The following is a 40623-nucleotide window of genomic DNA, read 5'->3' on the forward strand; positions in this document are numbered from 1 at the left end:
CGCCCTCTTCTACGGGGGGCTGCGGGCCGCCGGCACCCAGCTCGCCGTCGTCGCCGCGGGCGCCGGCTGGCTCATCGCCGTCGTCGTGCTCAGCCTCGGACGCCCCGAGGGTGACGGGGTGTTCGCCGGAGGCGTCGGCGAGCTGCTCTTCCTCTTCGGCGGCATGGCGGCCGCTGTGATGTGCACCACGCTGGCCCGGCTGGTGCGACCGGCCCCGTGAACAGCACGACTTGAGTCCGGGGACGTCCCGACTTCGGCCGTAATGCCCGACGTACGTCCCCCGGGGGTCGGGTAAGAAGGGGCGGCGGCCAGTATGGTGGTGCGCGCCGCCGAACCGCCCGGGTAACACGAGCATCTGCAAGAGCGGGCGGTGGAGCCAACCGGGAGATCCTGCTTTGAGTCGTGAAACTGGTCGAGAGACTGACAGTTCGTCCTCCGGCGCCCAGGGGCGCGGTGGAGCCGCGTACCCCTCGGGTACCCCGCCGTACGGATCCCGCCAGTATCCGTCGCTCCACCCCACGCAGGACGCGCCGGAGGAGAGCTCCGTCGCGCCCGCGCCGCCGGAGGAGCCCAAGACCGAGACCACGCTGACGACCCGGATCCGGATCAACATCCCGGGTTCGCGGCCGATCCCGCCGGTCGTGGTCCGCCAGACGGTCAACGAGGCACCCGACCCGGCCCCCGAGCCGGAGCCGGCCCCGGCCGTCGTCGAGCCGGAGCCCGCGCCGGTGGCGGCCCCCGAGCCGCCGCAGGCCGAGGAGGCCCCGAAGGCCAAGGAGACCAGCGACTGGTTCGCCCCCCGCAAGGCGGCGGCCCCCGCTCCTCCCGCCGCTCCCGCGCTCCCCGCGGCCCCGGCGCCCACCCTCAAGCCGGGCCCGCAGCAGGCCGGACCCGACAGCCAGGGCACCGGCTTCGCCGGCTCGGCCACCTCCGGCGTCCCGACGGTCGGCAACACCCCGTCGAGCCGCCCGGTCTCCGCGCCCGGCAACCCCCTCTACGACAGCGGCACCCCCGCGGGCGGCACCCCCAGGTACGACGGCACCCCCGCGGGCGGCACCCCCAGGTACGACGGGACCCCGGCCGGCGGAACGCCCCTGTACGACGGGACCCCCGCGGGCGGAACGCCCCTGTACGACGGCACCCCGGCGGGCGGCACCCCGAGGTACGACGGGACCCCGGCCGGCGGTACCCCGATGTACCCGGGCACCCCCGGCGCCGGCACCCCCGTCCACCGCGGTCCGGGGGCGGCGGCCCCGACCGGGCCCACCACCGGCCCGGTCACCGGCACCGCGTCCCTCGGCGCACCCGGCACCGGCCCCTTCCCGGGCCAGGGCCCCGCGCAGGGCCAGGGCCCCGGACGGCCGCAGGGCCCCGGGCAGAACTCCCCGTTCCCCGGCGGAGCGCCCCGGATGTCCGACGACACCGCGATCCTCACCCCGCAGGCGCCCGCCCCGGGCCCCGGCCGCGCGTTCGCGCCCGGTCAGGCCGCTCCGGGTGACGGCGCCGCGGGCCACGTCTCCGGGGACACGCTGACCAGCGGCATCCCGGTGGTGCCGCCGAACGCGGCGCGCCGGCCCGACCCGGCCCCGCGCCCCGACCAGCAGACGGCCCCGGCCCCCGCGCCTGCCCCGCGCCCGGCCCCCGCGCCCGCCCGCGCCCCGGCGAAGAAGGGCCGCTCCAAGCTGGTCCTGGCCGCCGTCGGGGTCTTCGGCCTGGCCGGTGTCGCCTACGGCGCCGGACTCCTCCTCAACCACTCCGACGTCCCCAAGGGCACCACCGTCCTCGGCGTGGACATCGGCGGCGGCACGAAGGAGGAGGCCGTCAACAAGCTGGAGAAGGCCCTGGGCACGCGCGCCCACGCCCCGCTCCGGCTCAGCGTCGGCGGCGAGAAGGTCCAGCTGGCCCCCGACAAGGCGGGCCTGACGCTCGACAGCCAGGAGACCGTCCGCGCGGCGGCCGGCAGCGACTACAACCCGGTCTCCGTCATCGGCTCCCTGCTGGGCGGCGAGCGGGTCGCGAAGCCGGTCTTCCCGGTCGACGACGAGAAGCTCGCCGTCGCCCTGGCCGACCTCGCCGGCCGGTCCTCCGCGGCGACCGAGGGCACGATCCTCTTCGCCCCGAACAAGGTGACCGCCGTCCCGGGCAAGCCCGGCAAGGGGCTGGACATCCAGCGCTCGATGATCTCGGTCAAGGACGCCTTCCGCGCCCAGGTCGAGACGGGGCAGGGCAAGCTCGTCGAGCTCCCGGTCACCACGCGCCAGCCCACGGTCACCCAGGCCGAGCTCGACCGGGCGATGAAGGACTTCGCGACGCCCGCCATGTCCGGCCTGATCCGGATCAACGCCGGCGGCCGGCACATCGACTTCGGCCCGGCGCGCTCCCTGCCGCAGATCCTCTCCATGAAGGCCGTCGACGGCCGACTGGTCGAGTACTACGACAAGGAGGCCATCGACCGGCTCCTCGACGGGGCCTTCGACGGCATCATGATCACCAAGGGTGACGGGACCAAGCACCAGGTCTCCGCCGACGACGTCGCGTTCGTCATGCGCGACGCCCTGCGCGGCAAGAACCTCGCGGAGCGGACCAAGACCATCGACCTCGACGGCAACGGCTGATCCACCCCGCGCCCGAGCCCCCGCCCCCTCCCGGGACGGGGGCTCCCGCGCGTCACGGGCCCGGGCCCGGTCCCGCGGCCCCGGTGGCTCACCACTCGCCGCCGTACCGCGCCTTCCTGGCCCGCAGCCACGCCTCGACCTCCCGCCGCTCGGCGGCCGAGGCCGCCCGCAGGTCGTCCGCCCTGATCGTCGCCACGTAGCGGGTGAACCGCACCCGTCGCCGGACCCCCTCCACGCCGATGACCTTCCCGGGCCCGTAGACGTCGGTACCGGTGTGGGCCACGAAGCTGCCCGTGCCGTGAGGGGTTCCCATCGCGCGCCTTTCGCCGTGTGCGTGCCGTCCCGCCCCACAGTGGCCTGCCGGCCGCCGGCCCGGCCGGGGGGACACGCGCGACACCCCCATCGGCCGAAGGCGTCAGCGGGAGACGATCACGGCCGACAGCGCCAGCGCGCCCGGCAGCGCCTGCGCGAACAGGATCCGCCGGTTGGCGGTGGCCGCCCCGTAGATCCCGGCCACGACCACGCACGACAGGAAGAACACCCGCGCCGCGAACGCCGTCGGGTCCTCCGCGACCAGCCCCCAGACGAGCCCGGCCGCCAGGAAGCCGTTGTAGAGCCCCTGATTCGCCGCCAGCGGCGCCGTGGCCCGCGCCATCTCCGCGTCGAACCCCGAGAACCGCCGCCCGGTCTCCCTCTGCCACAGGAACATCTCCATCACCATGATGAAGGCGTGCAGCAGCGCGACGAGGGCGACGAGGATGTCCGCGGTCAAAGGCATCCCGCCAGTCTGCCGCCCCCACCTCCCCGGCCCCCGCCGAACACACCCGCAGCCCGCCGCTCGGACCGGCGCCACGACCCGCCCGGTCGGCAGGTCACCCCCTAGTTGAGCATCGCGCGGGCGGCCTGGGCGCGGCGGCGGATGGTGGTGGCGGATTCGGGGTCGACGGCGTCCATGATCTGGGCGTAGGCCTCCATCTCGATCGCGCCGGTGAGGAACTCGCCCCGGAGGACGAGGAGTTCGGCGCGTTCGTAGCGGAGGCGGGCGGGGTGGGAGGGGAGGAGGAGGGAGAGCTCCACGGCCCACAGGGCGACGTCGGAGCGCTCGGGCCGGGAGGCGGCCCAGGCCCGGATGTTGTTGAGGATGCGCAGCACGATGGCGCCGGGTTCGGCCGGCCGCAGCATCGAGCGGTCGAGGGCCTCGCCGGTCGCGCTCGCCACCAGGAGCTCGGCGTCGGTGCCGGTCATGGCGCGGCCGCCCGCGAAGGGGTCGGCGAGGTTCAGGTCGGCGGGGTCGCCGAAGCCCACGACGAAGTGGCCGGGCAGGCCGAGGCCGTAGACGGGGGCGCCGGCCCGGCGGGCGACCTCCATCCAGACCACGGAGAGCAGGATCGGCAGGCCGCGGCGGCGCCGGAGCACCTCGTGCAGCAGGGAGGACTCCAGCCGCTGGTAGTCGGCGGGGACGCCCTCGAAGCCCTCGCGGCGGCCGAGGAGCGCGGCGAGTTCGGCGGCCCAGTCGCCGGTGACGCGCGTCGCGTACGGGACGAGGCCGGCGAGGCGGTCGAGTTCGATCTCCGCCTCGTCGAGGGCGTGCCGGCCGACCGTGGGGTCGGCCACGGCGCCGACGAGCAGGCACAGCCGGGCGAGGTCGGGCCGTTCGGTCCGGGCCTCCTCGGCGAACTCCCGCCGCCAGTCGGGCGTCTCCCCGCACGGGTCGGCCGGGAGCGGGCCGGGTCCGCCGGGCGGCGCGGTGCCGTCGGGGCGCCCGTCGCCGGCCCCGTCGTGCGGTTCCCCGCCCGCCGCGGCGGGTGGTCCTTCGTCCGTCACGCCTCCACCCATCGGTAGTGGTGGTAGTGGTGATGGGCGGCGAAGCCCATCCCGTCGTACAGTGCCCGCGCGCCGTCGTTGTCCGTCTCCACCTGGAGCCAGGCCGCCGACGCGCCCTCGTCGAGGGCCTGCCGGGCGAGCGCCGTCATGACGGACGTCGCCAGGCCGGTGCGCCGCCGGTCGGGGTCGACCTCGACGGCCATGAAGCCGGCCCAGCGCCCGTCGACGACGCAGCGGCCGATCGCCGCGGGTACCCCTCCCGTGCCCGCCACGGAAGCGAACCACACACGCGGTCCGGAGGCGAGGACGGCCCGGACGGTCGGGCTCGCCTCGCCGGAGCGCCGGTACCGGCCCAGCCAGGAGTCGTCGACGGTCCGGGAGAGCCGGACGGCGGTGACGTCGGCGTCGAGGTCGCCGATCGGGGCGAGGGCGGCGACGCGCACCTCGGCGGAGACCTCGCGCCGCCAGCCGTGCCGGTCGAGCGCGGCGCAGAGGAGTTCCTGGGTGCCTTCGGCGCCGGTCGCGGCCTGGACGTACGCGGGAAGGCCGCGGGCCGCGTACCACTCCCGCACGCGGGTCAGCGCGTCGGCGACCGGGAGTCCGGGGTCGCCGAGCGGGAGGGCGGAGTTGGCGCGGCGGGTGAAGCCGGTCCGCCGTCCGCCGGCCGGTGCCGCGGGGCCCACGGTCCCCTCCTGGACGGCGGCCCGCAGGGTCCACTCGCCGAGGGGCTCGCTCTCGACCGGCCGCCACGCGCGGGCGGTGGCCCTGGCGAGCTCGGGGAAGGTGGCGGCGGGGCCGCGGCGGCGGGCCGGCGCGGCCGGCACGACCTTGCCCGCGACCAGCGAGGACTCGGTGATCCTGACGTTCTCGCCGCCCTTTCGTGTGATCAGCAGCACACCGGCGTCCCATGATGTGAGAACCCCGACCGCGTCCGTGTACTTCTCGCCCGCCGCCGCTGACTCCGTCACGCACCGAACGGAGACACGTTTTCCCACGTCAGCGCTGGTGATGCGGACCTCAAGGCGCCCTCCGCCGGTGAATTCCACAGCTTCTCCGCCCCTCCTGTTCGGATCGCCCCCAAGAACGGAGATACTAGGTGCGGGCATCGACGACGCCGCGCTCCCGCGCAGACCAGCCCTATCGAGGAGGAACGACAGCGTGACCTACGTCATCGCGCAGCCTTGTGTCGACGTGAAGGACAAGGCGTGCATCGAGGAGTGCCCCGTCGACTGCATCTACGAGGGCAAGCGGTCCTTGTACATCCACCCGGACGAATGCGTCGACTGCGGGGCCTGTGAGCCGGTCTGCCCGGTCGAGGCGATCTTCTACGAGGACGACACCCCGGAGGAGTGGAAGGAGTACTACAAGGCGAACGTCGAGTTCTTCGACGACCTCGGTTCGCCCGGTGGTGCCTCCAAGCTCGGCGAGATCGAGCGTGACCACCCCTTCATCGCCGCCCTGCCGCCGCAGAACGGCTGATCGACCGCATCCGGTCCCGTACGGCCCCGCCGCCGTACGGGGCCGAGGCGTTTTCCCGTACGTACGAGGAAGTGAGAGCCAACCCGTGAGCGCAGTCTCTTCGCGCCTGCCCGTCTTCCCCTGGGACAAGCTGGAGCCGTACAAGCAGACGGCCCTGGCGCACCCGGACGGAATCGTGGACCTCTCCGTCGGCACGCCCGTCGACCCGGTCCCCGCGCTGATCCAGGAGGCCCTGGTCGCCGCGGCGGACTCGCCGGGTTATCCCACGGTGTGGGGGACGAAGGAGCTGCGGGACGCGCTCACCGGCTGGTGCGGGCGGCGCCTGGGCGCGGTCGGCTTCGCGCACGAGAACGTGCTGCCGGTGGTCGGCTCCAAGGAGCTGGTGGCGTGGCTGCCGACGCAGCTGGGCCTCGGCGCCGGCGACAAGGTGGCCTACCCGCGCCTGGCGTACCCGACGTACGAGGTCGGCGCGCGGCTCTGCGGCGCCGAGCCGGTCGTCTACGACGACCCGACGGAGCTCGACCCGGCCGGTCTCCGGCTCCTGTGGCTCAACTCCCCGTCCAACCCGACCGGCCGGGTCCTCGGCAAGGACGAGCTGACCCGGATCGTGGCCTGGGCGCGCGAGCACGGCGTCCTGGTCTTCTCCGACGAGTGCTACCTGGAGCTGGGCTGGGAGGCCGACCCGGTCTCGGTCCTGCACCCGGACGTCTGCGGCGGTTCGTACGAGGGCGTCGTCGCCGTCCACTCGCTCTCCAAGCGGTCCAACCTGGCCGGCTACCGGGCCGCGTTCGTCGCGGGCGACGCGGCCGTCCTGGGCGAGCTGCTGCAGATCCGCAAGCACGGCGGCATGATGACCGCGGCCCCGGTGCAGGCGGCGACCGTCGCGGCGCTCGGCGACGACGCGCACGTGGCCGAGCAGCGCGAGCGGTACGCGGCCCGCCGGGCGGCGCTGCGGGCGGCCCTGGAGGCGCACGGCTTCCGGATCGAGCACAGCGAGGCCAGCCTGTACCTGTGGGCGACCCGGGACGAGCCGTGCTGGGAGACGGTGGCGTACCTCGCGGAGAAGGGCGTCCTCGTGGCGCCCGGCGACTTCTACGGCGAGGCCGGCGCGCGGTTCGTGCGCGTGGCCTTCACGGCGACCGACGAGCGTGTCGAGGCCGCCGTCAAGCGCCTCGGCTAGACCCGTACGCGGAAGGGCCCGGGAAGCGACGCTTCCCGGGCCCTTCCGCATGAGGGGGCCCCGATCAGCCGATGGGCAGGCCGCCGAGCGGCGCGGCGCCCAGCGCCTGGCCGGTCGGCAGGTTGCCGAGGCCGCCGCCGAGGGCGCCCCCGGTCGGCGCCTCGGCGCCCTCGGCGGCGGCGCCGGCGGTCTTGCCGACGACCTCGCCCGCGCTGCCGGCGGTGTCGCCGGCCACCTTCTGGGCGGCCGGGGTGGCGGTCTTGCCGGCCGCGCCGACGGCCTTGCCGGCGGCCGGGACGGCGGTGCCGACGGCCTGGCCGCCCGCGGCGCCCACGACGCCGGTGGTGGTCTGGGAGGCGCTGTCGACGGCGGAGCCCGCGCCGGCGGCGTCCAGGGCGGTCACGCCGCCGAGGGAGCCGGTCGGGACGATGCTGTGGTCCAGGGCGCTCGCGGAACCGGCCGCACCGACCACGGGGGCTGCTCCGGCCGCGAGGAGGAGGGCGGCGCGGGCGATCCGACGGGTCAGGGGGAGGGACATGGTGCTCCTTCGACGAGGTACGACGTGTGCGTTCGGTCGCAGTGACAACCGGCCCCGGGGCGGGGGAGGTTGCGGCGACCGAAGGCAAAGAGTTGGCAATGCGTCGTATTGTCGGGTGGGGAGGAAAACGGACGAACGCGTCATCGCGTGGGCGCCTGGCGAACCGTCACTTCCCTTGTGGGCCATGGGAATTGAGGGGTGCCGGTGACGTCCGGGAAACACGCCTCGAAGACGCTTCGAATATCCGGCACACGCGACCGGTCCCGTGCCACCACCGGGTGAACCACCGCACGGATGACCGGCTACGGAGCGAGCCGCACCCGGACGGTCTCGTGGCCCGCGGCCAGCGGGTCCGAGGACGTCGACCAGCCCCCGTCGGCCTCGCCCGCGCGCCACACCCGGCCGCCGAACCCGACCTGCACGACGCGCAGCGTCTCCGCCCGCGCCACCGCCCACTGCGCCAGCTCCCAGCCGCGCCGCTCGTCCGACGCGGCCCCCGGCGCCGAACCCGTGCCCTTCGCCGTCCGCACCGGCACCGCGAGCACCACCGGCCCGGCCGCCGACCGTCCGGCCGTCGAACCGCCCGTCACCGCCTTCGGGGCCGCCTTCGCGCCGAAGGCCCGCACCAGCTCGGCACGGAACAGCGCCGGATCGCCTGCCGGGCCCGGCATCCGGCTCGCCGTACAGGTCAGCGCGGCGGGCGACCGGCCGGTCAGCGCCGCCGACAGCAGCGCCGCGTCCGGCTCGTGCTTCGCGTACGCCTGCGGGAAGCCGCTCCGCTGCACCTTCTGCGCCGCCACCGTCAGCGGCAGCCGCGAGTACCCCGGGACCTTCTCCAGGCCCGCGTAGAACTTCCCCGACGCGTAGACCGGGTCCATGATCTGCGCCGGCGTCCCCCAGCCCTGCGAGGGCCGCTGCTGGAAGAGGCCCAGCGAGTCCCGGTCGCCGTGCTCGATGTTCCGCAGCGCCGACTCCTGCAGCGCCGTCGCCAGCGCGATCGTCACCGCCCGCTCCGGCAGCCCCCGGGTGGTGCCCACGGCCGAGACGGTCGCCGCGTTCGACGCCTGCTCCAGGGTGAACTCGTACCGGTTCGCCCCGCTGCCCACGCTGCACCGCGGCGCGCCCTTGCTGCCGGTCATCTGGTGGACGGTCACGTAGGAGACGAGGCCGAGGAGCACGGCGAAGGCGGCCGCGGAACGGGTGAGGCGGCCGCGACGGCGGGGGCGGGTGGACTCGGACACGGGCCCACCGTACTGGAGGGCGGGTTAGGGTCGGCACATGGCAGACATCACCCCGCTCGACGGCCCCCTCGACCTGTCCCGGGACGGGGCCGCGCTCACCGCCGCCCTCGTCGACTTCCCGTCCGTCAGCGGGACCGAGCAGCCGCTCGCGGACGCGATCGAGCAGGCCCTGCGCCTCCTGCCGCACCTCACGGTCGACCGGTACGGCAACAACGTCGTGGCCCGGACCCGCCTCGGCCGCGACGAGCGCGTCGTCCTCGCCGGCCACATCGACACCGTGCCGATCGCCGACAACGTGCCCTCGCGGCTCGACGAGGACGGCATCCTGTGGGGCTGCGGCACCTCCGACATGAAGTCCGGCGTCGCCGTCCAGCTGCGGATCGCCGCGACCGTCCCCGAGCCCAACCGCGACCTCACGTTCGTCTTCTACGACAACGAGGAGGTCGCCGCCGACCTCAACGGCCTCGGCAAGATCGCCGCCGCGCACCCCGACTGGCTGGAGGGCGACTTCGCCGTCCTCCTGGAGCCCTCCGACGCCCAGGTCGAGGGCGGCTGCCAGGGCACGCTGCGCGTCATCCTGCACACCGCCGGAGAGCGCGCCCACTCGGCCCGCTCCTGGATGGGCTCCAACGCCATCCACACCGCCGCCCCGATCCTCGCCCGCCTGGCCGCCTACGAGCCCCGCAAGCCGGTCATCGACGGCCTGGAGTACCACGAGGGCCTCAACGCCGTGGCGATCACCGGCGGCGTCGCCACCAACGTCATCCCCGACGCCTGCGCCGTCACGGTCAACTACCGCTACGCCCCCGACCGCTCCCCGGCCGAGGCCCTCGCCTACGTCCGGGAGTTCTTCGACGGCTGCGACATCGCCGAGTTCGTCGTCGACGACGAGAGCCCCGGCGCCCTCCCCGGCCTCTCCCACCCGGCCGCCGAGGCGTTCATGAAGGCCGTGGGCGGCAGCGCCCAGCCCAAGTTCGGCTGGACCGACGTCTCCCGTTTCAGCGCCCTCGGGGTCCCCGCCGTCAACTACGGACCCGGCGATCCGATCTACGCGCACAAGCGGGACGAGCACGTCCCCGTCGACCGGATCCACCACTGCGAGGCCCGTCTCCGCGACTGGCTGACTGCCTGACTTCCGTAATTTCGCGTTTCGTCACCTCTGTCGGCCTACTCTGACCGGACCAGAAGATCAGTTGGCGGTCGCACGACGACTGATCGCCGATCGGCGGAGGGAGCAGGCCATGGGCATTCCCGAGGGAATGGCGAAGCCCGAGGAGCAGCGTCTCGGTCCGGTGCTGCGGCGCAGGGACCAGGTCCAGCCGGGGACGACGGACCAGCGGCTGCTCGACACCGAGGGCGACTCGGAGTGGGTGCACACCGACCCCTGGCGCGTCATGCGCATCCAGTCCGAGTTCGTCGAGGGCTTCGGCGCGCTGGCCGAACTGCCGAGCGCGATCAGCGTCTTCGGCTCGGCGCGCACGAAGCCGGACTCGCCCGAGTACGAGGCGGGCGTCCGGCTCGGCCGGGCGCTCGTCGAGGCCGGCTTCGCCGTCATCACGGGCGGCGGCCCCGGCGCCATGGAGGCGGCCAACAAGGGCGCCAGGGAGGCCAAGGGCGTCTCCGTCGGCCTCGGCATCGAGCTCCCCTTCGAGCAGGGGCTCAACCAGCACGTCGACATCGGCGTGAACTTCCGCTACTTCTTCGTCCGCAAGACGATGTTCGTGAAGTACGCGCAGGGCTTCGTCGTCCTCCCCGGCGGCCTCGGCACCCTCGACGAGCTCTTCGAGGCGCTGACCCTGGTGCAGACCCGCAAGGTCACCCGCTTCCCGATCGTCCTCTTCGGCTCGGAGTACTGGAAGGGCCTCGTCGACTGGCTGCGCGACTCGGTCGTCGCCGGCGGCAAGGCCTCCGAGCGCGACCTGCTGCTCTTCCACGTCACCGACGACATCGACGAGGCGGTCGCGCTGGTCACCAAGGAGACCGGCAAGTAGCGGCCGTGGGCGGGGGCTCCGGACCGCCGGCGCCCCCGCCCTCCGTCAGGCCAGCCCGCGGCGCGCCGTCGCCGGCGGGCGGTGGCCGGCGATCGACGCCACCATGTCCAGGACCTGGCGCGTCTCCGCCACCTCGTGCACCCGGTACACCTGCGCGCCGAGCCAGGCCGACACGGCCGTGGTCGCCAGGGTGCCCAGGACCCGCTCCTTGACCGGCCGGTCCAGCGTCTCGCCGACGAAGTCCTTGTTGGACAGGGACACCAGGACCGGCCACCCGGTGCCGGTCATCTCGCCGAGCCGCCGCGTCGCCTCCAGGCTGTGCCGGGTGTTCTTCCCGAAGTCGTGGCCCGGGTCGATCATGATCGCGTCCCGGCGGACGCCGAGCGCCGCCGCCCGCTCCGCGAGCCCGACCGTCACCCGCAGGATGTCGGCCATCACGTCCTCGTACTCCACCCGGTGCGGCCGGGTCCGCGGCTCGGCGCCGCCCGCGTGGGTGCAGACGAGCCCCGCGCCGTACTTCGCCGCCACCTCCGCGAGGCCCGGGTCGACCCCGCCCCAGGCGTCGTTGAGGACGTCCGCGCCGGCCTCGCAGACCGCCGCGCCGACGTCCGCCCGCCAGGTGTCCACGCTGATGACCACGTCCGGGTGGCGCCTGCGGACCTCGGCGACGAAACCGACCGTGCGCCGCGCCTCCTCCTCGGCCGTGACCTCCTCGCCGGGGCCCGCCTTCACCCCGCCGATGTCGATGATCGCCGCGCCGTCGGCCACGGCCTGCTCGACCCGGGCGAGCGCCGGCTCGTCCCGGAAGGTCGCGCCCTGGTCGTAGAAGGAGTCGGGCGTCCGGTTCACGATCGCCATGATCACCGGCTCGTGCGGCCCGAATTCACGCCGTCCCAAGCGCAGCATCCCTTTTGTCCTCCCTCGCGTCCGTTCGCCTGTGACCCTAACCGTCGGTGGCGCATGGCACGATCGGCTCGGGACGATTTCCACTCCGGGGAGAGGCGCGCAGGTGTTCTGGTTTCTGCTCATCACGATGGTCGTGGTCGTGGCCGCGGTGACCCTGGCGGTGGTCGGCGGCGGCGACGGCGAGGTGCTGCCCGAGGTGGCGCCCGAGCAGCTGGTCGACCCCCTCCCGGCCGCCCGCCCGGTGGAGCGCGCCGACGTCGAGGCGCTGCGCCTCCCCGTCGCCGCCCGCGGCTACCGGATGGCGGACGTGGACGACGTCCTGGTCCGGCTGGGCGCGGAGATCGCCGAGCGGGACGCGCGGATCGCCGAACTGGAGGAGGCGCTCGCCGGCGCGTCCGCGGGCGACTCCGGCCAGGGCGACCGGGGCGAGGACCGGGCGTGACGGCCGGAGACGCGGTCCCGGGCCCGGACGGGCTGCTGCGCTGCCCCTGGGGGCTGTCGACCGAGGACTACGTGGCCTACCACGACGAGGAGTGGGGCCGGCCGGTCCGCGGCGACGACGCCCTCTTCGAGCGGCTCTGCCTGGAGGCCTTCCAGTCGGGCCTGTCCTGGATCACGATCCTGCGCCGCCGCGAGGGCTTCCGGCGCGCCTTCGCGGACTTCGACATCGCCGCGGTGGCCCGGTTCGGGGACGCGGACCGCGAGCGGCTCCTCGCCGACGAGGGCATCATCCGCAACCGCGCCAAGGTCGACGCCACCCTCGCCAACGCGCGCCTGCTCGCCGGCTGGGAGCCTGGCGAGCTCGACACGCTGATCTGGTCGTACGCCCCCGACCCGGAGACCCGCCCCGCCCCGCGGGCACTGTCCGACGTCCCGGCGGTCACCGACGAGTCCACGGCCCTCTCCAAGGCCCTCAAGAAGCGCGGCCTGCGCTTCATCGGCCCCACCACGGCCTACGCGCTGATGCAGGCCTGCGGCCTGGTCGACGACCACCTGACGGACTGCGTGGCCCGGGGCGGCGGCCGGCCGGCGGCCCCGGACGGGGACTGACGGCGGGGCCGGCCGCCCCGGGACGGGCCTCAGCGGCCCAGGTAGCGGGGCTTCTCCTTGGCGATGAAGGCGCGGACCGCGATGGTGTGGTCCTCGGACGCGCCGGCCCGGGTCTGGAGCTCGTCCTCCTTCTCCAGGGCCTCGGCGAGCGAGTGGTCCGCGCCGTAGGCGAGGGACTCCTTCAGCGCCGCGTAGGCCACCGTCGGGCCCTCCGCGAGGGTCCGGGCCACCTTCTCGGCCTCGGCGGCCAGCTCGGCGGCCGGGACGAGCCGGTTCACGATGCCCAGCTCGTACGCCTCCTGGGCGCCGATCGACCGCGGGAAGAGCAGCAGGTCGGAGGCGCGGCTGTGGCCGATCAGCCGGGGCAGCGTCCAGGACATGCCCGAGTCGGCGGTGAGCGCGACGCCCGCGAAGGAGGTGTTGAAGGCGGCCGTCTCGGCCACGATCCGGTAGTCCGCCGCCAGCGCGAAACCGAAGCCGGCCCCCGCCGCCACGCCGTTCACCGCGGCCACGACCGGCTTGGCCATGCCCGTCAGCGCCTTGACGATCGGGTTGTAGTGGTCACGGACCGTGTTCATGGTCTGGCTGGTTCCGGACTCGTGGTCCGCCATGAGCAGGCCCACGTGTTCCTTGAGGTCCTGGCCGACGCAGAACGCCCGGTCGCCGGCCGCGGTGAGCAGCACCGCCCGTACGGCCGGATCCGCCGCGGCCGTCTCCGCCGCGTCCCGGAGGGCGACTTTCGCCGCCACGTTCATCGCGTTCATGGCCTCGGGCCGGTTGAGCGTGATGGTGGCGAGACCCTCGCTCACCTCGTACAGCACCGTGTCGGCCATCGGGATCCCTTCGCCTCATTGCGTGGTTGACCTGCCCAGCATGTCGGAGATCACCCGTCCCGCACATGTGAGCTGCGTCAAAGAACCGGGGGTCCCCGCCGGACGCCGAGCGGCGAAGTATCGCAGGCCGGTCGCCGAATTATGTGGTTTTGAGAGAGCGCGTTGCGGAAGCGATGCAGATCGATGTTGGTCATCGGGTCCTGTGATGCGGGATAATGACCTGGAAGCAATGTGTTCGAAGCCGGTGACGCGTGCTCCATGCAAGGAGCTGCCCGGCTGACGATGAGCTGGTTTCAGGAAGGGGAACAAGCATGGCGGCCATGAAGCCGCGGACGGGTGACGGCCCGCTCGAGGTGACCAAGGAGGGGCGGGGCATCGTCATGCGCGTACCGCTCGAAGGCGGCGGTCGGCTTGTCGTCGAGCTGACCCCGGGCGAGGCCGAGGCGCTGGGCGACGCCCTGAAGAAGGTCGTCGGCTGACCTTCCCTCCACGAACCCCATCCGCTGCCCCGGTACGGTCCGCCGTACCGGGGCAGCGGTGCGTCCGGCGCCGGAGGAACGGTGAGGGCACGGGTGCCGGGCCGGAGACGAGCTCCGGGCGGGGCCGGAGACGGGCTCCGGGCGAGCGTCAGCCGCGCCGGACCGCGCAGAGCAGTCCGTCGCCGACCGGCAGCAGGGAGGCCACCAGCTCCTGGCTCTCCCGCACGGCCCTCAGCAGCTCGCGGACCCGCTGGACCTCGGCGGGCTGGGCTCCGGAGTCGACCGTGCGGCCGTCCGCGAAGACCCCCTCGAAGCAGACGAGACCCCCAGGTCGCAGCAGGCGCAACGATTCAGCGAGGTAGTCCAGGTACTCCAGCCGGTCGCCGTCGCAGAACACGAGGTCGTACCCGCCGTCCGCGAGGCGCGGCAGCACGTCCAGGGCGCGGCCCGGGATGAAGCGGGCCCGGTTGCCGGCGAAGCCCGCCGCCCGGAAGGCCGTCTTGGCGAGCTGCTGGCGCTCCGGCTGGAGGTCCACCGTCGTCAGGACCCCGTCCGGCCGCATCCCCAGCAGCAGGTAGATGCCCGACACGCCCGTGCCGGTGCCGATCTCCGCCACCGCCTTGGCGTCCGCCGTCGCCGCGAGCAGACGCAGCGCGCCGCCGGTGCCCGGGGACACCGAGGGCAGCCCTGCCTCCCGGGCCCGCTCACGGGCCCAGCGCAGAGCTTCGTCCTCGGCGACGAAGGCGTCGGCGAACGACCAGCTCGTCTGCCGGTTGGCGGTAATGGCCCTCTCCTGTCCCCGTAGTTGACGCAACGGTGACTGTATCCGCTGTCAGCGGGAACCCGCTGATGGGACCGTGCGTTCACCAGTGGAGAGACGCGGCAGGGGCAGCCGGGCGAGCCGGTTCCAAATTCGCGTAAAGATTCTTATCCGGAGCTAACGGGCGAGGTGGCTATGGTAGGGGCTCCACTGGACACCACCAGAGCCGACAGGGGAGGTGCGGCTGCGCCTGGGGATCGGGGAGGAAGGCTTCGGCGTCTTCTCAGGTCGGCGGGTGAGCCGAAATCCGTGACCGACACCGCTGACCGTTTCCGCACCACCGACTCCGCTCCCACCACCGCGACCTTCGCATCGGATGCGGAATCGCAGGCGTGGACCCCTCCCACCTGGGAGGAGATCGTCAGCACGCACAGTGGCCGCGTCTACCGCCTTGCCTACCGCCTCACGGGCAACCAGCACGACGCCGAGGACCTGACGCAGGAGGTCTTCGTCCGCGTCTTCCGCTCGCTGTCGACGTACACGCCGGGCACCTTCGAGGGCTGGCTCCACCGCATCACCACCAACCTCTTCCTCGACATGGTCCGCCGCAAGCAGCGCATCCGCTTCGACGCGCTCGCCGACGACGCTGCCGAGCGGCTCCCCAGCCGGGAGCCGTCGCCCCAGCAGGTCTTCAACGACACCCACTTCGACGCCGACGTCCAGCAGGCGCTGGACACCCTCGCGCCCGAGTTCCGTGCCGCCGTCGTCCTCTGCGACATCGAAGGACTGTCGTACGAGGAGATCGCCGCCACCCTCGGCGTGAAGCTCGGCACCGTCCGCAGCCGGATCCACCGCGGGCGCTCGCACCTGCGCAAGGCCCTCAAGCACCGTTCGCCCGAGGCCCGGGCGGAGCGTGCGCTGGCCACCGTCGGATGGGAGGCGGGGACAGCGTGAGTGACACCCGTCCCACGTCGCCGACCCCCGCCGAGCACCACCTGGGGGACCGGCTGGCCGCGCTCGTCGACGGCGAACTCGGTCACGACGCCCGCGAGCGGGTCCTGGCCCACCTCGCGACCTGCGCCCGCTGCAAGGCGGAGGCCGACGCGCAGCGCACCCTGAAGAGCGTCTTCGCCTCCGCGGCTCCGCCACCGCCCTCCGAAGGGTTCCTCGCCCGGCTCCAGGGGCTCCCCGGCGGACCCGGCGACCCCTCGGGCGGCGGCCCCGGCGGGCCCCTCGGGGAGCTGCTCGGCGGCCGGGGGGTCAAGACCGACGGCTTCGCCACCGCCGCGGTCGTCACCCCGCACCGGGGCACCGGTTTCCGCATCCACGACGTCGGCGACCGCTCCTCCGGGACCTCCGGCCGGGGCAGGCGCTTCGCCTTCGCCGCGGCCAGCGCCGTCTCGTTCGCGGCGATCGCCCTCGGCGGCACTCTGCCGATCGAGGCGTCGGTGAACGCGAGCGCGCGCGGCGGCCAGGGCACCGGCACCGCGGTCACCCCGCTGCGCTCCACCGGCGGCGGCGGCGCGGGCGGCGGCTACGCCCCGGGCACCTCGCGCGGCACGCGGTCCGGCGAGCGCTACGGCGCCCAGTCCGTGGCCGCCGAGCCCCTGACCCCGCTCGCCCCGGCGGCCCTGCCCCACGGGCCCGTGGCGGTGCCCCCGGGCACCGTCCCGTCCGGCGCCGTACCGCCCGACGCGGTGCGCTCCGCGGCCACGCCCCTGGTCGCGGTGGGCTTCCGGAGCCCGGTGACGCAGTCGTACCTCCCCCTCTCGCCGTTCGTCCGGCCGAAGGCACCGGCCCTCCGGCCCGCCGTCGGTCCCGGCCCCGCCCCGGCATCCGCTCCGGTGACGGGACCGCTCGGCTCCCCCCGCTGACCCGCGACCTGGTTGAATCCAGGGACGGGCGCCCGACCCAGGGGCGCGGACGGGTCAGCGGTTGCGGGGAGAGCATGAACAACGGGAAGCCGAACTGGTGGAGCCGGCCGTCGACGAGCACACCGGAAGCGGCACGGATACCCACACCGCCGCCGTCGGAGGACGGCGACGGTGACTTCCCGCTGCCCGCGCCCCGGTCGTCCGCGGCGCCGGACGCGGCGGACGGCGCGCCGGCCGACCTGACGGAGACGCAGCCGGAGCCGGAGACGGAGCAGGACTCCGGCTTCCGGCTGACGGAGCCCCAGCCGCTGACCTCGGAGCCCCTGGCGGCCACCCCGGCGAGCGCACCGGCCGTCGGGCTGACGAAGCCGGCGCCCGCCGCGCAGCCCCCGGCCGACGGGAGCCCCGCGGAGTCCGCCGGGCACGCCGAGGCCGCGCCCGCGGACCCCGCGCCCCCGGCTCAGCCGCTGCACACGCCCGACGAGTACCGCACGCCGCCCTACGGCGAGCCCGGCCCGTGGGCCCCGGCGCCGCCGGTGCAGCGCCCGCCCGCCCCCGTACCGCCGCAGCACGGCGGGCCGGTGCCCCAGCCGCACCCGCAGGGGCCCCCGCAGCCCCAGCCGCACCCGCAGGGGCCGCCCGTGCCGCCGGGGGCCCAGGGCTCGCCGTGGACGCAGTACGACCCCTGGGGCGCCGGCGGTCCCGGGTTCGCGTTCGAGCCGGCGCCCCGGAAGAAGTCCCGCAAGGGCCTCGCGGTCGCGGGCGCGCTGGTGTTCGCCCTGATCACCGGCGTCATCGGCGGCGGGGTCGGCGCCTACGTCGAGCGCAACGGCGGCCTCACCACCGTCGAGCTGCCGCAGGCCGAGGCCGGCGACACCGACCGGGCCCCCGACAGCGTCGCCGGGATCGCCGCCAGCGCCCTGCCCGGCGTGGTCACCCTGCACGTCCGCGGCAGCGGCTCCTCCGGCACCGGCACCGGCTTCGTGCTGGACACCAAGGGCCACATCCTCACCAACAACCACGTCGTCGACGGGGCCGCGTCCTCCGAGGACATCACGGTCACCTTCTCCAGCGGCGAGACCGCCCGCGCCAAGCTCGTCGGCAAGGACACCGGCTACGACCTGGCCGTCGTCCAGGTCACCGGCGTCTCCGGCCTCAAGGCGCTGCCGCTCGGCAACTCCGACAACGTCCGGGTCGGCGACCCCGTCGTCGCCATCGGCGCCCCCTTCGACCTCTCCAACACGGTGACCTCCGGCATCATCAGCGCCAAGGAGCGCCCGATCACCGCCGGCGGCGAGAAGGGCGACGGCAGCGACATCAGCTACGTCGACGCGCTCCAGACCGACGCGCCCATCAACCCCGGCAACTCCGGCGGGCCGCTCCTCGACTCCAAGGCCCGGGTCATCGGCATCAACAGCGCCATCCGCGCCGCCGGCGGCTCCGGCGACGGCGAGGGCGAGAGCGCCGGCCAGCCCGGCTCCATCGGCCTGGGCTTCGCGATCCCGATCAACCAGGGCAAGCGCGTCGCCGAGGAGCTCATCAACACCGGCAAGGCGACCCACCCGGTCATCGGCGTCAGCCTCGACATGCAGTTCAACGGGGACGGCGCGCGCGTCGGCGAGAAGGGCAAGGACGGCTCCGCGTCCGTCACGCCCGGCGGCCCGGCCGCCAAGGCGGGGCTCCGGCCCGGTGACGTCATCACCAAGGTCGACGGCCAGCGCGTGCACAACGGCGAGGAGCTGATCGTGAAGATCCGCGCCCACCGTCCCGGCGACGCGCTGGAGCTCACGCTGACCCGCAACGGCAAAGAGCTGACAAAGACCCTGACCCTGGGCTCCTCCCAGGGCACCTGAGGGCCATGTGACGGACGCCGCAAGGTACCCGTCCGGCTATTTCGGCGGGTACCGTGGACCGGGCCCTGGACCGGCGTGAAGGAGCTACTAGGTGTTCAGCGACATAGGCGCACTCGAGCTGGTGGCCCTCGTGGTGCTCGCCGTGCTCGTCTTCGGGCCGGACAAGCTCCCCAAGGTGATCCAGGACGTCTCGCGCTTCATCCGGAAGGTCCGTGACTTCTCCGACAGCGCGAAGGAGGACATCCGCAGCGAGCTGGGCCCGGACTTCAAGGACTTCGAGTTCGAGGACCTGAACCCCAAGACGTTCCTCCGCAAGCAGATGGAGCAGAACGAGGACCTCCGGGAGCTCAAGGAGCTGCGCGGCAGCTTCGACCTCAAGAAGGAGATGAACGACGTCGCCGACGCGGTCCACGGCCGCGCCGCCGCGCCCGCCGCGGTGAACGGATCCGCCGTCAACGGCTCCCCGGCCAACGGCACTCCGGACCTGCTGAAGAAGCAGGACAAGCCGGACACCGGCGAGCGTCCTCCGTACGACTCCGACGCGACCTGACGACGGGCTGTCACCGACCCGACGCGTCCCGGTGGCTATCCTCCCTCTGTTGACGGAACGAGGAGGCTGCCGAGATGGAGACCACGAGTCGGGCGGAGAGCGTACCCACGGCCCGGCGGACCGCCGAGGGCTACCTGGGTGCGTCCTTCGCCTGGTACGGCCTCGACGAGGCGTTCACCGGGCCCCGCTGGCTGATGCAGGTCGGCACGGCGGCGGACGGCAGCGTGCAGCACGGGTCGACCGGGCACGGTGACACGCCGTCGATAAAGACGGACGCGAGCGGCGTGGAGAAGGAGCGCTTCGCCGTCGTCGTGACGGTCGCGGCGAGCCCGGTGCGCCGCACCGGCGACGGCACGGGGGTCCTGGACGCCACCACCGTCTCCTCCGCGGCCTGGCTGGCCGGCTCCGGACTGCTCGTCCACACCTGGCCCGCCTCGCTCGACCACGCGACGCGCGACAACTGGCTGGACCAGCAGACCGAGACGGCCTTCGAGCTCGCCGACGACCTCGAAGGGCCCGACTGGTCGACGCTGTCGCTGCCCGTGGACGGCGTGCCGGTGCCGTTCCACTACCGCGAGACCGAGTTCGGCTGGGTCCTCGCCGGATCGGCCCACGGGGTCCACATCGGGGCGTACGGGCGGGGGATGAGCGCCTACGGGCTCGGCTTCTCCCAGATCGCCGATCTGGACGCCTACGCCTGAGCACACGGCTGAGGGGCGCCCCGGACCCCCGGGGCGCCCCTCAGCCGTACCGCGCCTAGAACTTGTTGCGGGGCGTGATGCCCAGGCTCATGCCCGACAGGCCGCGCTGACGGCCGCCCAGCTTGCCGGCGATGGCCCGCAGGGCCGAGCCCGCCGGGGAGTCCGGGTCGGACAGGACGACCGGCTTGCCGTCGTCGCCGCCCTCGCGGAGCCGGACGTCGATCGGGATGGAGCCGAGGACCGGCACCGTCGCACCGGTGGTCTGCGTCAGGCCGTCCGCGACCTTCTGGCCGCCGCCGGTGCCGAAGACGTCGACCATCTCGTCGCAGTGCGGGCAGGGCAGGCCCGCCATGTTCTCGACGACGCCCACGATCTTCTGGTGGGTCTGGACGGCGATCGAGCCGGCCCGCTCGGCGACCTCGGCGGCCGCCTGCTGCGGGGTGGTGACGACGAGGATCTCCGCGTTCGGCACGAGCTGCGCGACGGAGATCGCGATGTCGCCGGTGCCCGGCGGCAGGTCGAGCAGCAGGACGTCCAGGTCGCCCCAGTACACGTCCGCGAGGAACTGCTGGAGCGCGCGGTGCAGCATCGGGCCGCGCCACACGACCGGGGCGTTGCCCGGGGTGAACATGCCGATGGAGATGACCTTCACGCCGTTCGCCGACGGCGGCATGATCATGTTCTCGACCTGGGTGGGCCGTCCGTCGGCACCCAGCATCCGCGGCACGCTGTGGCCGTAGATGTCGGCGTCGACGACACCGACCTTGAGGCCGTCGGCGGCCATCGCCGCGGCCAGGTTCACGGTGACGGACGACTTGCCGACACCGCCCTTGCCGGAGGCCACCGCGTACACCCGGGTCAGCGAACCGGGCTTCGCGAACGGCACCTCGCGCTCGGCGCCCGTGCCGCGCAGCGCCGCGGCCAGCTCCTTTCGCTGTTCGTCGCTCATCACGTCCAGCGAGACATCGACGCCGGTGACGCCCTCGACCCGGGAGACGGCCTCGGTCACGCGCTGCGTGATGGTGTCGCGCATCGGGCAGCCGGAGACCGTCAGGTAGACCGTGACGGCGACCCTGCCGTCCGGTTCGATCTCCACCGACTTGACCATGCCGAGCTCAGTGATCGGCTTGTTGATCTCAGGGTCGTTCACCGTCGCCAGTGCTTCGAGCACCGCGTCTTCCGTAGCCATACCGACGATGGTACGGCGCCGACCACCGGCCCATGAAAGAGCTGTCAACGGTCGGGTACGTCACTTCCCCGGCCGTCGGCGGACGGGAATAGATCCCGGCGCTCCTCCAGCTCCTTGATCAGGTCCTGGAGTTCCGAGCGGATCCAGTCGCGCGTGGCCACCTCACCCAGGCCCATCCGCAGCGCGGCGATCTCCCGGGTCAGGTACTCGGTGTCCGCGATCGACCGCTCGTTCTGCTTCCGGTCCTGTTCGAGATTGACCCGGTCCCGATCGTCCTGCCGGTTCTGCGCGAGCAGGATCAGAGGCGCCGCATAGGAGGCCTGGAGCGAGAGCGCGAGGGTCAGGAAGATGAACGGGTACTCGTCGAAGCGCAGCGACGGCGGCGCGAAGATGTTCCAGCCGATCCAGACGACGACCGTCAGCGTCATCCAGACCAGGAACCGTCCCGTGCCCAGGAACCGGGCGATCCGCTCCGAGAGCCGGCCGAAGGCCTCCGGGTCGTACTCCGGCAGCAGCCTGGCCCGCCGCTCCCGCGGCAGGTCGAGCCGGATGCGGGGCACCGCCCGCTCGCGCTCCCGCTCCCGGTCCTGTGTGCGCTCAGCCGCCATGCGGGGCCCCCTCCTCGTGGAACTCGGTCTCCCGCCAGTCCTCCGGCAGCAGGTGGTCGAGCACGTCGTCGACCGTCACCGCGCCCAGCAGCGAACCGCTCTCGTCCACCACCGGCGCCGCCACCATGTTGTACGCGGCCAGGTAGCTGGTCACGGCCGGCAGCGGGGTGTCGGGGCCGAGCGGGGGCAGGTCGCTGTCCACGAGCGAGCTCACCAGCGTGAACGGCGGATCGCGCAGCAGCCGCTGGAAGTGCACCGTGCCCAGGTACTTGCCGGTCGGCGTCTCGTCCGGCGGCCGGCACACGTACACCTGCGCGGCGAGCGCGGGGGAGAGGTCCTGCTGCCGCACCCGGGCCAGCGCGTCCGCCACGGTGGCGTCCGGACGCAGCACGATCGGCTCGGTCGTCATCAGACCGCCCGCCGTGCGCTCCTCGTACGCCAGCAGGCGCCGCACGTCGGCCGCGTCGTCCGGCTGCATCAGGGTCAGCAGCCGCTCCTGGTCCTCCTCCGGCAGCTCCGACAGCAGGTCGGCGGCGTCGTCGGGGTCCATGGCCTCCAGGACGTCGGCGGCGCGCTCCTCCTTGAGCTTGCCGAGGATCTCGACCTGGTCGTCCTCCGGCAGCTCCTCCAGGACGTCGGCGAGCCGGTCGTCGTCGAGGGCCGCGGCCACCTCCGCGCGCCGCTTGGGGGAGAGGTGGTGCAGGGCGTTGGCCAGGTCGGCGGGGCGGAGCTTCTCGAAGGTGGCGACGAGGTTCTCGGCGCCCTGTCCGTCCTCCTCCAGGGAGAAGCCGGTGACGGCCGACCACTCCACGGTCAGCGTCTCGCCCTTGCGGCTCAGCACCCCGCCCTTGCCCTTGCGGACGAAGACCTTGTCGATCTCCCAGTCGCGCCGGGCGGGCAGCTGCTGGATGGCCACGTCGAGGACGGTGACCTCCTCGTCGTCCTCGACCAGCCGGACGCGCCGGTCCAGGAGCTCGCCGAGGACCAGCCGCTCGGTGGGGCGCTGCTCGAACCGGCGCATGTTGACGACGCCGGTGGTGATGACCTGGCCGGACTGGACGCCGGTGACCCGGGTCATCGGGACGAAGACCCGCCGCCGGCTGAGCACCTCCACCACCAGGCCGAGCAGCCGGGGCGGCCGCCGGCCCACCCGGAGCATGGCCACCAGGTCGCTGACGCGTCCGACCTGGTCCCCGACGGGGTCGAAGACCGGTACACCCGCGAGATGGGAGACGAAGATCCGGGGGGCGCCTGCCGCCATGCCACGCGCCTCCTCGGTGCCGCACGATTCGAGCCGTCGGACGGCCCTGCCGGTGAGGGCAGGGCTTTGCCTGGTTCAGGCTAGCCCGTGGCGTTCCGCCCCGCCCCGGCAGTGCCTCCGTACGGCTGCCTGCGGGGTCCGCCACCGGTCCCGGGTACGCTGCGGACTGCCGTCCCCCCCAGCGGCCCCCGCACCGGACCCGGCCCTTCCGCCCGGCCGGGAACGCGGCCGCGCCGGCATCCCGTACGGGCCAGGTCCCGTCGCCCCCATGAACCGAGAGGCAGCGCAGATGGCCGTCCGCACCCCGTCGTCGCGTATCCGCAGGGCCGTCGCGCCCCTGGCGCTCTGCGCCGGACTGACGGTGGGGCTCACGGCCTGCGCGGCCGACCCGGACGAGGGGACGAACGGCGTCGGCAGGCTCGGCGCGCCCGAGATCGAGCAGAAGGCGCAGACCGCGGCCGACACGGCGAAGGCGGTACGGCTCTCCGGCACCCTGGTCAGCAAGGGCGACACCTTCAAGCTGAACATGCGGCTCAAGCAGGACGGCGCCACCGGCTCGGTGACGACGAAGAACAGCACCTTCGAGCTGCTGCGCGTCGGCGACGCGCTCTACATGAAGGCCGACGCGGGCTTCTGGTCCCACGACGACAAGGCGACCCACGCGCCCACGGAGGCCGACACCGAGGCCGCGGACAAGCTCGACGACATGTACGTGAAGGTCCCGCAGGGCGACCCCTCGTACAAGCAGCTGCGCGGCTTCACCGACATGGGGCTGCTCCTCGACGGGCTGATCGGCCTGCATGGCGAGCCGGTCAAGGGCGACCGCGACCAGATCGGCGGGATCCGCACGGTCAAGGTCAAGGGCGGCGCCGACGGCGAGGGCGGCACCCTCGACGTGGCCCTGGAAGGCTCCCCGTACCCGCTGCGGTTCGCCCGGGGCGGCGGAGCGGGCGTCGTGGTCCTCTCCGAGTGGGACAAGGACTTCCCGCTCGCCGAGCCCTCCAAGGAGGAGACCCTCGACTACGGCAAGCAGCTGCCGCGCACCTAGGGGGTGTCGTCACCATCCCCTCGTTGCCCGCAGGGCAGAGGGGATTTTGACGACAGGCCCTGGGGGTGTGCCCTCCGGCGGGAGGGCTCCTAGCGCTTCTTCTTGCGGCCGAACAGCAGCTTCGGGAGCGCGGCCGGCACGGGGCGGCGGGTGACGGCCTCCGAGGGCAGCGGGACGGCCGCCAGGGAGCCGTCGGGCAGCTCGGTGGTCGACTCCCGCGGGTCCAGGCGCAGCACCCGGCACTCGCGGGCCCAGCGCGCCGTCATCGCCTCGCCGTCGGGGGCGTTGAGCCGCTTGCCCTTCAGTTCGGCGACCGCCGCGTCCCACTCCTCCGAGCCGGGGGCGAGTTCGCGGACGGCGGCGGTCCAGGCGACGAGCCGGCCGCCCTTGTCCTTGCTGCGGACGGTCACCTCGGCCGTGCCGCCGTCGGCCAGGCCGGGGAGCGGCTGCTCGCCGGGGCCGTCGCCGACGACGTGCGCGGCGCCGTCGTGCCAGACGTGCCAGAGGGCGCGGGCGGGGCCGGTGCCGCGCACCCAGACGAGGCCGGACTTCTTGGTGGCCTCCTCGACGAGGGCGCCGGTGAGCAGCGTGTCGGTCATGGCCGAAGCCTATCTACAGCCAGCCGTTGCGCTTGAGGGTGCGGTGGATGGTGAAGCAGACCGCGATGATGCCCGTGAGCACCATCGGGTAGCCGTACCGCCAGTGCAGCTCGGGCATGTGGTCGAAGTTCATGCCGTACACGCCGCAGACCGCCGTGGGGACGGCGACGATCGCCGCCCACGAGGTGATCTTGCGCATGTCCTCGTTCTGCGCGACGGTCGCCTGCGCCAGGTTGGCCTGGAGGATCGAGTTCAGCAGCTCGTCGAAGCCGACGACCTGCTCCTGCACGCGCGCGAGGTGGTCGGCGACGTCCCGGAAGTACTTCTGGATGTCGGGGTCCACGAGCCGCATCGGCCGCTCGCTGAGCAGCTGCATCGGGCGCAGCAGCGGGGTGACGGCCCGCTTGAACTCCAGCACCTCGCGCTTGAGCTGGTAGATCCGGCCGGTGTCGGCGCCGCGGCCGGCGCCCTTCGCGGCGGGCGAGAAGACGTCGATCTCCAGCTGGTCGATGTCCAGTTCGACGGCGTCGGCGACCGCGATGTAGCCGTCGACGACGTGGTCCGCGATGGCGTGCAGCACGGCCGAGGGGCCCTTGGCGAGGAGCTCGGGCTCGCCCTGGAGACGGTGGCGGAGGTTGCGCAGGGAGCCCTGGCCGCCGTGCCGGACGGTGATCACGAAGTCGGGGCCGGTGAAGCACATGACCTCGCCGGTCTCGACGACCTCGCTGGTCGCGGTGAGTTCGGTGTGCTCCACGTAGTGGATGGTCTTGAAGACGGTGAAGAGGGTGTCGTCGTACCGCTCCAGCTTGGGCCGCTGGTGGGCGTGGACGGCGTCCTCGACGGCCAGCGGGTGAAGCCCGAACTCGGCCGCGATGCCCGCGAATTCGGCCTCGGTCGGCTCGTGGAGGCCGATCCACGCGAAGCCGCCGCTCTCCCGTACCTGGCGCATCGCGCCGCGCGGGGTGAGGCAGTCGCGGTCGTCGATCCTGCGCCCGTCGCGGTAGACGGCGCAGTCCACGACGGCGCTGGAGGCGGAGTGGTCGCGGGTGGGGTCGTACGAGGTGTACGTGGTGGGCGTCTTGCGCAGGCTGTGCCGCAGGCTCGGGCGGACGGCGGCGGTGAGGTCACGGATCATGGACATGGGCGTGCTCCTTCACGGATCGGCCGTCGGCGCGAGACGTGGCACAGCCCGGAATGGGGACGGGGAGGTACGTCGTCCACAAAGCGGGCGGCACCGGAGGGGCGCGGTGACGGCGGTCGCTACAGACAGGGAAAGGCGAATTGCTCTTCCGTCGAGCGAGATACCGGAGGGGCGGGTCCGTGCCGGACCCGGACGTCACCGGAGGGAGCGCACCGGGCGGGGGTGCGGAGCGGCGGAAGAGCGGCTGGTACTGCCCGATCGACTTCGGTCCATCGCAGTCCCACCTCCTCCGGCCGGTCCCCTGTCGGGGATGACGTGTGACGAGCAGTCGGGAATCCCGACCAGTGGCCAACACTATCAGCCGACAGAGGGTCAATCCCTTACTTTGCCCGTTCCATACGCGATCTATGCTCCCGGCATGGGAGAAGTTCTTGCACTGGTCGAGGCCCGCCTGCGGACGGCGCTCGGCGAACCGGACGCGCGGGCCGCGGTGACCTTCCTCGGCACGGACCGGATCGAGGTGCTGCGCTTCGTCGACGGCGACCTCGTGCGGTACGCGACCCTCGGGATGTCCGCGCAGCCGATGGCCGATCCGACCTCCGCGCTCGCCGACCCGGTGAAGGGCCCGCGCGCGGAGCTCGTCCTCAGCGTGCGGGCCGGACTCGCCGACACCGACAAGGTGCTGCGTCCGCTCGCCGTCCTCGCCGCCACCCCGCAGGTCGAGGGGGTGGTCGTGGCCCCCGGCGCCTCGCTGGACGTCGGCGACCCCCTCTGGCCCGGCGCGCCCTTCGCCTCGGTCCTGGTCGCCGAGTCCGGCGGCCTGGTGGAGGACCTGGAGCTCGACGAGCCGATGGACGCCGTCCGCTTCCTGCCCCTGCTCCCCATGACCTCCAACGAGGCCGCCTGGAAGCGGGTCCACGGGGCGAAGGCCCTGGAGGAGCGGTGGCTTGCCCGGGGGACGGACCTGCGCGATCCGCTGCGCCGGTCGGTGGAGCTGGACTGACGCGGCGGGCGCTGCCGCGGGCGCGCGCCGCCGCCGGCCGGAGGGCGCCGCCCACCCGGGGTGATCGTCCCGGGCCGGACGGGTGATCGTCCGTGGACGTCCTTGACGCGGGGCGGAAGAGCTAGGACCGTTGAGCCCTATGAGGGGCGAACCCAGTTGTCCGAAGTGCGGTGGCCGGGTCAGGGCGCCCGGACTCTTCGCCGACTCCTGGCAGTGTGACGTGCACGGCTCGGTGCACCCGCTCCAGCCCGTGATCCCCCCCAGCGTCGAGGCGCTCGGTGTCGTCGTGCACCGCTCCCACGTGCCGGTGTGGATGCCGTGGCCCCTGCCCGTCGGCTGGCTCTTCACCGGCGTCGCGTACGCGGGTGACGACCGCAGCGGCGGCCGTGCGACGGCCGTCGCGTGCTCGGGGCCGGGACCGCTCGGCGGGATCGGCGAGCTGCTCCTGGTCGCCGAGGAGCTGGGCGTCGGCCTCGGCGCCCGGTACGCCGGCATCGACGGCCCCGATCCCGGCGCGGGCATGGCCATCGACAAGCCGCCCCAGACGAAGGTGCTCGCCGCCGGCCGCCCCACCCCGCTCTGGCACGTGAATGGCGCCCCGCAGGACCGGGCGGTCTTCGCGGGCGAGGCGCGCGGGCTCTGGCTGTGGGCGATCGTCTGGCCCGAGCAGTCCGGCCTCCTCATGTACGACGAGCTGGTCCTCACCGACCTGCGCGACGCCGGCGCCGAGGTCGAGCTCCTGCCCTGCGGCGCCCTGACCCCCCGCCTGCTCGGCTAGGTCGTCTCTTCCGGATCCTGCCGGGCGGCACGGGTCAGGCAAGATCCGGAAGAGACGGCCCAGGGGGCGTCTTCCGGACCCGTGCGCGGGGCGGTCGCCCGGTCGTGACGTTCCGTACGGGCGTGTTCGATTCGCCCGTTATGCTGGAGCGTCCCTCGTCCGTGCCGAGCCCCCGGAGTACCGCGTCGTGCGCATCGATCTGCACACCCACTCCACGGCCTCCGACGGCACGGACTCGCCGGCGGAGCTCGTACGGAACGCGGCCGCGGCCGGGCTCGACGTCGTCGCGCTGACGGACCACGACACCACCCGCGGCCATGCCGAGGCGATCGCGGCGCTGCCCGAGGGGCTGACCCTCGTGACCGGTGCCGAGCTGTCGTGCCGGATGGACGGGGTCAGCCTGCACATGCTGGCGTACCTCTTCGACCCGGCGGAGCCGGCGCTCCTCGCCGAGCGGGAGCTCGTCCGGGACGACCGGGTGCCGCGCGCCCGCGCCATGGTCGGCAAGCTGCAGGAGCTCGGCGTCCCCGTCACCTGGGAGCAGGTCGCCCGGATCGCCGGCGACGGCTCGGTGGGCCGCCCGCACGTCGCCGAGGCGCTCGTCGAGCTCGGCGTCGTGCCGGACGTGTCGGGGGCGTTCACGCCCGCGTGGCTCGCCGACGGCGGCCGCGCGTACGTCGGGAAGCACGAGCTCGACCCGGTGGACGCGATCCGGCTGGTCAAGGCGGCCGGCGGGGTCACCGTCTTCGCGCACCCGCTCGCCGTCAAGCGGGGCCAGGTGCTGCCGGAGGCGTCGATAGCCCGGCTCGCCGAGGCCGGGCTCGACGGCGTCGAGGTCGACCACATGGACCACGACGAGGCGACGCGGGCGCGGCTGCGCGGGCTCGCGAAGGAGCTCGGGCTGCTGACCACGGGCTCCAGCGACTACCACGGCAGCCGCAAGACCTGTCGCCTCGGCGAGTACACCACCGACCCCGAGATCTACGGCGAGATCACCCGCCGTGCGGCGGGGGCCTTCCCGGTCCCCGGCGCGGGGGGATCCGCCGCCTAGGGCGCGCTCGCCGCCCGGGCCCAGGGCTCCGGCCTCCGGAAGCGGTTCCGGAGGGCTTCCGTGTGCCCCGACCGCCCCGGATGCCCGGGGTGCCGTCCGGCCCGCCGGGGTCTCCTCCCGGCCGGCCGGTCCCGCGCCGTCTCCGATGCGGGACCGAGGCCCGTCCCCGCCTGCCCGAGCGCCTCCCCGTCCCGGTCCGCCCCGTCACGGCTCCGTCCGTGCGCGGAGCGGCCTCCTCCTCCCTGCCCCGCTTCCGGAATCCCTTGTTCCGCTCCTGGGGCCGGGGATCACACCCCACTGTTCGACCTCTCCCGCAAGGCACCCCACCGTGTTCGACGTCGCCGTCTTCGGCTCGCTGTTCCTGACCCTCTTCGTGATCATGGACCCCCCCGGGATCACCCCGATCTTCCTCGCCCTCACCTCCGGCCGTCCGGCCAAGGTGCAGCGCCGGATGGCCTGGCAGGCCGTCGCGGTGGCCTTCGGCGTCATCACCGTCTTCGGTCTGCTGGGCCAGCAGATCCTGGACTACCTGCACGTCTCCGTCCCCGCGCTGATGATCGCGGGCGGTCTCCTGCTGCTGCTCATCGCGCTCGACCTGCTCACGGGCAAGACCGACGAGCCGAAGCAGACCAAGGACGTGAACGTCGCCCTCGTCCCGCTCGGCATGCCGCTGCTCGCCGGGCCCGGCGCGATCGTCTCGGTCATCCTGGCCGTGCAGAACGCCGACGGCGTCGCCTCGCAGGTCTCCGTCTGGGCCGCCATCGCGGCCATGCACGTCGTCCTCTGGCTGACCATGCGGTACTCGCTTCTGATCATCCGGGTCATCAAGGACGGCGGCGTCGTCCTGGTCACCCGCCTCGCCGGCATGATGCTCTCCGCGATCGCCGTGCAGCAGATCATCAACGGCGTCACCCAGGTGATCCAGAACGCCTGAGCGGCCACCGGGGCCGGCCGCGCGTGCCGGCCCCGGACACCACTGCGCCCCCGTACGGATTCCGCTCTTGCGAAGTCCGTGCGGGGGCGCGGTGCGTGGGGTGGACCCGGCCTGTTACGAGGCCGCGGTCTCGGCGGGGCGGATCCAGATGCGCTGGCCGATCGCTGCGGCCTGCTGCACGATCCGGTTGACGGAGGCGGCGTCCACGACGGTCCGGTCGACGGGCGTGCCGTCGATGTCGTCGAGTCGCAGGATTTCGAAGCGCACAGGCTTCTCCCTTCGTCTGAGTTGATCCTCCTGGTGGAGAACTGCGTGACACATGGGTACAACGAGGTGCACCCTGCAAACATTCCTTACGCTAAAGAAAATTTTCGGATGTCTAACTACTGATGGGTAGGGGGGTGTGGCGACCACGTCCCCACCGGCGGACAATGAGCCCCGTATGAACGACGCAGAGACCACTCACGTGACCGAGACCGACGCCCGCCTGCGCGCACTCGACGCGCGCCTGGAGCGCACCAACGAGCTCCTCCAGCGGATGCTGGCCGAGGTGGCCAAGACCCCCTCCACCCACGCCATCTTCGTCGACGCGGGTTACGTCCATGCTGCGGCCGGGTTGCTGGTGGCGGGCACCGAGGACCGGCGCTCCTTCGACCTCGACGCGGAGGGCCTCATCGAGGCGCTCATCGACAAGGCGCGCACGATCTTCGCGGACAGCCGGCTGCTCCGCGTCTACTGGTACGACGGGGCCCGGCGCCGCATCCACACGCCCGAGCAGCAGGCCATCGCCGAGCTGCCCGACGTGAAGGTCCGCCTCGGCAACCTCAACGCCAACAACCAGCAGAAGGGCGTCGACTCCCTCATCCGCACGGACCTGGAGTCCCTCGCCCGCCACCGCGCCATCAGCGACGCCGCCCTCGTCGGAGGCGACGAGGACCTCGTCTCCGCCGTCGAGGCCGCCCAGGGCTACGGCGCCCGCGTCCACCTCTGGGGCATCGAGGCCGCCGAGGGCCGCAACCAGGCCGAGGCGCTCCTCTGGGAGGTCGACAGCCAGCGCACCTTCGAGCTGGACTTCTGCCGCCCCTACGTCACCCGCCGCCCCGTCACCACGTACGAGAACGAGGGCGAGCCGCCGCCCTCCCGCGAGGAGGTCCGGTTCGTCGGCGCCCAGATCGCCGCGGCCTGGCTCGCCGAACGCGGCCGGGACCGCCTCTCCGAGCTGCTGCCGAGCGCCCCCTACCTGCCCGGACCCGTCGACCAGGACCTGCTCGTCGAGGCCGAACGGCTCCTCAGCCGCTCCCTGCGCGGCCACGCCTCGCTCCGGCGCTCCCTGCGGGACGGCTTCTGGCAGCACCTCAAGGCGCAGTACTGACCTCGGTCGCCGCCCCGTCGCCCGCGGGGGAGTCCACCCGCGCCCAGAACGCGGCGAGGCGGTCGGACAGCTCCTCGGGATGCGACACGTTGGGGGAGTGGCCGGCGCCCGCCACCACCGTGTGGTGCGCGCCGGTGAGCGCCGCCGCGGCCGACAGGTCGGCCGGGGGCCAGACGGCCTCGTCCGCCCCGTAGGCGATGTGCAGCGGCATCGGCAGCGCGGCCAGCTCGGCCGTGCCGTCCCCGCCGTCCAGCAGCAGCCGGCCGGCCCCGGCCAGCTGGGCGATCCGGGTCCGCATCCAGCGCCGCCGCAGGAACGCGGTCAGCTCCGGCGGGTCCGCCGCGCCCGGCTCCTCGCCGCGGCTGTCCAGCAGGCACATCGCCTGCCACACGCGCTCCTTGGAGAGCACCGCGAGGGCGCCGCGCAGCACCCGCACCCGCACCCGCTGCGGCCGGGCGACCCGGCCCGGGCCGGAGGAGAGCAGGGTCAGGGAGCGGAAGGCGCGCGGGGCGAGCGCCGCCGCCGCCCGGGCCACGAGACCGCCGAACGAGTGGCCGACCAGGTGCACGGGGCCGTCGCCGAGGGCCGCCGCCTGCGCCACCGCGTCGAGCGCGAGCTCCCTGCGCCGGTACGCCCGCCGGCCGCGCGGGCCGGGCGACTCGTGCTGCCCGCGCCCGTCCACCGCAACGGCCCGGTACCCGGCCTCGCCCAGCGGGCCGAGCAGGGCCAGGAAGTCCTCCTTGCTGCCCGTGTACCCGGGCAGCAGGAGCACCGTCCCCCGCCGCCCGCCGGCCGGCGCCGCGTCCAGGACGGCGAAGTCGCCGCGGGCGGTGACCAGGCGTCGGGCGCGGGTGCGGGGCGGCAGTGCGAGGGAACGGGGCTTGCTCATGTCTGGAGCGTAACCGCGGGGACGGGGGAGGGCCCGGGAGCCCTCCTCCGTCGGCCGGCGGGAGACGGCCGTGCGGCCCGGCCCCTGGGGAGGGACCGGGCCGCACGGGTGTCGCGGGACGGGGATCAGCCCTCGGCCGGGGCCGCCGCCTTCTTCGTGGCGCGACGGCGCGGAGCCTTGGGGGCCTCCTCGGCCGCGGGCGCCTCGGCCTCGGCCGCCGCCGCCTTCTTCGTCGTCCGTCGACGCGTCGGCGTCTTCGGCTCGGACGCGTCGGGCGCCTCCGCCACGACCGCCTTCTTCGTCGCGCGACGGCGCGGAGCCTTGGGGGCCTCCTCGGTCGCCGGCGCCTCGGCCACGGCCTCCGCGGCCACGGTCTCGGCGACCGCCGCCTTCTTCGTGGTGCGGCGGCGCGGGGCCTTGGGGGCCTCCTCCGCGACCGGCTCGACGACCGTCTCGGCCACGGGGGCCGCGGCCTTCTTGGCCGTACGGCGGCGCGGGGCCTTGGGAGCCTCCTCCACGGCCGGCTCGACGGCCGGTGCGGGGGCGGACTCCACGACGGGCGCGACGGCCGTCTCGACGACCAGCGTGGCGGGAGCCTCGGCGGTGGCCGGGGAGCCGGCGGGGCGGCGGGCGGTGCGGCGGCCGCGAGTGGGGGCCTTGGGGGCCTCCTCCACGACGGGCGCGACGGCCGTCTCGACGACGGGCTCGACGACCGGGGCCTCGACGACCGGGGCCTCGGCCACGGGGGCCTCGGTCACTGCGGTGCCGGTGGCCTTGCGGACCGCGCGGCGGCGGCGCGGCGCGGGGACCTCGGCCGTGACCTCGGGGGCCTCGGCGACGGGGGCCTCGACCGGCGCTGCGGCCTGCGGGACGACGACCTGCTCGGTCACCGGGGCGCCGGTGGCCTTGCGGACCGCGCGGCGGCGCGGAGCCGCCTTCGGCTCCACGGTCTCCGGGGCCGGGACGACGACCGGGGCCTCGGCGACGGCCGGGGCGGTCGCGGCGGCGCGCAGGGCGGCCGCGGCGGTCTCGACGGTCTGGAACGAACCCGTGTCCTCGGCCGGCCGGATCACCCGCGGACGGCGGCGGCGCGGGGCCGGAGCAGCCTCACGGGCCACCGGGGCCTGGGCGACGGGAGCGGCCGTCACGGCCTCCTGACGCGGGGCGCGCGCACGGCGACGGGGAGCCTTCGGCTCCTCCGCCGGAGCAGCGGCGGCCGGAGCGGCCTCCTTCACCACGACCGGAGCGACCGCGGCGACCGGGGCCGGCTCGGCCACGGGCGCGGCCTCGACGACGGCGGCCTGCGCGACGGGCGCCTGCGTCACCGCGGCGGCACCGGGGGCGCCGACACGGGTGCGACGGCGACGGCGCGGGGTGCGCGGGCCGGACTCGGTGCGCTCTTGGTCTGCCGGGGCGGACGCCGGCGCGGACACCGGAGCAGCCGCCGGGGCGGACGTCTCGACGGCCGGGGCCGCCGACGCCGGGGCGTCGCCGAGCTCGCCGCCACCGCGGGTGCGGCGGCGCTGACGCGGGGCGCGGGTGCGCGCCGGGCGCTCCTCGGTCCGCTCCTGGCGGTCGGCCTTCGGGCCGCGGGCACGGCGTCCGCCGGGCTCGCCCAGGTCCTCCAGCTCCTCCGCGCCCAGACCCGCGCGGGTCCGCTCGGCGCGGGGCAGGATGCCCTTGGTGCCCGCCGGGATGTCGAGCTCCTCGAACAGGTGCGGAGAGCTGGAGTACGTCTCCACCGGGTCGTGGAAGTCCAGGCCGAGCGCCTTGTTGATGAGCTGCCAGCGCGGGATGTCGTCCCAGTCGACCAGCGTCACCGCGGTGCCCTTGGCACCGGCGCGGCCGGTGCGGCCCACGCGGTGGAGGAACGTCTTCTCGTCCTCCGGCGACTGGTAGTTGATGACGTGGGTGACGCCCTCGACGTCGATGCCGCGCGCGGCGACGTCGGTGCAGACGAGGACGTCGACCTTGCCGTTGCGGAAGGCGCGCAGCGCCTGCTCGCGGGCGCCCTGGCCGAGGTCGCCGTGGACGGCGCCGGAGGCGAAGCCGCGGCGCTCCAGCTGCTCGGCGATGTCGGCGGCCGTGCGCTTGGTGCGGCAGAAGATCATCGCGAGCCCGCGGCCGTTGGCCTGCAGGATGCGGGAGACCATCTCCGGCTTGTCCATCGAGTGCGCGCGGTAGACGTGCTGCTTGATGTTCGCGACGGTCACGCCCTCGCCGTCGGGCGAGGTGGCGCGGATGTGCGTCGGCTGCGACATGTAGCGGCGGGCGAGGCCGATGACCGCGCCCGGCATGGTGGCCGAGAACAGCATCGTCTGGCGCTTCACCGGAAGCATGTTCATGATCTTCTCGACGTCGGGCAGGAAGCCCAGGTCGAGCATCTCGTCGGCCTCGTCGAGGACGAGGACCTTCACCTTGGACAGGTCGAGCTTGCGCTGGCCGGCCAGGTCGAGCAGGCGGCCGGGGGTGCCGACGACGACGTCGACGCCCTTCCTGAGCGCCTCGACCTGGGGCTCGTAGGCCCGGCCGCCGTAGATGGCGAGCACGCGCACGTTGCGGACCTTGCCGGCGGTCAGGAGGTCGTTGGTGACCTGCTGGCACAGCTCGCGGGTCGGGACGACGACGAGCGCCTGCGGGGCGTCGGTCAGCTGCTCGGGGCGGGCGCGGCCGGCCTCGACGTCCGTGGGGACGGTGACGCGCTCCAGGATGGGCAGACCGAAACCGAGGGTCTTGCCCGTGCCGGTCTTGGCCTGGCCGATGACGTCGGTGCCGGTCAGGGCGACCGGGAGCGTCATCTCCTGGATGGGGAAGGGGGTGACGATGCCGACGGCCTCCAGGGCCTCGGCCGTCTCAGGGAGGATTCCGAGCTCTCGGAAAGTCGTAGTCAGGGTGCTGCCTCTTCTGTGAGACGCGGCGCGAGGCGAACGAAGGGGGTCGTACCGTGCCGGGATCCTTCCGGCCGGATCCTTGGGATCGCTGCCGGGTGGCACGGGACCACTGCCGTCGCTCGAGCGTCGTACCGCTGAGGGTGACCCTTCCGCGGGTCCGCCGGAAGGGCTGTCGGGCCGGAGCCGATCGGGCCACCGACCGGGCATCCTCATTCATGAGTCGGCCCACCGGGTACGTCCGAACGTGCGAAAGCATGTCCGCATACTCGGCAGGCGCTTTATCACTGTACCCCGGAATCGCGCATGTGTGTTGGGAGAAAACGTGATGAGGGCACGGTCACACTGACTGACCAGGGCCTTACCGCGGTCCCCGAGCGGGCTATTGTGCGCTCCATGGAGACGCCTGACAACGCCACGCCCACCGGGATCGCCGCCGAGGACTGGGCCACCGCTTCCGCCGAGCCGCAGTACCGCGCCGCCGTGATCGACCTCCTCGGCGCCCTCGCCTACGGAGAGCTGGCGGCCTTCGAGCGGCTCGCCGAGGACGCCAAGCTGGCGCCCACCCTCGCGGACAAGGCGGAGCTGGCGAAGATGGCCTCGGCTGAGTTCCACCACTTCGAGCAGCTGCGCGACCGCCTCGCGGCCGTCGACGCCGAGCCGACCGCCGCCATGGAGCCCTTCGCCCGGGCGCTGGACGACTTCCACCGCCTGACCGCCCCGTCGGACTGGCTGGAGGGCCTGGTCAAGGCGTACGTCGGCGACTCCATCGCGAGCGACTTCTACCGGGAGGTGGCGGCCCGGCTCGATTCCGACACCCGCGCCCTCGTCCTCTCCGTGCTCGACGACACCGGCCACGGCAACTTCGCGGTGGAGAAGGTGCGCGCCGCCATCGACGCCGACCCGCGCGTCGGCGGGCGCCTCGCGCTCTGGGCGCGCCGGCTGATGGGCGAGGCGCTCTCGCAGGCGCAGCGCGTGGTCGCCGAGCGCGACGCGCTCTCGACGATGCTCGTCGGCGGCGTGGCGGACGGCTTCGACCTCGCGGAGGTCGGCCGGATGTTCTCCCGCATCACCGAGGCGCACACCAAGCGGATGGCCGCGCTGGGGCTCGCCGCGTAGCGTCGCGGATCAGGGGCGAGGGGGTCGGACGGCGCTGTTCACGCCGCCGCTGATCGGCGCAGCCGGCGCCTCGACGGGCGGATCAGCAGCGAGAGCAGCACGGCCGCCACGGCCACGGCGCCGATCAGTGTGGCGGCGAAGTGGCCGGGCCCCAGGGCTCCGTGGGTGACGAGGGCGCCGAACACCCCGCCGAGCGTGCCGGTGGCGAGGACTCTGCCCCGGACGGGGAGGCGGCCGGCGAGCCGCTGCACGGCGACCCATGCCAGGGCGAAACCGAGCAGGGCGGAACCGAGGGCTTCCAGGAACACGGGGGATCACCTCGCGGGGTGCTGCGGGGCGGCTGGTGCGGTCGGGAGACCTCCTACCCCTGGGGCGCGGAACGCAATCCTTCCGTACGTCCTGACGTGGCCGAACGGGCAGACGAAAGGCCCGGTGGACCGAGACGGTCCACCGGGCCTTCCTTCGTTTTCCGCGGGCTCAGAGCGCGCCGAAACCCACGCGGCGGACGGCGGGCTCGCCGAGCTCCACGTACGCGATCTTGTCGGCCGGGACGAGGACCTTGCGGCCCTTCTCGTCCGACAGGCTGAGCAGCTGCGCCTTGCCGGCCAGCGCGTCGGCCACCGCGCGCTCGACCTCCTCGGCGGACTGCCCGCTCTCCAGAACGATCTCCCGGGGTGCGTGCTGCACGCCGATCTTGACCTCCACGGCTATGTCCCTCCGAACGGTCAGCGTTGCGCGATTGAGTGCGCCGTACGCTGCACACATTAGCCCGGTGAGGGGACCCGCACGGCGCAGCCGCTGCACGCCAGGAGCGAACAGCCCCGGGGAATGCTCAGTGGCCCTCGGCGCCGAGCAGACCGTCCGCCGGGTGCAGCGGGAAGCCGGCGATGCCGCGCCAGGCGAGCGAGGTGAGGAGCGCGACCGCCTTGTCGCGGGGGATCGGGGACTCGCTGGACAGCCAATAACGGGCCACCACCTGCGAGACGCCGCCGAGGCCCACGGCGAGCAGCATCGACTCGTCCTTGGAGAGACCGGTGTCCTCGGCGATGACGTCCGAGATCGCCTCGGCGCACTGCAGGCTCACCCGGTCCACGCGCTCGCGCACGGCGGGCTCGTTGGTCAGGTCGGACTCGAACACGAGTCGGAAGGCGCCGCCCTCGTCCTCGACGTACGCGAAGTACGCGTCCATCGTCGCCGCGACGCGGAGCTTGTTGTCGGTGGTGGAGGCCAGCGCGGTGCGGACCGAGAGGAGGAGGGCCTCGCAGTGCTGGTCGAGCAGGGCCAGGTACAGCTCCAGCTTCCCGGGGAAGTGCTGGTAGAGCACCGGCTTGCTGACGCCGGCCCGCTCGGCGATGTCGTCCATCGCGGCGGAGTGGTACCCCTGGGCGACGAAGACCTCCTGGGCCGCGCCGAGCAGCTGGTTCCGTCGGGCACGTCGCGGCAGGCGCGTGCCCCGAGGGCGTGCTGCCTCTGTCTGCTCGATGGCGCTCACGCGGCCTCCCAAGATTCGATCCATGCGCGCTGTCGCGCCGCGCCGCCATCGTACTTTTGGGTAACCCGGCTGTGCGCGGTGCGGACGCAGAATTTCACGGACCGGACGTCCCGGTCGACAGTCGATTCAAGATTAAACCGAACAAATCAGCGGTAGTCGTCTTCGTCCAGGGCGACCACGCGCGCCTGTTCGGACGCGTCCGCCTCGTTCGCCGAGTCCCGTTCGATATGGGGAACGGCTTCGTCCTCGCGTTGCTGCAGTTCCGTGTGCTGCTCCGCGGCGTCGGCCTCCGGGATTTCCTGCTCCAGCACGACGTCCTCTTCCTCGGTGAATGTGTCCGGCTCGGTCGGATCGACAGTCATGCGGTTCCTTCCGGCACGCGGGTCGCGGTCCTCTCCGATGGCCCTCTCTTCGAGCCTAGGAGCACCCGCGCCCCGCCGCACACGCACCTGTGACGGCACCCACACGCGGAGCCGCGTGATCGTCTCGTAATATTGCGGCCATGTCCTCGACCGAGCTGCCGGAAAAGCGGACCGAGTCCGCCGCACCACCCGCGCCGCGGACCCGCGCCGTACGGGTCGCCGACGGCGAGGAGCTCCGCTCCGTCGAGCTCCCCGGCCTCACCCTGACCGTGCGGGCCCGGCCGGGCGACCGGCCCGGCCTCGCGCCCGCGCTGTACGTGCACGGCCTCGGCGGGTCCTCGCAGAACTGGTCGGCGCTGATGCCGCTGCTGGCGGATGTGCTCGACGGCGAGGCGGTCGACCTGCCCGGCTTCGGCGACTCGCCGCCGCCCGACGACGGCAACTACTCGATCACCGGACACGCCCGGGCCGTCATCCGGCTCCTGGACGCCGGCGGCCGCGGCCCCGTCCACCTCTTCGGCAACTCGCTCGGCGGCGCCGTCGCCACCCGGGTGGCCGCCGCCCGGCCCGACCTGGTCCGCACCCTGACCCTGGTCTCCCCGGCCCTGCCGGAGCTGCGCGCCCAGCGCACCGCCTGGCCGACCGTGATGCTCGCCGTGCCGGGGGTCGCCCCGCTCTTCGCGAAGCTCTCCCGCGACTGGACGCCCGAGCAGCGCGTCCGCGGCGTCCTCTCCCTCTGTTACGGCGACCCCGCCCGGGTCACCGACGAGGGCCTGCTGCACGCGGTGGAGGAGATGGAGCGGCGCCTGGAGCTCCCCTACTTCTGGGACGCCATGGCCCGCTCCTCGCGCGGCATCGTCGACGCCTACACGCTCGGCGGACAGCACGGACTGTGGCGGCAGGCCGAACGGGTCCTCGCCCCCACCCTCCTCGTCTACGGCGGCCGCGACCGGCTGGTCTCGTACCGGATGGCGCGGAAGGCGGCCGCCGCCTTCCGCGGCTCGCGCCTGCTGACGCTCCCCGACGCGGGGCACGTGGCGATGATGGAGTATCCCGAGACGGTCGCCCAGGCCGCCCGGGAACTGATCGCCGACCACGACGGGAGCTGATCCGGGGCCGTGGGACGACACAGTCGCAAGGGCACCGCGCCCACCGCGCCCGCCACCGGGCCGGATCCGTCGGCCGGGCGGGCGCAGCCGCAGGGCCAGGCGCCCGGCACCGGGCGCCGCCGCAGGACCCCCGGCGCCGGCGAGGACCCCGCCGGGACCCCGGCGCACGGGTTCCCCGCCTACGGCACGCCCGCGCGTGGAGTGCCGGCGTACGGCACCCCCGCGCACGGGGTACCGGCGTACGGCCACGGCGGTCACGCGGGCGCCCCGGCGGCGCCCCCGGCCTTCGACACCCCCGCGCACGGGACGCCCGGCACTCCGGCCCACGGCGTCCCCACCTACCGGACCCCCGTGCGGGGCGGCCACCCGCAGCACGACGAGGGCCAGACGGCCCGCCCCGGGGCGTACGAGGGCCGGCGCGGCTCCCGCCGGGCACCGGCGCCGGAGGAGGCGAACAGGCAACAGGGCGCGGAGCAGGGGACGTTCATCCCGGCGCCGCGCCGCGAGACCTCGCCCGAGACGGAGGAGGCCGCACGCAGGGGCGGTCCGGGGCGGACGCTCACCGGCGTCGCCGCCGCGGCCGTCGCCACCGTCCTCGCCGTCGTCGTCGCCGGCCAGGTCGCCGACAGCGGGAAGGACGGTCCCGTCACGCACGCCGCCGAGGGGCCGACCGACCGGGCCGTGGACGACTCCTCCGCGTCCCGCTCCGACGACCGGATCACGCCGACGGCGCCGAAGCCCGTGGTCACCCCCGCGCCGACGTACGAGCAGCTGATGACCCACCAGTTCCCGATCGACCCCAAGCTGACGGCGTCCGGGGCCTTCGTGGCCGTCCCGGGATTCGACAAGGCGCCGGGCAAGGGGCGTCTGGTCCGCTACCGGATCGACGTGGAGAAGGGGATCGGTCTCGATCCGACGCTGTTCGCCACCGCCGTGCAGAAGACCCTGAACGACCGCCGCAGCTGGGCCGGTGACGGCGAGATGAAGTTCGAGCGTATTTCCAGCGGGGAACCCGAGTTCGTCATCACCCTCGCCAGTCCCGGCACCACCGGCACCTGGTGCCGGAAGTCCGGTCTCGACACGACGGTCGACAACGTGTCCTGCGACTCCGCCTCGACCGAGCGCGTGATGATCAACGCATTCCGCTGGGCGCAGGGTTCGGCGACCTTCGGACCGAAGGCGATGTACGCCTACCGTCAGATGCTCATCAACCACGAGGTCGGCCACCGCCTCGGGCACGGTCATGTGAGCTGCCGCACGCCGGGGGCGCTCGCGCCCGTGATGCAGCAGCAGACGAAGTCCCTGGACATCGACGGGATCCGCTGCCGCCCCAACCCCTGGGTGCACCCCGGAAGTTGACGTTCCGTCCGGTGGTGCCGCCGCCGCATGGGCGCCCAGCGGCGTGACCGCTCACCGTGTCCCGCATTCTCGGGGGCCGACGCCGACCCGCGCGTCCGTCGGCACTTTTCCCTTTCCGCTTTCCCCGAATCCGTCCCGCGCCCCGGGTCGCCTTTTCTGTGGGGGCGGCCCTTTTCCCTTCCCGGGGTCATGTGCCGGACGACGTCATGTGCCGGGCGACGTCATGTGCCGGGCGACGTCATGTGCCGGGCGACGTCATGTGCCGGGCGACGTCATGTGCCGGGCGACGTCATGTGTCGCCGTCGCGGAATTCCCCTTTTCCCGAATGCGGTTCTCCTTGACTCCCTTCCGCGGCGTGCGCCGATCGAGCTGCCCGCGATGGCCGCCGCCTGACCCTGTGTGACCGTTACGGGGTGTAGCGCGACGGAACGCGACCGGGGTGTGAAAGTTACGTGCATTCACCCCTTCCGGTGGGGGGGGGGGGGGGGGGGGGGGGGGGGGGGGGGGAGGGGGGGGGTGTGGGGGTGTTTTCTGGTGGGTGGGGGGC

44 protein-coding genes (1 of these 44 cut by a window edge) are annotated in these 40623 nt (G+C 73.8%); 23 read left to right on the plus strand and 21 right to left on the minus strand.

What is annotated here, in order from left to right:
• Nucleotides 1–220 carry the 3' portion of a DUF6113 family protein gene (locus ACZ60W_RS18115; protein WP_469756308.1) on the plus strand. 176 nt of this gene lie to the left of the window's left edge, so 220 of the gene's 396 nt are visible here — the last part of the coding sequence; the start codon falls outside the window, past its left edge; the stop codon is at nucleotides 218–220.
• Nucleotides 221–395: 175 nt separating this feature from the next.
• Nucleotides 396–2615, plus strand: a complete 2220-nt coding sequence (locus ACZ60W_RS18120) for a hypothetical protein (protein ID WP_469756309.1) — start codon at nucleotides 396–398, stop codon at nucleotides 2613–2615.
• 88 nt (nucleotides 2616–2703) lie between these two features.
• On the opposite strand, the gene ACZ60W_RS18125 is transcribed toward ACZ60W_RS18120, so the two are convergent.
• The 4 genes from ACZ60W_RS18125 to ACZ60W_RS18140 all read right to left on the minus strand — a co-directional run bounded on the left by ACZ60W_RS18125 (nucleotide 2704) and on the right by ACZ60W_RS18140 (nucleotide 5485).
• Entirely contained in the window at nucleotides 2704–2928 is a 225-nt protein-coding gene (locus tag ACZ60W_RS18125; RefSeq protein WP_469756310.1) for a hypothetical protein, read from the minus strand.
• Between the two features lie 102 nt (nucleotides 2929–3030).
• Complete coding sequence (locus ACZ60W_RS18130) at nucleotides 3031–3393, minus strand: DUF1304 domain-containing protein (protein WP_469756311.1); 363 nt, start codon at nucleotides 3391–3393, stop codon at nucleotides 3031–3033.
• 101 nt (nucleotides 3394–3494) lie between these two features.
• The gene (locus ACZ60W_RS18135) at nucleotides 3495–4439 is read right to left on the minus strand and encodes a transglutaminase-like and tetratricopeptide repeat-containing protein (protein ID WP_469756312.1); all 945 of its coding nucleotides are present in this window, start codon (nucleotides 4437–4439) and stop codon (nucleotides 3495–3497) included.
• Nucleotides 4436–5485 carry a GNAT family N-acetyltransferase gene (locus ACZ60W_RS18140; protein ID WP_469756313.1) on the minus strand — a complete coding sequence of 350 codons (1050 nt, stop codon included), beginning with the start codon at nucleotides 5483–5485 and terminating at the stop codon, nucleotides 4436–4438. Before ACZ60W_RS18140 ends, ACZ60W_RS18135 begins: the two co-directional genes overlap by 4 nt.
• Nucleotides 5486–5597: 112 nt before the next feature.
• Here ACZ60W_RS18140 and fdxA point away from each other — a divergent pair, with 112 nt between their 5' ends.
• The gene (gene fdxA / locus ACZ60W_RS18145; RefSeq protein ID WP_366308635.1) at nucleotides 5598–5918 is read left to right on the plus strand and encodes a ferredoxin; all 321 of its coding nucleotides are present in this window, start codon (nucleotides 5598–5600) and stop codon (nucleotides 5916–5918) included.
• 85 nt (nucleotides 5919–6003) lie between these two features.
• Nucleotides 6004–7098, plus strand: a complete 1095-nt coding sequence (locus tag ACZ60W_RS18150) for a bifunctional succinyldiaminopimelate transaminase/glutamate-prephenate aminotransferase (protein WP_469756314.1) — start codon at nucleotides 6004–6006, stop codon at nucleotides 7096–7098.
• 64 nt (nucleotides 7099–7162) lie between these two features.
• Here the strand turns inward: ACZ60W_RS18150 and ACZ60W_RS18155 are convergent, their stop codons facing one another.
• Complete coding sequence (locus tag ACZ60W_RS18155) at nucleotides 7163–7636, minus strand: ATP-binding protein (RefSeq protein WP_469756315.1); 474 nt, start codon at nucleotides 7634–7636, stop codon at nucleotides 7163–7165.
• 302 nt (nucleotides 7637–7938) lie between these two features.
• Nucleotides 7939–8877: a hypothetical protein gene (locus ACZ60W_RS18160; RefSeq protein WP_469756316.1), complete on the minus strand. Its 939-nt coding sequence runs from the start codon at nucleotides 8875–8877 to the stop codon at nucleotides 7939–7941.
• Nucleotides 8878–8914: 37 nt separating this feature from the next.
• Between ACZ60W_RS18160 and dapE the strand changes: the two genes are divergently transcribed.
• Complete coding sequence (dapE, locus tag ACZ60W_RS18165; protein WP_469756317.1) at nucleotides 8915–10009, plus strand: succinyl-diaminopimelate desuccinylase; 1095 nt, start codon at nucleotides 8915–8917, stop codon at nucleotides 10007–10009.
• A gap of 109 nt (nucleotides 10010–10118) precedes the next feature.
• Complete coding sequence (locus ACZ60W_RS18170) at nucleotides 10119–10868, plus strand: LOG family protein (RefSeq protein WP_469756318.1); 750 nt, start codon at nucleotides 10119–10121, stop codon at nucleotides 10866–10868.
• 45 nt (nucleotides 10869–10913) lie between these two features.
• On the opposite strand, the gene folP is transcribed toward ACZ60W_RS18170, so the two are convergent.
• Nucleotides 10914–11774, minus strand: coding sequence for a dihydropteroate synthase (gene folP / locus ACZ60W_RS18175; RefSeq protein WP_469756319.1), 861 nt, complete (start codon nucleotides 11772–11774; stop codon nucleotides 10914–10916).
• Between the two features lie 103 nt (nucleotides 11775–11877).
• Here folP and ACZ60W_RS18180 point away from each other — a divergent pair, with 103 nt between their 5' ends.
• Entirely contained in the window at nucleotides 11878–12216 is a 339-nt protein-coding gene (locus tag ACZ60W_RS18180; RefSeq protein WP_469756320.1) for a hypothetical protein, read from the plus strand.
• Nucleotides 12213–12824, plus strand: coding sequence for a DNA-3-methyladenine glycosylase I (locus tag ACZ60W_RS18185; protein WP_469756321.1), 612 nt, complete (start codon nucleotides 12213–12215; stop codon nucleotides 12822–12824). Before ACZ60W_RS18180 ends, ACZ60W_RS18185 begins: the two co-directional genes overlap by 4 nt.
• Before the next feature lie 29 nt (nucleotides 12825–12853).
• Here the strand turns inward: ACZ60W_RS18185 and chcB are convergent, their stop codons facing one another.
• Entirely contained in the window at nucleotides 12854–13657 is an 804-nt protein-coding gene (chcB, locus tag ACZ60W_RS18190) for a 2-cyclohexenylcarbonyl CoA isomerase (protein WP_469756322.1), read from the minus strand.
• 311 nt (nucleotides 13658–13968) lie between these two features.
• On the opposite strand from chcB, the gene ACZ60W_RS18195 reads away from it, so the two are divergent.
• Nucleotides 13969–14136 (plus strand): DUF3117 domain-containing protein, encoded by a 168-nt coding sequence (locus tag ACZ60W_RS18195; protein ID WP_017239934.1) that lies wholly within the window; start codon nucleotides 13969–13971, stop codon nucleotides 14134–14136.
• Between the two features lie 148 nt (nucleotides 14137–14284).
• On the opposite strand, the gene ACZ60W_RS18200 is transcribed toward ACZ60W_RS18195, so the two are convergent.
• Nucleotides 14285–14950, minus strand: a complete 666-nt coding sequence (locus ACZ60W_RS18200) for an O-methyltransferase (protein WP_469756323.1) — start codon at nucleotides 14948–14950, stop codon at nucleotides 14285–14287.
• A gap of 141 nt (nucleotides 14951–15091) precedes the next feature.
• Between ACZ60W_RS18200 and sigE the strand changes: the two genes are divergently transcribed.
• The 5 genes from sigE (at nucleotide 15092) to ACZ60W_RS18225 (ending at nucleotide 19874) form a co-directional block, all read left to right on the plus strand.
• On the plus strand, nucleotides 15092–15850 hold the full coding sequence (gene sigE / locus ACZ60W_RS18205) for an RNA polymerase sigma factor SigE (protein ID WP_469756324.1): 759 nt from the start codon (nucleotides 15092–15094) through the stop codon (nucleotides 15848–15850).
• Nucleotides 15847–16770, plus strand: coding sequence for an anti-sigma factor family protein (locus ACZ60W_RS18210; RefSeq protein ID WP_469756325.1), 924 nt, complete (start codon nucleotides 15847–15849; stop codon nucleotides 16768–16770). Before sigE ends, ACZ60W_RS18210 begins: the two co-directional genes overlap by 4 nt.
• Nucleotides 16771–16844: 74 nt before the next feature.
• A complete protein-coding gene (locus tag ACZ60W_RS18215) occupies nucleotides 16845–18623 on the plus strand; it encodes a S1C family serine protease (RefSeq protein ID WP_469756326.1) in 1779 nt (592 codons plus the stop codon).
• Between the two features lie 91 nt (nucleotides 18624–18714).
• Nucleotides 18715–19173 (plus strand): sec-independent translocase, encoded by a 459-nt coding sequence (locus ACZ60W_RS18220; RefSeq protein WP_469756327.1) that lies wholly within the window; start codon nucleotides 18715–18717, stop codon nucleotides 19171–19173.
• Nucleotides 19174–19247: 74 nt separating this feature from the next.
• Nucleotides 19248–19874, plus strand: a complete 627-nt coding sequence (locus ACZ60W_RS18225) for a hypothetical protein (RefSeq protein WP_469756328.1) — start codon at nucleotides 19248–19250, stop codon at nucleotides 19872–19874.
• Between the two features lie 55 nt (nucleotides 19875–19929).
• Here the strand turns inward: ACZ60W_RS18225 and ACZ60W_RS18230 are convergent, their stop codons facing one another.
• The 3 genes from ACZ60W_RS18230 to ACZ60W_RS18240 are packed head-to-tail and all read right to left on the minus strand — an operon-like array spanning nucleotide 19930 to nucleotide 22932.
• The gene (locus ACZ60W_RS18230) at nucleotides 19930–21063 is read right to left on the minus strand and encodes an Mrp/NBP35 family ATP-binding protein (protein ID WP_469756329.1); all 1134 of its coding nucleotides are present in this window, start codon (nucleotides 21061–21063) and stop codon (nucleotides 19930–19932) included.
• Between the two features lie 44 nt (nucleotides 21064–21107).
• A complete protein-coding gene (locus ACZ60W_RS18235) occupies nucleotides 21108–21671 on the minus strand; it encodes a DUF1003 domain-containing protein (RefSeq protein ID WP_469756330.1) in 564 nt (187 codons plus the stop codon).
• Entirely contained in the window at nucleotides 21661–22932 is a 1272-nt protein-coding gene (locus ACZ60W_RS18240; protein ID WP_469756331.1) for a magnesium transporter MgtE N-terminal domain-containing protein, read from the minus strand. Before ACZ60W_RS18240 ends, ACZ60W_RS18235 begins: the two co-directional genes overlap by 11 nt.
• Before the next feature lie 289 nt (nucleotides 22933–23221).
• Here ACZ60W_RS18240 and ACZ60W_RS18245 point away from each other — a divergent pair, with 289 nt between their 5' ends.
• On the plus strand, nucleotides 23222–23980 hold the full coding sequence (locus ACZ60W_RS18245; RefSeq protein WP_469756346.1) for a hypothetical protein: 759 nt from the start codon (nucleotides 23222–23224) through the stop codon (nucleotides 23978–23980).
• Between the two features lie 89 nt (nucleotides 23981–24069).
• Here the strand turns inward: ACZ60W_RS18245 and ACZ60W_RS18250 are convergent, their stop codons facing one another.
• Entirely contained in the window at nucleotides 24070–24579 is a 510-nt protein-coding gene (locus ACZ60W_RS18250) for a hypothetical protein (protein WP_469756332.1), read from the minus strand.
• A 13-nt stretch (nucleotides 24580–24592) separates the two neighbouring features.
• Nucleotides 24593–25720 carry a magnesium and cobalt transport protein CorA gene (locus tag ACZ60W_RS18255; RefSeq protein WP_469756333.1) on the minus strand — a complete coding sequence of 376 codons (1128 nt, stop codon included), beginning with the start codon at nucleotides 25718–25720 and terminating at the stop codon, nucleotides 24593–24595.
• Between the two features lie 418 nt (nucleotides 25721–26138).
• On the opposite strand from ACZ60W_RS18255, the gene ACZ60W_RS18260 reads away from it, so the two are divergent.
• From ACZ60W_RS18260 to ACZ60W_RS18275, 4 genes are all read left to right on the plus strand, one after another.
• On the plus strand, nucleotides 26139–26723 hold the full coding sequence (locus ACZ60W_RS18260; RefSeq protein ID WP_469756334.1) for a suppressor of fused domain protein: 585 nt from the start codon (nucleotides 26139–26141) through the stop codon (nucleotides 26721–26723).
• 139 nt (nucleotides 26724–26862) lie between these two features.
• On the plus strand, nucleotides 26863–27501 hold the full coding sequence (locus ACZ60W_RS18265; protein WP_361850597.1) for a DUF6758 family protein: 639 nt from the start codon (nucleotides 26863–26865) through the stop codon (nucleotides 27499–27501).
• Nucleotides 27502–27688: 187 nt separating this feature from the next.
• Nucleotides 27689–28552: a PHP domain-containing protein gene (locus ACZ60W_RS18270; RefSeq protein WP_469756335.1), complete on the plus strand. Its 864-nt coding sequence runs from the start codon at nucleotides 27689–27691 to the stop codon at nucleotides 28550–28552.
• A 328-nt stretch (nucleotides 28553–28880) separates the two neighbouring features.
• On the plus strand, nucleotides 28881–29486 hold the full coding sequence (locus ACZ60W_RS18275; protein WP_469756336.1) for a MarC family protein: 606 nt from the start codon (nucleotides 28881–28883) through the stop codon (nucleotides 29484–29486).
• A gap of 114 nt (nucleotides 29487–29600) precedes the next feature.
• On the opposite strand, the gene ACZ60W_RS18280 is transcribed toward ACZ60W_RS18275, so the two are convergent.
• Nucleotides 29601–29753: a hypothetical protein gene (locus ACZ60W_RS18280; protein WP_366310179.1), complete on the minus strand. Its 153-nt coding sequence runs from the start codon at nucleotides 29751–29753 to the stop codon at nucleotides 29601–29603.
• Between the two features lie 175 nt (nucleotides 29754–29928).
• Between ACZ60W_RS18280 and ACZ60W_RS18285 the strand changes: the two genes are divergently transcribed.
• Nucleotides 29929–30858, plus strand: a complete 930-nt coding sequence (locus ACZ60W_RS18285; RefSeq protein ID WP_469756337.1) for an NYN domain-containing protein — start codon at nucleotides 29929–29931, stop codon at nucleotides 30856–30858.
• On the opposite strand, the gene ACZ60W_RS18290 is transcribed toward ACZ60W_RS18285, so the two are convergent.
• Together ACZ60W_RS18290 and ACZ60W_RS18295 are read right to left on the minus strand one after the other, a co-directional pair.
• Entirely contained in the window at nucleotides 30842–31747 is a 906-nt protein-coding gene (locus ACZ60W_RS18290; protein WP_469756338.1) for an alpha/beta fold hydrolase, read from the minus strand. The two genes, ACZ60W_RS18285 and ACZ60W_RS18290, sit on opposite strands and share 17 nt — an antisense overlap.
• A 125-nt stretch (nucleotides 31748–31872) precedes the next feature.
• Nucleotides 31873–34545: a DEAD/DEAH box helicase gene (locus ACZ60W_RS18295; protein ID WP_469756339.1), complete on the minus strand. Its 2673-nt coding sequence runs from the start codon at nucleotides 34543–34545 to the stop codon at nucleotides 31873–31875.
• 486 nt (nucleotides 34546–35031) lie between these two features.
• Here ACZ60W_RS18295 and ACZ60W_RS18300 point away from each other — a divergent pair, with 486 nt between their 5' ends.
• The gene (locus ACZ60W_RS18300) at nucleotides 35032–35754 is read left to right on the plus strand and encodes a ferritin-like fold-containing protein (RefSeq protein WP_366307298.1); all 723 of its coding nucleotides are present in this window, start codon (nucleotides 35032–35034) and stop codon (nucleotides 35752–35754) included.
• Between the two features lie 38 nt (nucleotides 35755–35792).
• On the opposite strand, the gene ACZ60W_RS18305 is transcribed toward ACZ60W_RS18300, so the two are convergent.
• From ACZ60W_RS18305 to ACZ60W_RS18320, 4 genes are all read right to left on the minus strand, one after another.
• Nucleotides 35793–36062 carry a hypothetical protein gene (locus ACZ60W_RS18305; protein WP_366307300.1) on the minus strand — a complete coding sequence of 90 codons (270 nt, stop codon included), beginning with the start codon at nucleotides 36060–36062 and terminating at the stop codon, nucleotides 35793–35795.
• 169 nt (nucleotides 36063–36231) lie between these two features.
• A complete protein-coding gene (locus ACZ60W_RS18310; protein ID WP_469756340.1) occupies nucleotides 36232–36459 on the minus strand; it encodes a DUF3107 domain-containing protein in 228 nt (75 codons plus the stop codon).
• A gap of 127 nt (nucleotides 36460–36586) precedes the next feature.
• On the minus strand, nucleotides 36587–37246 hold the full coding sequence (locus ACZ60W_RS18315) for a TetR/AcrR family transcriptional regulator (protein WP_469756341.1): 660 nt from the start codon (nucleotides 37244–37246) through the stop codon (nucleotides 36587–36589).
• A gap of 146 nt (nucleotides 37247–37392) precedes the next feature.
• The gene (locus ACZ60W_RS18320) at nucleotides 37393–37608 is read right to left on the minus strand and encodes a hypothetical protein (protein ID WP_469756342.1); all 216 of its coding nucleotides are present in this window, start codon (nucleotides 37606–37608) and stop codon (nucleotides 37393–37395) included.
• 140 nt (nucleotides 37609–37748) lie between these two features.
• On the opposite strand from ACZ60W_RS18320, the gene ACZ60W_RS18325 reads away from it, so the two are divergent.
• Both ACZ60W_RS18325 and ACZ60W_RS18330 read left to right on the plus strand, forming a co-directional pair.
• Nucleotides 37749–38717, plus strand: a complete 969-nt coding sequence (locus ACZ60W_RS18325) for an alpha/beta fold hydrolase (protein WP_469756343.1) — start codon at nucleotides 37749–37751, stop codon at nucleotides 38715–38717.
• Nucleotides 38718–38726: 9 nt separating this feature from the next.
• Nucleotides 38727–40076 carry a DUF3152 domain-containing protein gene (locus ACZ60W_RS18330; protein ID WP_469756344.1) on the plus strand — a complete coding sequence of 450 codons (1350 nt, stop codon included), beginning with the start codon at nucleotides 38727–38729 and terminating at the stop codon, nucleotides 40074–40076.
• Nucleotides 40077–40623 lie beyond the last annotated feature (547 nt).

The sequence above is a fragment of the Streptomyces sp. NPDC104202 genome (genome assembly GCF_055584185.1).

What these genes read in the sequence shown, in the direction of transcription:
- ACZ60W_RS18125 (WP_469756310.1), bottom strand. Translation starts at nt 2,928, where the DNA reads ATGGGAACCCCTCACGGCACGGGCAGCTTCGTGGCCCACACCGGTACC.
- ACZ60W_RS18130 (WP_469756311.1), bottom strand. Translation starts at nt 3,393, where the DNA reads ATGCCTTTGACCGCGGACATCCTCGTCGCCCTCGTCGCGCTGCTGCAC.
- ACZ60W_RS18155 (WP_469756315.1), bottom strand. Translation starts at nt 7,636, where the DNA reads ATGTCCCTCCCCCTGACCCGTCGGATCGCCCGCGCCGCCCTCCTCCTC.
- dapE (WP_469756317.1), top strand. Translation starts at nt 8,915, where the DNA reads ATGGCAGACATCACCCCGCTCGACGGCCCCCTCGACCTGTCCCGGGAC.
- ACZ60W_RS18170 (WP_469756318.1), top strand. Translation starts at nt 10,119, where the DNA reads ATGGGCATTCCCGAGGGAATGGCGAAGCCCGAGGAGCAGCGTCTCGGT.
- folP (WP_469756319.1), bottom strand. Translation starts at nt 11,774, where the DNA reads ATGCTGCGCTTGGGACGGCGTGAATTCGGGCCGCACGAGCCGGTGATC.
- chcB (WP_469756322.1), bottom strand. Translation starts at nt 13,657, where the DNA reads ATGGCCGACACGGTGCTGTACGAGGTGAGCGAGGGTCTCGCCACCATC.
- ACZ60W_RS18195 (WP_017239934.1), top strand. Translation starts at nt 13,969, where the DNA reads ATGGCGGCCATGAAGCCGCGGACGGGTGACGGCCCGCTCGAGGTGACC.
- sigE (WP_469756324.1), top strand. Translation starts at nt 15,092, where the DNA reads ATGGTAGGGGCTCCACTGGACACCACCAGAGCCGACAGGGGAGGTGCG.
- ACZ60W_RS18215 (WP_469756326.1), top strand. Translation starts at nt 16,845, where the DNA reads ATGAACAACGGGAAGCCGAACTGGTGGAGCCGGCCGTCGACGAGCACA.
- ACZ60W_RS18225 (WP_469756328.1), top strand. Translation starts at nt 19,248, where the DNA reads ATGGAGACCACGAGTCGGGCGGAGAGCGTACCCACGGCCCGGCGGACC.
- ACZ60W_RS18230 (WP_469756329.1), bottom strand. Translation starts at nt 21,063, where the DNA reads ATGGCTACGGAAGACGCGGTGCTCGAAGCACTGGCGACGGTGAACGAC.
- ACZ60W_RS18235 (WP_469756330.1), bottom strand. Translation starts at nt 21,671, where the DNA reads ATGGCGGCTGAGCGCACACAGGACCGGGAGCGGGAGCGCGAGCGGGCG.
- ACZ60W_RS18240 (WP_469756331.1), bottom strand. Translation starts at nt 22,932, where the DNA reads ATGGCGGCAGGCGCCCCCCGGATCTTCGTCTCCCATCTCGCGGGTGTA.
- ACZ60W_RS18245 (WP_469756346.1), top strand. Translation starts at nt 23,222, where the DNA reads ATGGCCGTCCGCACCCCGTCGTCGCGTATCCGCAGGGCCGTCGCGCCC.
- ACZ60W_RS18250 (WP_469756332.1), bottom strand. Translation starts at nt 24,579, where the DNA reads ATGACCGACACGCTGCTCACCGGCGCCCTCGTCGAGGAGGCCACCAAG.
- ACZ60W_RS18255 (WP_469756333.1), bottom strand. Translation starts at nt 25,720, where the DNA reads ATGTCCATGATCCGTGACCTCACCGCCGCCGTCCGCCCGAGCCTGCGG.
- ACZ60W_RS18260 (WP_469756334.1), top strand. Translation starts at nt 26,139, where the DNA reads ATGGGAGAAGTTCTTGCACTGGTCGAGGCCCGCCTGCGGACGGCGCTC.
- ACZ60W_RS18265 (WP_361850597.1), top strand. Translation starts at nt 26,863, where the DNA reads ATGAGGGGCGAACCCAGTTGTCCGAAGTGCGGTGGCCGGGTCAGGGCG.
- ACZ60W_RS18285 (WP_469756337.1), top strand. Translation starts at nt 29,929, where the DNA reads ATGAACGACGCAGAGACCACTCACGTGACCGAGACCGACGCCCGCCTG.
- ACZ60W_RS18290 (WP_469756338.1), bottom strand. Translation starts at nt 31,747, where the DNA reads ATGAGCAAGCCCCGTTCCCTCGCACTGCCGCCCCGCACCCGCGCCCGA.
- ACZ60W_RS18295 (WP_469756339.1), bottom strand. Translation starts at nt 34,545, where the DNA reads ATGACGCTCCCGGTCGCCCTGACCGGCACCGACGTCATCGGCCAGGCC.
- ACZ60W_RS18300 (WP_366307298.1), top strand. Translation starts at nt 35,032, where the DNA reads ATGGAGACGCCTGACAACGCCACGCCCACCGGGATCGCCGCCGAGGAC.
- ACZ60W_RS18320 (WP_469756342.1), bottom strand. Translation starts at nt 37,608, where the DNA reads ATGACTGTCGATCCGACCGAGCCGGACACATTCACCGAGGAAGAGGAC.
- ACZ60W_RS18325 (WP_469756343.1), top strand. Translation starts at nt 37,749, where the DNA reads ATGTCCTCGACCGAGCTGCCGGAAAAGCGGACCGAGTCCGCCGCACCA.